Origin of the sequence: Cupriavidus taiwanensis, assembly GCF_900250075.1 — a bacterium.
Classification (GTDB): Bacteria; Pseudomonadota; Gammaproteobacteria; order Burkholderiales; family Burkholderiaceae; genus Cupriavidus; species Cupriavidus taiwanensis_C.
In genome coordinates, this window is record NZ_LT977070.1 from 2218393 (window position 1) to 2274493 (window position 56101).

At 66.7% G+C, this 56101-nt stretch carries 56 protein-coding genes and 1 tRNA gene (2 of these 57 running past the window's edge); 22 read left to right on the top strand and 35 right to left on the bottom strand.

Going from position 1 to position 56101, the window contains the following annotated elements; all coding sequences use genetic code 11:
- The 9 genes from CBM2588_RS10255 to CBM2588_RS10295 form a co-directional block, all read right to left on the bottom strand.
- Positions 1–118 carry the 5' end (the start) of a MaoC/PaaZ C-terminal domain-containing protein gene (locus CBM2588_RS10255; RefSeq protein WP_115680455.1) on the bottom strand. 764 nt of this gene lie to the left of the window's left edge, so only the first 118 of its 882 coding nucleotides appear in the window; it begins with the start codon at positions 116–118; its stop codon lies beyond the left edge, outside the window.
- Positions 118–2256 (bottom strand): D-(-)-3-hydroxybutyrate oligomer hydrolase, encoded by a 2139-nt coding sequence (locus tag CBM2588_RS10260; RefSeq protein WP_115680456.1) that lies wholly within the window; start codon positions 2254–2256, stop codon positions 118–120. The genes CBM2588_RS10255 and CBM2588_RS10260 overlap by 1 nt, the downstream gene beginning before the upstream one ends.
- 127 nt (positions 2257–2383) lie before the next feature.
- Positions 2384–3937 (bottom strand): acyl-CoA synthetase, encoded by a 1554-nt coding sequence (locus CBM2588_RS10265; RefSeq protein WP_115680457.1) that lies wholly within the window; start codon positions 3935–3937, stop codon positions 2384–2386.
- 14 nt (positions 3938–3951) lie between these two features.
- Positions 3952–5028 carry a branched-chain amino acid ABC transporter permease gene (locus tag CBM2588_RS10270; protein WP_115680458.1) on the bottom strand — a complete coding sequence of 359 codons (1077 nt, stop codon included), beginning with the start codon at positions 5026–5028 and terminating at the stop codon, positions 3952–3954.
- Positions 5029–5039: 11 nt separating this feature from the next.
- Positions 5040–6068: a branched-chain amino acid ABC transporter permease gene (locus CBM2588_RS10275; RefSeq protein WP_115680459.1), complete on the bottom strand. Its 1029-nt coding sequence runs from the start codon at positions 6066–6068 to the stop codon at positions 5040–5042.
- A gap of 49 nt (positions 6069–6117) precedes the next feature.
- The gene (locus CBM2588_RS10280) at positions 6118–6858 is read right to left on the bottom strand and encodes an ABC transporter ATP-binding protein (protein ID WP_115680460.1); all 741 of its coding nucleotides are present in this window, start codon (positions 6856–6858) and stop codon (positions 6118–6120) included.
- Entirely contained in the window at positions 6851–7612 is a 762-nt protein-coding gene (locus tag CBM2588_RS10285; protein WP_115681458.1) for an ABC transporter ATP-binding protein, read from the bottom strand. Before CBM2588_RS10285 ends, CBM2588_RS10280 begins: the two co-directional genes overlap by 8 nt.
- Before the next feature lie 92 nt (positions 7613–7704).
- Positions 7705–8895: a substrate-binding domain-containing protein gene (locus CBM2588_RS10290; protein WP_115680461.1), complete on the bottom strand. Its 1191-nt coding sequence runs from the start codon at positions 8893–8895 to the stop codon at positions 7705–7707.
- A 108-nt stretch (positions 8896–9003) separates the two neighbouring features.
- On the bottom strand, positions 9004–9663 hold the full coding sequence (locus CBM2588_RS10295; protein ID WP_115680462.1) for a TetR/AcrR family transcriptional regulator: 660 nt from the start codon (positions 9661–9663) through the stop codon (positions 9004–9006).
- Positions 9664–9925: 262 nt separating this feature from the next.
- Here CBM2588_RS10295 and CBM2588_RS10300 point away from each other — a divergent pair, with 262 nt between their 5' ends.
- Entirely contained in the window at positions 9926–10801 is an 876-nt protein-coding gene (locus CBM2588_RS10300; RefSeq protein ID WP_115680463.1) for an alpha/beta fold hydrolase, read from the top strand.
- Here CBM2588_RS10300 and crcB read toward each other — a convergent pair.
- The 7 genes from crcB to CBM2588_RS10335 form a co-directional block, all read right to left on the bottom strand.
- Positions 10783–11163, bottom strand: coding sequence for a fluoride efflux transporter CrcB (crcB, locus tag CBM2588_RS10305; protein ID WP_115680464.1), 381 nt, complete (start codon positions 11161–11163; stop codon positions 10783–10785). The two genes, CBM2588_RS10300 and crcB, sit on opposite strands and share 19 nt — an antisense overlap.
- Entirely contained in the window at positions 11163–11648 is a 486-nt protein-coding gene (gene moaE, locus CBM2588_RS10310; RefSeq protein WP_062800446.1) for a molybdopterin synthase catalytic subunit MoaE, read from the bottom strand. Before moaE ends, crcB begins: the two co-directional genes overlap by 1 nt.
- Position 11649: 1 nt before the next feature.
- Positions 11650–11907: a molybdopterin converting factor subunit 1 gene (moaD, locus tag CBM2588_RS10315; protein ID WP_012353069.1), complete on the bottom strand. Its 258-nt coding sequence runs from the start codon at positions 11905–11907 to the stop codon at positions 11650–11652.
- 31 nt (positions 11908–11938) lie between these two features.
- Positions 11939–13144: a molybdopterin molybdotransferase MoeA gene (locus tag CBM2588_RS10320; protein WP_439897445.1), complete on the bottom strand. Its 1206-nt coding sequence runs from the start codon at positions 13142–13144 to the stop codon at positions 11939–11941.
- Between the two features lie 209 nt (positions 13145–13353).
- A complete protein-coding gene (thrC, locus tag CBM2588_RS10325) occupies positions 13354–14799 on the bottom strand; it encodes a threonine synthase (RefSeq protein WP_115680466.1) in 1446 nt (481 codons plus the stop codon).
- Positions 14800–14831: 32 nt separating this feature from the next.
- Complete coding sequence (locus CBM2588_RS10330; RefSeq protein ID WP_115680467.1) at positions 14832–16142, bottom strand: homoserine dehydrogenase; 1311 nt, start codon at positions 16140–16142, stop codon at positions 14832–14834.
- Positions 16143–16191: 49 nt separating this feature from the next.
- Positions 16192–17427, bottom strand: a complete 1236-nt coding sequence (locus CBM2588_RS10335) for a pyridoxal phosphate-dependent aminotransferase (protein WP_115681459.1) — start codon at positions 17425–17427, stop codon at positions 16192–16194.
- A gap of 330 nt (positions 17428–17757) precedes the next feature.
- Between CBM2588_RS10335 and CBM2588_RS10340 the strand changes: the two genes are divergently transcribed.
- The 5 genes from CBM2588_RS10340 (at position 17758) to CBM2588_RS10360 (ending at position 22169) form a co-directional block, all read left to right on the top strand.
- Positions 17758–18141 carry an Mth938-like domain-containing protein gene (locus CBM2588_RS10340; protein WP_115680468.1) on the top strand — a complete coding sequence of 128 codons (384 nt, stop codon included), beginning with the start codon at positions 17758–17760 and terminating at the stop codon, positions 18139–18141.
- Positions 18142–18285: 144 nt separating this feature from the next.
- Positions 18286–18750 (top strand): peroxiredoxin, encoded by a 465-nt coding sequence (locus CBM2588_RS10345; protein ID WP_115680469.1) that lies wholly within the window; start codon positions 18286–18288, stop codon positions 18748–18750.
- A 452-nt stretch (positions 18751–19202) separates the two neighbouring features.
- On the top strand, positions 19203–20906 hold the full coding sequence (locus tag CBM2588_RS10350; protein WP_115680470.1) for a PhoH family protein: 1704 nt from the start codon (positions 19203–19205) through the stop codon (positions 20904–20906).
- A gap of 127 nt (positions 20907–21033) precedes the next feature.
- Complete coding sequence (locus CBM2588_RS10355) at positions 21034–21441, top strand: hypothetical protein (protein ID WP_115680471.1); 408 nt, start codon at positions 21034–21036, stop codon at positions 21439–21441.
- A gap of 47 nt (positions 21442–21488) precedes the next feature.
- Positions 21489–22169: a C40 family peptidase gene (locus CBM2588_RS10360; RefSeq protein ID WP_115680472.1), complete on the top strand. Its 681-nt coding sequence runs from the start codon at positions 21489–21491 to the stop codon at positions 22167–22169.
- Positions 22170–22238: 69 nt separating this feature from the next.
- On the opposite strand, the gene CBM2588_RS10365 is transcribed toward CBM2588_RS10360, so the two are convergent.
- The 8 genes from CBM2588_RS10365 to CBM2588_RS10400 all read right to left on the bottom strand — a co-directional run bounded on the left by CBM2588_RS10365 (position 22239) and on the right by CBM2588_RS10400 (position 28287).
- Positions 22239–23246: an inorganic phosphate transporter gene (locus tag CBM2588_RS10365; protein ID WP_012353079.1), complete on the bottom strand. Its 1008-nt coding sequence runs from the start codon at positions 23244–23246 to the stop codon at positions 22239–22241.
- A gap of 13 nt (positions 23247–23259) precedes the next feature.
- Positions 23260–23886: a DUF47 domain-containing protein gene (locus CBM2588_RS10370; protein WP_010809517.1), complete on the bottom strand. Its 627-nt coding sequence runs from the start codon at positions 23884–23886 to the stop codon at positions 23260–23262.
- A 190-nt stretch (positions 23887–24076) separates the two neighbouring features.
- A complete protein-coding gene (locus CBM2588_RS10375; RefSeq protein ID WP_018007703.1) occupies positions 24077–25468 on the bottom strand; it encodes a replicative DNA helicase in 1392 nt (463 codons plus the stop codon).
- A gap of 172 nt (positions 25469–25640) precedes the next feature.
- Positions 25641–26093: a 50S ribosomal protein L9 gene (gene rplI / locus CBM2588_RS10380; RefSeq protein ID WP_062800470.1), complete on the bottom strand. Its 453-nt coding sequence runs from the start codon at positions 26091–26093 to the stop codon at positions 25641–25643.
- Between the two features lie 33 nt (positions 26094–26126).
- The gene (rpsR, locus tag CBM2588_RS10385; protein ID WP_006163606.1) at positions 26127–26405 is read right to left on the bottom strand and encodes a 30S ribosomal protein S18; all 279 of its coding nucleotides are present in this window, start codon (positions 26403–26405) and stop codon (positions 26127–26129) included.
- Positions 26406–26408: 3 nt separating this feature from the next.
- Positions 26409–26708 (bottom strand): primosomal replication protein N, encoded by a 300-nt coding sequence (gene priB / locus CBM2588_RS10390; protein WP_012353082.1) that lies wholly within the window; start codon positions 26706–26708, stop codon positions 26409–26411.
- 89 nt (positions 26709–26797) lie between these two features.
- On the bottom strand, positions 26798–27172 hold the full coding sequence (gene rpsF, locus CBM2588_RS10395; protein ID WP_010809513.1) for a 30S ribosomal protein S6: 375 nt from the start codon (positions 27170–27172) through the stop codon (positions 26798–26800).
- 119 nt (positions 27173–27291) lie between these two features.
- The gene (locus CBM2588_RS10400; protein ID WP_115680473.1) at positions 27292–28287 is read right to left on the bottom strand and encodes an asparaginase; all 996 of its coding nucleotides are present in this window, start codon (positions 28285–28287) and stop codon (positions 27292–27294) included.
- 255 nt (positions 28288–28542) lie between these two features.
- On the opposite strand from CBM2588_RS10400, the gene lexA reads away from it, so the two are divergent.
- Positions 28543–29196 carry a transcriptional repressor LexA gene (gene lexA, locus CBM2588_RS10405; RefSeq protein ID WP_012353084.1) on the top strand — a complete coding sequence of 218 codons (654 nt, stop codon included), beginning with the start codon at positions 28543–28545 and terminating at the stop codon, positions 29194–29196.
- A gap of 114 nt (positions 29197–29310) precedes the next feature.
- On the top strand, positions 29311–29481 hold the full coding sequence (locus CBM2588_RS10410) for a hypothetical protein (protein WP_012353085.1): 171 nt from the start codon (positions 29311–29313) through the stop codon (positions 29479–29481).
- Between the two features lie 45 nt (positions 29482–29526).
- Here CBM2588_RS10410 and CBM2588_RS10415 read toward each other — a convergent pair whose 3' ends face one another.
- Entirely contained in the window at positions 29527–29871 is a 345-nt protein-coding gene (locus CBM2588_RS10415) for a hypothetical protein (protein WP_231942128.1), read from the bottom strand.
- A 102-nt stretch (positions 29872–29973) separates the two neighbouring features.
- Between CBM2588_RS10415 and CBM2588_RS10420 the strand changes: the two genes are divergently transcribed.
- The 4 genes from CBM2588_RS10420 (at position 29974) to CBM2588_RS10435 (ending at position 32992) form a co-directional block, all read left to right on the top strand.
- Entirely contained in the window at positions 29974–30141 is a 168-nt protein-coding gene (locus tag CBM2588_RS10420; protein WP_172583580.1) for a hypothetical protein, read from the top strand.
- A 381-nt stretch (positions 30142–30522) separates the two neighbouring features.
- The gene (dusA, locus tag CBM2588_RS10425) at positions 30523–31536 is read left to right on the top strand and encodes a tRNA dihydrouridine(20/20a) synthase DusA (RefSeq protein ID WP_115680474.1); all 1014 of its coding nucleotides are present in this window, start codon (positions 30523–30525) and stop codon (positions 31534–31536) included.
- A gap of 998 nt (positions 31537–32534) precedes the next feature.
- On the top strand, positions 32535–32813 hold the full coding sequence (locus CBM2588_RS10430; protein WP_026164422.1) for a hypothetical protein: 279 nt from the start codon (positions 32535–32537) through the stop codon (positions 32811–32813).
- A gap of 103 nt (positions 32814–32916) precedes the next feature.
- Positions 32917–32992: transfer RNA gene (locus tag CBM2588_RS10435), tRNA-His, on the top strand.
- A gap of 82 nt (positions 32993–33074) precedes the next feature.
- Here the strand turns inward: CBM2588_RS10435 and CBM2588_RS10440 are convergent.
- From CBM2588_RS10440 to CBM2588_RS10450, 3 genes are all read right to left on the bottom strand, one after another.
- Complete coding sequence (locus CBM2588_RS10440) at positions 33075–33635, bottom strand: NADPH-dependent FMN reductase (protein WP_115680475.1); 561 nt, start codon at positions 33633–33635, stop codon at positions 33075–33077.
- A 128-nt stretch (positions 33636–33763) separates the two neighbouring features.
- A complete protein-coding gene (locus CBM2588_RS10445; protein ID WP_115680476.1) occupies positions 33764–34852 on the bottom strand; it encodes an enoyl-CoA hydratase/isomerase family protein in 1089 nt (362 codons plus the stop codon).
- Between the two features lie 105 nt (positions 34853–34957).
- Positions 34958–36538: a methyl-accepting chemotaxis protein gene (locus tag CBM2588_RS10450; protein WP_115680477.1), complete on the bottom strand. Its 1581-nt coding sequence runs from the start codon at positions 36536–36538 to the stop codon at positions 34958–34960.
- 242 nt (positions 36539–36780) lie between these two features.
- Here CBM2588_RS10450 and CBM2588_RS10455 point away from each other — a divergent pair, with 242 nt between their 5' ends.
- Positions 36781–37644 (top strand): sterol desaturase family protein, encoded by an 864-nt coding sequence (locus tag CBM2588_RS10455; protein WP_115680478.1) that lies wholly within the window; start codon positions 36781–36783, stop codon positions 37642–37644.
- 54 nt (positions 37645–37698) lie between these two features.
- Here the strand turns inward: CBM2588_RS10455 and typA are convergent, their stop codons facing one another.
- Positions 37699–39519, bottom strand: a complete 1821-nt coding sequence (gene typA / locus CBM2588_RS10460) for a translational GTPase TypA (RefSeq protein ID WP_012353096.1) — start codon at positions 39517–39519, stop codon at positions 37699–37701.
- A gap of 213 nt (positions 39520–39732) precedes the next feature.
- On the opposite strand from typA, the gene CBM2588_RS10465 reads away from it, so the two are divergent.
- The 9 genes from CBM2588_RS10465 (at position 39733) to CBM2588_RS10505 (ending at position 49277) form a co-directional block, all read left to right on the top strand.
- Positions 39733–40215: a MarR family winged helix-turn-helix transcriptional regulator gene (locus CBM2588_RS10465; protein ID WP_115680479.1), complete on the top strand. Its 483-nt coding sequence runs from the start codon at positions 39733–39735 to the stop codon at positions 40213–40215.
- Positions 40216–40324: 109 nt separating this feature from the next.
- Positions 40325–41881: an AdeC/AdeK/OprM family multidrug efflux complex outer membrane factor gene (locus CBM2588_RS10470; protein WP_115680480.1), complete on the top strand. Its 1557-nt coding sequence runs from the start codon at positions 40325–40327 to the stop codon at positions 41879–41881.
- A gap of 44 nt (positions 41882–41925) precedes the next feature.
- Positions 41926–43194, top strand: a complete 1269-nt coding sequence (locus CBM2588_RS10475; protein WP_115680481.1) for an HlyD family secretion protein — start codon at positions 41926–41928, stop codon at positions 43192–43194.
- A 2-nt stretch (positions 43195–43196) separates the two neighbouring features.
- Positions 43197–44819, top strand: coding sequence for a DHA2 family efflux MFS transporter permease subunit (locus tag CBM2588_RS10480; protein ID WP_115680482.1), 1623 nt, complete (start codon positions 43197–43199; stop codon positions 44817–44819).
- A 181-nt stretch (positions 44820–45000) separates the two neighbouring features.
- Positions 45001–45789, top strand: coding sequence for an IclR family transcriptional regulator (locus CBM2588_RS10485; RefSeq protein ID WP_115680483.1), 789 nt, complete (start codon positions 45001–45003; stop codon positions 45787–45789).
- Positions 45790–45810: 21 nt separating this feature from the next.
- Positions 45811–46521 carry a dipeptidase PepE gene (gene pepE, locus CBM2588_RS10490; RefSeq protein WP_115680484.1) on the top strand — a complete coding sequence of 237 codons (711 nt, stop codon included), beginning with the start codon at positions 45811–45813 and terminating at the stop codon, positions 46519–46521.
- A 41-nt stretch (positions 46522–46562) separates the two neighbouring features.
- Positions 46563–47486, top strand: a complete 924-nt coding sequence (locus CBM2588_RS10495; RefSeq protein WP_115680485.1) for a DUF1177 domain-containing protein — start codon at positions 46563–46565, stop codon at positions 47484–47486.
- On the top strand, positions 47483–48235 hold the full coding sequence (locus CBM2588_RS10500) for an AroM family protein (RefSeq protein WP_115680486.1): 753 nt from the start codon (positions 47483–47485) through the stop codon (positions 48233–48235). The genes CBM2588_RS10495 and CBM2588_RS10500 overlap by 4 nt, the downstream gene beginning before the upstream one ends.
- A 49-nt stretch (positions 48236–48284) precedes the next feature.
- Positions 48285–49277, top strand: a complete 993-nt coding sequence (locus CBM2588_RS10505; RefSeq protein WP_115681460.1) for a Bug family tripartite tricarboxylate transporter substrate binding protein — start codon at positions 48285–48287, stop codon at positions 49275–49277.
- A gap of 43 nt (positions 49278–49320) precedes the next feature.
- Here CBM2588_RS10505 and truB read toward each other — a convergent pair whose 3' ends face one another.
- The 6 genes from truB to rluB all read right to left on the bottom strand — a co-directional run.
- On the bottom strand, positions 49321–50268 hold the full coding sequence (gene truB, locus CBM2588_RS10510) for a tRNA pseudouridine(55) synthase TruB (RefSeq protein WP_115680487.1): 948 nt from the start codon (positions 50266–50268) through the stop codon (positions 49321–49323).
- A gap of 82 nt (positions 50269–50350) precedes the next feature.
- Positions 50351–50722, bottom strand: coding sequence for a 30S ribosome-binding factor RbfA (gene rbfA, locus CBM2588_RS10515; RefSeq protein WP_062800512.1), 372 nt, complete (start codon positions 50720–50722; stop codon positions 50351–50353).
- A gap of 60 nt (positions 50723–50782) precedes the next feature.
- On the bottom strand, positions 50783–53674 hold the full coding sequence (gene infB, locus CBM2588_RS10520) for a translation initiation factor IF-2 (protein WP_111517753.1): 2892 nt from the start codon (positions 53672–53674) through the stop codon (positions 50783–50785).
- A gap of 89 nt (positions 53675–53763) precedes the next feature.
- Positions 53764–55239: a transcription termination factor NusA gene (gene nusA, locus CBM2588_RS10525; RefSeq protein WP_012353109.1), complete on the bottom strand. Its 1476-nt coding sequence runs from the start codon at positions 55237–55239 to the stop codon at positions 53764–53766.
- Entirely contained in the window at positions 55236–55724 is a 489-nt protein-coding gene (rimP, locus tag CBM2588_RS10530) for a ribosome maturation factor RimP (RefSeq protein WP_018007726.1), read from the bottom strand. Before rimP ends, nusA begins: the two co-directional genes overlap by 4 nt.
- Before the next feature lie 302 nt (positions 55725–56026).
- A protein-coding gene (gene rluB / locus CBM2588_RS10535) for a 23S rRNA pseudouridine(2605) synthase RluB (protein WP_115680488.1) crosses the window boundary here: on the bottom strand, positions 56027–56101 show its 3' portion. Its footprint extends 1806 nt past the window's final position; the window shows 75 of its 1881 coding nt (coding positions 1807–1881); its start codon lies off the right edge, out of view — the gene reads right to left on this strand; it ends in the stop codon at positions 56027–56029.

Here is a 56101-nt window from a genome sequence, read left to right on the forward strand (position 1 = left end):
CAAAATGCGTGCCACGGGCAAAGGCCGGATCGCAGTGGATCGGGTTGTCGTCGCGCGACAGCGCGGCGAAGCGGTCGAAATCGCGCTGCGACAGCACGCGCGGCGGTTGGTCGTGCATCAGTCGGGCACCTGTACGGTATTGGCGTTGACGGTGATGGCGTTGCCGGGGGCAGGCGTGGCGGCGAACGGCGGCACGTTGGACGGCAACAGCGCCGGCGCCGGGGTGTTGAGCGTGCCGCCACGCGGGGTGGTCCGCAACACCTGCGACGGCGGCAGCGCCCTGCCCGTGGTCAGGTTGTCGTAGACCGCGTCGAGGGCCCGGTTCAGGTAGACGTGCAGCGGCACATAGCGGTTGCTGTAGCCCGGCACCACGCCGATGAAGGCATCGAAGTGCTGCGCGTTCTCGACCTCGACGTAGGACAGCTTGCTGGTCACGCCCTCCTGCTGGCGATTCAGGCCCAGGTAGGGGCGCGAGGTATGGTTGACCGGCAGCAGCGCGTCGCTGCGCCCATGGACGATCAGCGCCGGCTTGCCGCGCAGGTTGCCGTTGCGCAGCGTCAGCGCCTGGCCGGCCTGCAATGCAAGCGCCGCGGCATCTGAGCCGGTCAGCAAGCTGCGCAGGCAGCTGGCGCCGTCGTAGTTCAGGTCGGCGCGCTGGGTCGAGGCGGACACGGACGGCAGATTCAGGTACGGCCCATGCTGCGGATCGCGATCATTGATCAGCTGGACCGGTGCCTGCGGCGGAATGCCATTGCCGGTGGCGTACATCGACGCCAGCGCGGCGGGCGCGATCGCCGCCGGCTTCAGGTCCGTCAGCGTGGCGGCAAAGCTGTAGCCGCACAACCGGTCGGTCACGCTGGTCCGCGCATAAGCGTTGGCGTAGGTGACCGAGATCGCGGCCGCCACGTCGAACGCGGCCAGCGACGGGTGCAGGTCATCCGATTCCGCCTCCCAGCCCGCGGCGCGCAGCGCCTGCAGCGCGCTGGCGCTCTGCTGGTCGGTGTTGGCGCCGGTGACCAGCCCTTTCTCGGCCAGCGTCTGGCAGCGCGCCGCGAAGAACGGCGCCATGGTGGGGTTGGCGTAGAACGGCGCCTGCGTCAGCGCGGTGGCGCGCCCGGCGCAGTGCTGCAGCAGGTTGGCCGTGGTGGTGTAGTCGTACAGTGTCAGGCCTGAAGCCGCCACCTGTGCCGCGCCACGCCGCACCACGATGCCGGTGTTGGGCGGCATGTTCAGGTTGGGCTCCGCCACCGCCACGCCGTCGATCAGGCCGCCGGCATCCTGCTCTGCCGCGGCCACGGCCGCGCCGCCGCCATTGGACACGCTCGACGCAATCACCAGCACCTTGTCCTGGTCCAGCGTGCGCTGGCGCGTGCCGTTGGCCGACACGGCGCCGACGCGGTCATTGATGGCCCACAGCGCAAACTCGACCGCCTGCAGCGTGAACTTGCCCCAGTCCTTCTCGGGGTTGCGCTGCGAATGCGCGTGCTTGAACGCCAGCCGGTGCGGGTTGGCGGCGGTGAATTCCGCCAGCGAGGTGGCACCTGCCGGCGCGGCGAAGTGCGCGTTCTTGCCGGCGGCCGCGCGCGTGGTGCGGGTGCCGTCGATCAGCGGCACCGTGTCGGTATCCAGGTCATGCGGCGCGGCGCCGGTGCCCTTGTCGGTATAGGCCACCGCGCAGCCGCGCTTCAGGCCCCATTCTCCGGTGCCGATGGCGCCATATACGCCGCGCGAGCCGGACGACGTCGCGGTAATCAGGCACGGCCTGGCGGGGTTGAACGTGGTCGGTATCTGCACCAGCATGGTCACGTTCTGCTGGCCCGAGCCGTCGTCGGAGTAGGCCATGTACTCGACGCCGGCGACCTTGCCTTCCGACGCGGTGACATTGCCCTGCGCATCGACGTTGGGCCCATAGAGCGAGCCGTAGCCGCCGCCGGCACTGGTGTCGACAATGGCGCGATAGTTGGTATAGATCGCGTAGCGCCGCAGTTCCGCCGCGGTTGGCGCGGCCGGGTTGAGCGGCAGCGGTGCGGTGCTGCTCGCCAGGCCGTCCTTGCCCAGGCCTGCGGTCAGCAGGTCGTCGGTGGCGCCGTCGTAGCTGTTGATGGTGACCGCGCCGATATAGGCCGGCTTGGTATTGGGGTTGCCGCCGTTGCCGTTGTCGTCGCTGGAGCCGCATGCGGCCAGCATCGATGCGGCCGCCGCCAGCGCCGTGAGCCTGAGGCCGCGGTACCGCGGCGAATGCTGCGTGGATTGCATGTCAACCTCCTTCTGTCGCCCCGTGCCGGGGCCGTCGAGACATACGTCGATGGAAGACTGCGAAACTGCGAAGACTGCGACCGCGAACAACGGGAACGACATCAAACCACGGTAACTGGTGCGCGCTTCAGCCGCTGTTTCCGGCCAGGTCCGCACGCAGCTTGTGCTTTTCCACCTTGCCGGACGGCGTGCGCGGCAACGCGTCGAGGAAGCGCACCTCGCGCGGCACCTTGTAGCCGGCCAGGTGCGCCTTGCAATGAGCGATCACGGCATCCGCGTCAAGCGCGGCATCCGGGCGCAGCACCACCAGCGCCATGCCGACCTCGCCCCAGCGCGGGTCCGGCGTGCCGATCACCGCGGCCTCGGCAACGCCCGGCAGCTGGAACAGCACGTTCTCGACCTCGGCCGGATAGACGTTCTCGCCGCCCGAGATAAACATGTCCTTGGCGCGGTCGACGATGTAGTAGTCGCCGTCCTCATCGCAATAGGCGATGTCGCCGGAATGCAGCCAGCCGTCGCGCAGCGCCTGCGCGGTGGCCTCGGGCAGGTTCCAGTAGCCCGGCGTCACGCCCGGCCCCTTGATCAGCAGTTCGCCGCGCTCGCCGGGGCCCACGTCGACGCCGAGCGGATCGACGATGCGGGTCAGCATCGATCCCACCGGCTTGCCGATGCTGCCGAGCTTGCGGCGCGCGGTGTCCTCGTCGCATACGAAGACCGTGGGACCGGTCTCGGTCATGCCGAAGCCGAAGCGGATGGTCACGCCCTTGGCCAGGTAGGCTTCCAGCAAGGGTCGGGGCACCGGCGAGCCGCCCGCCGCCATATTGCGCACGCCGGACAGGTCCGCCTGCGCGAAGCGCGGGTGCTGGCTCAGGAACAGGTACACCGACGGCACCGCGAAGAACATGGTGATGCCCGCGCCGCTGCGGCGGTCGAGCCGGTCCAGCACGGCCTGCGGCTCGAACTGCCGCATGATGTGCACCGTGCCGCCGGCGTGCAGCACCGGGTTGGCGTACAGGTTCAGGCCGCCGGTATGGAAGAACGGCAGCACGTTGAGGAACACGTCGTCGCGCGTGATCTGGTTGGCCAGCATCGCATTGACGGCGTTGAAGAAGACCATGCCGTAGGTCTGGATCACGCCCTTGGGCTTGCCGGTGGTGCCGGAGGTGTAGAGCAGGTGCCAGATATCACTCTCGTCGCGGCACGGCATCTCGATGATGCGGCCGGATGCGGCATCGAGCACGGCTTCATATTCGGTCCAGCCGCCGGGCACGTCGGCGGCTTCGTCATCGGCCAGGTGCAGCACCGCGCGCAGCGGCACGGCGCTGGCCAGTTCCGCGGCCACGCCCAGGAAGCCGTCGCCCGCCACCAGCACTTGCGGCGTGCAGTCATGCAGGATCGGCAGCAGTTCGGCCGCGGGCAGGCGCCAGTTCAGGCACACCATCACCATGCCGGCCTTGGCGCAGCCATACAGCATCTCGAGATAGTCCGAGCTGTTGTGCGCCAGCACCGCCACGCGCGTGCCCGGTGCCAGGCGCAGATGGTCGCGCAGGTATTCGGCAAAGCGGCTGGCGCGCTCGTCGACATGGCTATAGGTCACGTGGCGGCCGCTCTCCACGTCCACCAGCGCGACCTTGTCGGGGAAATGCTGCGCGTTCCGGTGCAGCCAGTCGATCACGTACATGGGCTAGCCTCCGCTCAGCTGGCGATGTCCCGGACCGGTCCGCTGCCGCGCAGCCGGCCCACCACGCCCTGCGGGAAATAGTAGACGCTCAGCACGAACAGCAGGCCCAGCCACAGCAGCCAGCGGTCCGGATGCAACAGCGCCGACAGCAGCGGCAGCGCGGCGGTGCCGTCGCTGGCCAGCTTCATCACGTCCTGCAGGTAGGTCTGCGCCAGCAGGAACAGCACGGTGCCGATCACCGCGCCGTAGAGCGTGCCCATGCCGCCGATCACAACGATCAGCAGGATGTCGACCATGATCTCGAACGACAGCGAGGTGTCGGGGCCGTTGTAGCGCAGCCAGATCGCCATCAGCACGCCCGCCAGCGTGGCGAACATCGCCGACAGCACCGTCGACACCGTGCGGTAGACCACGGTGCGGTAGCCGATCGCCTCGGCGCGGAAGTCGTTCTCGCGGATTGCCTGCAGCACCCGGCCGAAGGGCGAGTTGACGATGCGCAGCAGCGCCAGGAACAGCACCAGCGCGCCGGCGAATACCAGGTAGTAGCTCAGCAGCTTGCCGCTCAGCGGCACGCCCAGCCATTCGGCGTCGCCCAGCGTAAAGCCCGGGCGCAGCACCTCGGGCACCTTGAAGGTCAGCCCGTCCTCGCCGCCGGTCCACTCCGACAGCTGCGAGACCAGCGTGGCGAAGGCGGTCGCCACCGCCAGCGTGATCATGGCGAAGAAGATCGCCCGCACCCGCAGCGAGAACAGCCCGATCAGGAAGGCCAGCAGCGCCGATACCGCCAGCGCGCCGGCCGTGCCGGCCAGCAATGCGCCCCAGCCCGGCTCCATGCGCGACATGGCGATGGCCACGCCATAACCGCCGATGCCGAAGAACATGGTGTGGGCAAAGGAAACGATGCCGGTATAGCCCAGCAGCAGATCGTAGCTGGCCACCAGCACCACGAAGATGCAGATCTTGGCCGCCATGTTGAGCGCGCGCGCGCCCGGGAACGCGAACGGCGCGCACGCCAGCGCCACCAGGATCAGCAGCAGCAGCGCCGCCAGCACGCGGCTGCGCGGCAGGTCGCCGGAGAGAAGTCGGATCATGGTCGTTGCCCTCAGCGCCGCGCCACCGGGAACAGCCCTTGCGGGCGCCACAGCAGGATCAGCATCATCAGCAGGATGTTGGAGAACAGAGCAACCTTGGGGAACAGGAAACCGGTGTAGTTGGCCATCAGCCCCACCAGCAGTGCCCCGACAAAGCAGCCGGTGGTTGAGCCCAGTCCGCCGATGATGATCACGATGAAGATCAGCACATTGACCTGCGCCCCGATCGCCGCCGTGATGTTCTGCTGGTACAGCCCCCACAGCACGCCGCCCAGCCCCGCCAGCGCGGCGCCCGCGACGAACACGCCGACGAACAGGCGGCGCACCCGGTAGCCGAGCGCCTCGACCATCTCGCGGTTCTCCACCCCGGCGCGAATCAGCAGGCCGATGCGGGTGCGGTTGAGCAGCAGCAGCATGGCGATGAAGATCACCAGCCCCAGCGCCATCGCGATCAGCCGGTACTTTTCGATCGCCGCATCGCCCAGCAGCACCGCGCCGCGGAAGGTGGTGGGCACCTGCAGCGCGATGGCTTCCGGGCCCCAGATGGCCTTGATCAGCTGCTCGGCGACGATCATGCCGCCCATGGTGATCAGGATCTGCTTGAGGTGCTGGCCGTAGACCGGGCGCACCACCACGCGCTCGAAGAACAGGCCGACCGCGCCCGCGGCCACCATGGCAGCCGCGATTGCCAGTGCAAACACGGCCAGATTCTGCGCCAGGCTGTCGGCCTCGACCCAGCCCGCCAGCGGCAGCAGCACCGAGGCCGCGACATAGGCGCCCAGTGCGATAAAGGCGCCATGGCCGAAGTTGAGCACGTCCATCAGGCCGAACACCAGCGTCAGGCCGGACGACACCACGAAGATGATCATCCCCATCGCCAGGCCGGCAATGGTCAGCGTGAGCCAGGTCGACGGGCTGCCGACCAGCGGAAAGGCCAGCAGCATCAGCAGCGGCGCCAGCGCGAGCGGGGTCCAGTCGAGGCGGACGCCGGGCGGCGCGGCCGGGGTTGCGGACGGCAAGGTGGTTGATGAAGTCGTCATGTGTCTGTTCGTGCTGATTGTGTGCTCCGGCCTGCGCAAGCGCAAAGGCCTACTGGTGCGCCGCCAGCGACAACCCCAGCAGCCGCTGCTGCAGCGCCTCGTCCTCCGCCAGCGCCGCCATCGTGCCGCCATGCACCGTGCGGCCATCGTCCATCACCGCCACCGTATCGCCCACCGACTTCGCCATATGGAAGTTCTGCTCCACCAGCAGGATCGACACCTCGGTCTGCTTCAGCTCGCGGAATACATGGATCATGTTCTGGATGATCGCCGGCGCCAGTCCCTTGGTAGGCTCGTCGACAATCAGCAGCTGGCGCGGCTCGATGATGGCGCGCGCGACCGACAGCATCTGCTTCTGCCCGCCCGACAGCACGCCCGCGCGCTGGTGCCAGAACGTCTTGAGCGCGGGGAACATGCGGAACACCCAGTCCAGCCGGCGTTCGTCGATGGCGCCGGTACGCGCGGCCAGGCGCATGTTCTCGGCCACGGTCAGGTCGGAGAACACGCTCATGTTCTCCGGCACGTATGCAATGCCGGCCTGCGCGATCGCCGGCGTGCTGTGGCGCGTGATGTCGGCGCCATTGAAGCTGACGGTGCCGGCGCTGGCCTGCCACAGGCCCATGATGGTGCGCAGCGTGGTGGTCTTGCCGGCGCCGTTGCGCCCCAGCAGCATGGTCACGCCGCCGCGCGGCACCGCGAAGCTGACGCCATGCAGGATGTGGTACGGGCCGATATGGGTCTGCACGTCCCGCAGTTGCAGGATCGGCTGCGCCGCGGTCGCCTCAGCCATGGCTGCCCTCCTCTTCCGGCAGGCCCAGGTAGGCCTGCTGCACCACCGGCGACGCGATCACCTCGGCCGGGTCGCCATCGGCCACCAGCGTGCCGTTGTGCAGCACGATGATGCGGTCGGCCAGCGAGCGCACCACGTCCATCTTGTGCTCGACCAGCAGCACGGTCTTGCTGCGGTCCTGGCGGATCTCGCGGATCAGGTCCAGGATCACCGGCACTTCGTCGACGCTCATGCCCGCGGTGGGCTCGTCGAACATGAACACGCGCGGCTGCAGCGCGAGCAGGATGCCGACCTCCAGCTTGCGCTGGTCGCCGTGCGGCAGCGATGCCACCGTCAGGTTGCGCTTGCCGGCCAGCGCCACGCGTTCCAGGATGGCCATGGCCTGCGCCTGCAGGTTGCGGTGGCCCGACCACATCGAGAACAAATCGATGCCGCGCTGCTGCCGCGCCTGCACCGCCAGGCGCACGTTCTCCAGCACCGACAGCTGCGGGAACAGGCTGGTCAGCTGGAACGCGCGGCCGATGCCGCGCCGGGTCTTTTGCGACACCGGCAGGCGCGTCACGTCCTCGCCGGCGAGCAGGATCTGCCCGGCAGTGGGCGGCAGCTGTCCCGAGATCAGGTTGAAATACGTGGTCTTGCCGGCGCCGTTGGGGCCGACGATGCAGGTCAGCTCGCCGGGCCGGAACGCGCACGACACCGCATTGACGGCCACATGGCCGCCAAAGCGGATGGTGAGCCCGCGCGTTTCCAGCAACGGCCGCAAGTCGGACGCCGCCGCGCCAGCGAGCTGGCCCGCCGGTTGCGAAGGCGCCGGCGCGGTCCTGGCGAAGGAGGCTGGCGCGTCCATCAGCGGTGGTTGCGCACGGGCACGTTCATTTCCTCGGGCCTGATCTCGCGCACCAGCTCCGGCACGCCCCAGGCAAAGGCCGGGTCCACCTTGATCTTGAAGTGGTACATCGACTGCATCGCCTGGTGGTCTTCCTTGCGGAAGGTCATCCTGCCCTTGGGCGTGTCGAACGACATGCCTTCCATCGCCGCGATCAGCTTCTCGGTGCCGGTTTCGCCATGCGTCTTCTTCAGGGCTTCGACCAGCGCGATGCCCGCGCTCATGCCGCCGGCGGTGAAGAAATCGGGCGGCGCCTTGAACTTGCTGTAGTGGTTGGACACCAGCCACTCGTTGGCCTTGTTCTTGGGGATGCCGAAGTAGTAGTACGTGGCACCTTCCATGCCGGGGAAGTTCTTGTAGCTGGCCATCGCGGGCAGGATGTTGCCGCCGGTGGCGATCTCGATGCCGTAGCGTTTCGGGTCCAGATCGGCGATCTTGAACGGGTTGCCGGCGCCGGCCCAGATGATGAAGATCACCTTGCGGCCGGGCTTGTCCTTGAGCGAATCGAACAGCCGCTGCGCGCCCGCGGTGAAGTCGGTGGTATTGGTCGGCAGGTATTCCTCATGGACGATCTTTGCGTTCTTCAACGCGCCCTTGAAGGCCTTGACGCCGTCGCGGCCGAAGGCATAGTCCTGCGCCAGCGTGGCGATCTGCACGCCCGGCTTGTCCAGCGCCACCGCGTTGGAAATCGCGTCCTGCGACGAATTGCGGCCGGTGCGGAAGATGTAGCGGTTCCACTTGTCGCCGGTGATGGAGTCGGCCACGGCGGGCTCGACCAGCAGCACCTTCTTGTATTCCTCGGCCACCGGCAGCATCGCCAGCGCCGTGCCGGAGGACGTCGGACCCACCGCGATGTCGGCGCGGTCGTCGCTGTAGGCCGCGGCCAGCTGCGCCTTGGCCACGTCCGGCTTGCCCTGGGTGTCTTTCTCGATCACCACCAGCTTGTTGCCGTTGACGGTCATGGTGCCGTTGGTGGCGTATTCCAGGCCCATCATCAGGCCGGTCTGGGTCTGCTTGGCATAGGCCTCGAGCGCGCCGGTCTTGTCGTAGACGTGGGCGATGCGGATGTCCTTGGCCAGCGCGGCGCCGGCGCCGAGCAGCGCGGCGGCCAGGGCCAGGGCGCGCAGGGCGTGGGGGTGGTTGCGATGCATTGCGGTCTCCTGGGTTCGGTCTCGTTTGTGTTTGTAGGGATGAAACCTGCTGCAACTGCGTGGCATGCCGGCTGGCGGCGCATGCGGGCCGGTACTGCGCAATCGCGCCTATCGCGTCTGGCGCGGCTGCAGGCCGTGCGCGATCAGGTCGAACGCGGTGTCGACCACCTTCTCCATCGATGGCGGACGCTTCCAGCGCGCATAGCGCATGCCGAGGAAATTGCTGATGCCGATCAGGCACCAGGCGCGCACCTCGGCATCGCCGGGCACGATCTCGCCCTGCTCTTCGGCGCGGGTCAGCCGCCGGCTGTAGAGCTCGGCGAATACCTGGAAATAGCTGCTGTAGATGGTCTCGTCGACCGAGTAAGAATCCAGCACGATCCGGTACAGGTTCTTGTGGCGCGAAACGAAGGACAGGAACGCTTTCAGCCCCAGTCGCTCGGCCTCCATCTGGGTTTCGGCCGCGGCCACGTGCTTGCGCAGGTGCGCGCGCACCAGTTCCAGCATGTGCGCGACCAGCGCGCGGAAGATGTCTTCCTTGTCCTTGAAGTACAGGTAGAAGGTGCCCATCGCCACCTTGGCTTCCTGCGTGATCTCGGAGATCGACGCGGCGTAGTAGCCCTTCTCGCCGAACACCTTCTCGGCGGCGCGCAGCAGCGCCTCGCGTGTCTTCTGCCCGCGCGCGGTCTTGGGCGGGCCCATGCCGCCGGCCGGGCCGGTGGCGTCGACGTCGGCTATGCCGGTGTCGCCAGTCTGGGTGGTGGACATCTTGTCTCCGGTGGCGCTGCGCGCCTTGTCATGGAAATGCCGACCGCTGCCTGTATTGCCGGCGCCAACCGGTTGCCGGCAGGCGCCTCCCCGCCCCTGCCGCCACCGTGCCGTCGCCCGGAACCGACATTCAGGCAAAACCTGATATCTGATTCATGTTTCATCGTATAAATTGCGCAGCGTGGATGTCAATAGAGGGGCACCCTCACCTCGGGCGGCAGCCCGGGCATCTTTTACCCCTCCAGCCAGCCGAGACACACCGTTGGACGCTTCCGATCCGGTACCCGTCAGCCCCGCCGCGCTGCCCTTTGCGGTCCATCCGGCGCGCGGCGCCCTGCCCGGATGGCGCGAAGCCGGCCAGGGACGGCCCCTGCTGTTGCTGCATGGCTGGTCGGTCAACGGGGAGGCCTTTGACGGACAGCGTGCGCTGGCGCTGGCCGGCTTCCGCGTGATCGCCCCGGATCACGCCGGCCACGGCCTGTCGCGGCAGCGCGCGGGCGCGACCGTCGCGGCGCTCGCGCGCGACGTAGCCGCGCTGGTCGCGCACCTGGGGCTGGCTGACGTGGTGGTGGCGGGCTGGTCGATGGGCGCGATGGTGGCCTGGGCGCTGCTGCGCGACCAGCCGCAACTGCCGCTCGCAGCGGTGGGCAGCATCGACATGACGCCCCGCATGGTCACCGACCAGGGCTGGCCGTATGGGCTGCACGGCAATTACGACCTGGCTCATGCCCGTCAGATGGCGGAGCGCGTCCGCGCCGACTGGCCCCGGCTGGCGCCGTCGGTGGCATCAGGCTTGTGGGCGGCAGGCCGGCGACCGCAGGCGGCGGCGACGCAGCGGATCGCGCACATGGCGCAGCAGTGCGATGCCGCGGCGCTGGCCAGCTTGTGGGAAGACATGGCGCGGCAGGATTTCCGCGACACGCTGCGCGCGGCGCGACTGCCGCTGTTCCATCTGTATGGGGAGGCCAGCCGGCTGTACGCGCCGGCGGTAGGCACGGCCACGCGGGCCTTGCACCCGGCGGCGGGGTTCAGCGTGGTGGCCGGTGCCGGCCACAGTCCGCATATGGAGCAGGCGCAGGCCTTCAATGCCGCGCTGCTGGCCCTGATCCGGGACGCGGATCAGGCTAGCATGCGATAGGTCCAGAGCCCGAGCGCGGTCAGCAGCAAGGAGCCGCCGAGATGCAGCAGCAGGTGCATCGCCGCCCAGCCGTAGTCGCCGGCGATCAGGTTGGCGACAACTTCGCTTGAGAACGTCGAGAACGTGGTCAGCCCACCCAGGAAGCCGGTAATGGCCAGCAGGCGCCATTCCGGCGGCAGGCCGGCATGGGTATCGAAGAAGCCGACCGCCAGCCCGATCAGGTAGCCGCCCAGCAGGTTGGCCGCGAGCGTGCCGTACGGCATCGCCGGATTCATGGCATTCCACAGCACCGAGAATCCCCAGCGCAGCCATGCCCCCGCCGCGGCGCCGACACCGACCGCGACAAACCCCAACGGCCCCATCAGGGCTGGTCCTCGCCGCTGGCGTTGATCGACTGGATGCCCCAGCGCTTCAGCGCGTCTTCATCGGTCACCCGTGCATCGACCCAGCGCGCGCCCTCCGGCGTTTCTTCCTTCTTCCAGAACGGCGCTTCGGACTTGAGGTAGTCCATGATGAATTCGCACGCCGCAAACGCATTGCCGCGGTGCTTCGATGCCACCGCGACCAGCACGATCTGGTCCAGCGGCAGCAGCGGGCCGACGCGATGGATAATGGTGACGCCGAGCAGTTCCCAGCGCGCGCACGCCGCCGCCTCGATCTGCGCCAGCGCCTTCTCGGTCATGCCCGGGTAATGCTCCAGCTCCATCGCGCTGACGGCGCTGCCCTCGCTGACGTCGCGCACCGTGCCGATAAAGCTGGCCACGGCGCCGACCTGCGGGTTATCGGCGCGCAACGCCGCGACTTCCGCGCCGAGATCGAAATCCTCACGCTGCACCCGGACGCTCATCTCAGCCTCCGGTCACGGGCGGGAAAAACGCGACTTCGCAGCCGTCGGCGAGCGCGGTATCGGCGCGGGCGACGGCGTGGTCAACCGCCATGCGCAGCGCGCGGCCCTCGGCCAGGGTTTCGGCCCAGGCTCCGCCGCGCTGGCGCAGCCACTGGCGCAGCGCGCCGACGGTGCGCACCTCGGGCGGCACCTCGGCGCGCTCGGCGGACACGCCGAGCTGCTCGCGCACGCTGGCAAAGAATCGGAGTTCGATGATCATCGCTGCCTTCTGCATCGGGTCATGCCGGCCGCTACGCGAGCAGGCCGTCAAACGGAATGAACTGCACGGTGTCGCCGCGCGCGATCGCCTGGTTGGGCGGATTGTCGATCAGGCCATCGCCCCACACGGTGGAGGTCAGCACGCCCGAGCTCTGGTTGGGAAACAGGTCCAGTCCACCGTCGGCGTTGAGCCGCGCGCGCAGGAATTCGTTGCGGCGGTCGCCTTTCTTCAGCTCGAAATCGGCGCGCAGCGGCAGGCGCCGCGGCGTCACGTCGGCCACGCCCTGCAGGCGCAGGATGAACGGGCGCACGAACAGCAGGAAGGTCACGAAGCTGGATACGGGGTTGCCCGGCAGCCCCAGGAAAAATGCCGGCTCGCTGCCGTTGCCGACCTGTCCGAACGCCAGCGGCTTGCCCGGCTTGATCGCGATCTGCCACATATCGAGCCGCCCTTCGGCCTCGACCGCGGGCTTGATATGGTCTTCCTCGCCGACCGAGACGCCGCCCGAGGTAATGATCAGGTCATGACCCTGCGCGGCGCGGCGCAGCGTCTCGCGCGTGGCGGCCAGCGTATCGGGCACGATGCCGAAGTCGCTGACCTCGCAGCCCAGGTTCTCCAGCAGGCCGCGCAGCGTGAAGCGGTTGGAGTTGTAGATCGCACCCGGCTTGAGCGGCTCGCCCGGCATCGCCAGTTCATCGCCGGTGAAGAACACCGCCACGCGCACGCGGCGCACCACGTCGAGCTGCGCCTGGCCGACCGACGCGGCCAGCCCCAGCGCCTGCGGCGTCAGCCGCGTTCCGGCCGGCAGGATCACGCTGCCGGCTTCGATATCCTCGCCGGCACGCCGTACCCATTCGCCGGACTGCGGCACGTGGTTGACGATCACGTCGTCGCCCTCGGCCGTGCATTGCTCCTGCATCACCACGGCATCGGCGCCAGGCGGGATCAGCCCGCCGGTGAAGATGCGCGCCGCGGTACCGGGCTCCAGCGCGGTGCCGACATGGCCGGCGGGAATCCGTTGCGACACGCGCAGCCGCGTGCCGGCAGCCGGCACGTCGGCCGCGCGCATGGCGTAGCCGTCCATCGACGTGTTGTCTGCCGGCGGCACGCGCAGCGTGCTGGTCACCGGCGCGGCCAGCACGCGGCCGTTGGCGTCAAGCGTGTCGATGGATTCAACCTGCGCCAGCGGACGGGCGGCGCCGAGCAGCGCGTCAAGCGCCTGGGCCATGGTCAGCATCGGGGGGCGGGAAGGTGCTGCGGCTTGAGTCATGGTGCGATGTGGGAAAGGGTTGGCCCACGAAAAACGGCCCGCGCATTGCCGGCACCCGCGCGCGGGGCTGGCAATCCGGGGACCGTGGATCGGGCCCGCAGCCTGATTGTAGCGAGTTGGACCGGACCCGGCACGCGGCGGCGCCGCAGCCACGTCCCCAGGTCCGCACCTGCGCGTTACAGGCCGGTGTGGCGGGCGATATAGGCCTTCACCTGCGCGGCGTCGGCCGGCATCACCTCGAAGCGCTGCGGCAGGCTCTCGATGCCCTCGAACTTCGCCGGGCGCTCCGGCTCGTGGCCGAGCGCTTCGCGGATGGTGTCGGCAAACTTGGCCGGCAGCGCGGTTTCCAGCACCACCATCGGCACGCCGGCGCTGAGATGCTCGCGCGCCACCTTGATGCCGTCGGCGGTATGGGTATCGATGGTGACGCCATAGCGCGACGACAGGTCGCGGATGGTCGCCAGCCGGTCCTGATGCGTGCTGCGGCCCGAGACAAAGCCGAACTGTCGGATGCGATCGAATTCCGGCGTGCCGGCCAGGTCGAAGCCACCCTTCTCTTCCACATCGCGGAACAACGCGGCCAGCTTGCCTGCGTCCTGGCCAACCAGGTCGAACACGAAGCGCTCGAAGTTCGAGGCCTTGGAGATGTCCATGCTCGGGCTGGAGGTGTGGTACGTCTCCGCCGACTTGCGCACGCGGTAGGCGCCGGTGCGGAAGAACTCGTCGAGCACGTCGTTCTCGTTGGTGGCAACCACCAGCTTGTCGATCGGCAGGCCCATCATGCGCGCGATATGGCCGGCGCAGACGTTGCCGAAGTTGCCCGAGGGCACGCAGAACGAGACCTTCTGGCCGGGACCGTCGGTCGCCAGCAGCCAGCCCTTGAAGTAGTACACCACCTGCGCCACCACGCGCGCCCAGTTGATCGAGTTGACCGTGCCGATCTTCTGGCGGGCCTTGAAGGCATGGTCGTTCGAGACCGCCTTGACGATGTCCTGGGCGTCGTCGAACACGCCTTCGATGGCGATGTTGAAGATGTTCGGGTCCTGCAGGCTGAACATCTGCGCGGTCTGGAACGCGCTCATCTTGCGGTGCGGGCTCAGCATGAACACGCGGATGCCGCGCTTGCCGCGCATCGCGTATTCGGCGGCGCTGCCGGTGTCGCCCGAGGTCGCGCCCAGGATGTTCAGCTCCTGCCCGGCGCGCGCCAGCGCGTACTCGAACAGGTTGCCGAGCAGCTGCATCGCCATGTCCTTGAAGGCCAGCGTCGGCCCGTTGGACAGGCCCAGCAATTGCAGCCTGGTACCGCCTTCCTCGCCCAGCGTGCGCAGCGGCGTGATGTCGGCGGTGTTATCGCCCTCGCGCGCGTTGCAGTACACCTCGGCGGTGTAGGTCTTGCGCGTCAGCGCGCGCAGGTCCTCGGCGGGAATGTCGTCGCAGAACTTGCGCAGGACCTCGTAAGCCAGGTCGGCATACGGCAGCTTGCGCCAGGCCTCCAGCTCGTCGGCCGTGACTTGCGGATACTGCTTGGGAAGGTACAGGCCGCCATCCGGGGCCAGGCCGCCGAGCAGGATCTCGGAGAACGATTGCGGCATGTCATGGCCGCGGGTCGACTGGTATTTCATGTGGCTCTGCTGTGGCTATGCGGTGGCTGCGCTTAGTTCAGTTCTTCCATGCGCAGGCGCGTCACGTCGGACAGCACGGTCGACAGCGCCTCGATCTTGGCGATGGCGGCGTTGACGTGCTTCTCGCGCGTGATGTGCGTGAGGATGATGATGTCCGTCTGCGGCTCGCCTTCGCGCGATTCCTTCTGCAGCATGGCGTCGATCGAGATGCCGCCCTCGGCCAGGATGCGGGTGATCTCGGCCAGCACGCCGGTCTCGTCGGCCACGCGCATGCGCAGGTAGTACGAGCTGTTGATCTCTTCGATCGGCAGCACCGGCACGCTCGACAGCTCGTCCGGCTGGAACGCCAGGTGCGGCACGCGGTGCTCGGGGTCGGCGGTGTGCAGGCGGGTCACGTCGACCAGGTCGGCGATCACGGCCGAGGCGGTCGGCTCGGCACCGGCGCCCTTGCCGTAGTACAGCGTGGCGCCCACGGCATCGCCCTGCACCAGCACCGCGTTCATCGCGCCTTCCACATTGGCGATCAGGCGGGTGGCCGGCACCAGCGTCGGATGCACGCGCAGTTCCACGCCGTCTTCACGGCGGCGCGTGATGCCCAGCAGCTTGATGCGGTAGCCCAGTTCCTCGGCGTACTTGATGTCGGTGGCGGACAGCCTGGTGATGCCTTCGACGTGGGCCTTGTCGAACTGCACCGGCATGCCGAAGGCGATCGCGCTCATCAGCGTGACCTTGTGCGCGGCGTCGACGCCCTCGATGTCGAAGGTCGGGTCGGCCTCGGCGTAGCCCAGTTGCTGCGCTTCCTTCAGCACCGCGTCGAAATCCAGGCCCTTGTCGCGCATCTCGGACAGGATGAAGTTGGTGGTGCCGTTGATGATGCCGGCGATCCACTGGATGCGGTTGGCGGTCAGGCCTTCGCGCAGCGCCTTGATGATGGGGATGCCGCCGGCCACCGCGGCTTCGAAGGCCACGATCACGCCCTTCTTGCGCGCGGCTTCGAAGATCTCGTTGCCGTGCACGGCCAGCAGCGCCTTGTTGGCGGTGACCACGTGCTTGCCGTTCTCGATCGCCTTGAGCACCAGCTCGCGCGCGATGCCGTAGCCGCCGATCAGTTCGATGACGATGTCAATGTCCGGACGCGTCACCACCTGGTGCGCGTCGCTGACGACTTCCACTTCCCCGTTGGTCAGTTCGCGCGCGCGTTCGGTGTTGAGATCGGCCACCACGGCAATCTCGATGCCGCGGCCGGCGCGGCGACGAATTTCTTCCTGGTTGCGCTTGAGCACGTTGAACGTGCCGCTACCGACGGTACCGATGCCGAGCAGGCCAACTTTGATGGGGTTCATGGACAATCTTCTGAGTTGCTAAGGATGGGTTGCGGCACGGCCGGCCGGATCAGGCCGCTGCCTTGCCGTGGCGTTTTCGGTAAGCCTCGAGGAAGCGCGCGATGCGGCCGATGGCCTCGCGCAGGTCTTCCTCGTGCGGCAGGAACACGATGCGGAAATGGTCGGGCCTGGCCCAGTTGAAGCCAGAGCCCTGCACCAGCAGCACCTTGGACTCCTGCAGCAGTTCATAGATGAACTCCTGGTCGTCCTGCACCGGGTACATCGACAGGTCCAGCTTCGGGAACAGGTACAGCGCCGCCTTGGGCTTGACGCAGGTCACGCCCGGGATCGCGGTGATCAGTTCATAGGCCAGGTCGCGCTGGCGGCGCAGGCGCCCGCCTTCGTTGACCAGGTCATTGATGCTCTGGTAGCCGCCCAGCGCGGTCTGGATCGCCCACTGGCCCGGCACGTTGGCGCACAGGCGCATCGACGACAGCATGTTCAGGCCTTCGATGTAGTCGATGGCCGGGCGCTTGTCGCCCGACACTACCATCCAGCCGGCGCGATAGCCGCACGAGCGGTAGTTCTTCGACAGGCCGTTGAAGGTCACCGTCAGCACGTCGGTCGACAGCGAGGCGATCGAGGTATGGGTGTTGCCGTCGTACAGGACCTTGTCGTAGATCTCGTCGGCGAAGATGATCAGGCCGTGCTCGCGCGCGATCGCGACGATCTCCAGCAGCAGCTCATCCGAATACAGCGCCCCGGTGGGGTTGTTCGGGTTGATGATGACGATGGCCTTGGTATGCGGCGTGATGCGCGCGCGGATATCGGCCGGATCGGGCATCCAGTCGTTGGACTCGTCGCAGATGTAGTGCACCGGCGTGCCGCCCGACAGGCTGACCGCGGCGGTCCACAGCGGGTAATCCGGCGCCGGAACCAGCACTTCGTCGCCGGTATTGAGCAGCGCGTTGACCGCCATCACGATCAGCTCGGAGGCGCCGTTGCCCACATAGATATCGTCCAGGCCGACGCCCTCGATATTTTTTTGCTGGGTATAGTGCATGATCGCCTTGCGCGCGGCGAAAATACCCTTGGAATCGGAATAACCTGCCGAATTCGGCAGGTTCCGCATCATGTCCTGCTGAATCTCTTCCGGCGCGTCAAAACCGAACACGGCCAGGTTGCCGATATTCAGCTTGATGATCTTGTGCCCCTCTTCCTCCATCTGCTTGGCCTTTTCCAGCACCGGACCGCGGATGTCGTAGCAAACGTTATTGAGTTTGTTGGATTTCTGGATGGGTTTCACGGCGATGTCGGGCAAGCGTGGCGTGCCGCGTCGGCGGCACCGGACTGGGAATCGGGGCGATCTGACAGAATCTGAAAGAATGCGGAGGCGCTGTCCGCTGCGATGCAACGCAAACGTGGCAGACAGGGAGGCAAAAGCTATAATTTATCGGATTATGACAGACTTCGGCAGGGATTCTTGCATTGCAGCGTGCGCTGTCCGCGCGCACCGCGGCCGCCTGCACGCTGTCGTCCATCCGTTGCCCATCCGTTTATCGCCCGCCCGGCCCGCCGGCCCTCCGCTCCGCGGACCCGCCCGCCGGCCCGCGCCCGCCACCGCCGAGATCCCCAAGTGAAACTCCACGCCGACCAGCCCCAGTCGCTCAACACCGTCACGGCCTACGGGCCCGGGTATATCGAAATCAACCTCGTGCGCCACACCAACTCGGTGCTGGTCATGCCGGAGGGCGAAGTCCGGCCCTGGCCGGTCGACCGCTTCGAAGACCTGGAGCCTGCGCATTTCGAGCAGCTGTCCGAACTCGGACCCGAAGTGGTGCTGCTCGGCACGGGCTCGCGGCTGCGCTTTCCGCACCCGCGCCTGACCGCATCGCTGGCGCGCCGCCATGTCGGCGTCGACACCATGGACATGCAAGCCGCTTGCCGCACCTACAACATCCTGATGGCCGAGGGACGCAAGGTGGCGGCGGTGCTGCTGCTCGAGCCCGGCGCCACCTGACGCGCCCCCCGGGCGAAAGTTGAGCAGTCGCCACGCTTGAAGTCCGCGCGAGGCGCCCCAATCTGCTCGCGCTGAGGCGGCAGCCCCTCTCCCGATTCCAACGATCTCACCGATCCTCTGCCCCTCCCCCAAGGAGCCACAAGCATGACCGTCAGTCTCAACAAGGCCATCCCCGACTTCAGCGCGCCGATGACCGGCGACGCCACCTTCCGCCTGGCCGACTACCGCGGCAAGACGGTGGTGCTGTACTTCTACCCGAAGGACAACACGCCGGGCTGCACCACGGAGGCGATGAACTTCCGCGACCAGTACGAGGATTTCGAGAAGGCCGGCGTGCACGTGTTCGGCGTCTCGCGCGACAGCCTGCGCTCGCATGAAAACTTCAAGGCCAAGCTGGAACTGCCGTTCGAACTGATCTCCGATGCCGACGAAAATGTGTGCACATTGTTCGATGTCATCAAGATGAAAAAGCTGTATGGCAAGGAGCACCGCGGCATCGAGCGCAGTACCTTTGTCATCGATGGCAAGGGCATCCTGCGACACGAGCTGCGCGGCATCAAAGTGCCCAACCACGTCGACGAAGTGCTGGAGATCGTGCGCGGCCTCTGACGCATCGCCCGCGCGCCATTGCCCCGCCGTTGCCCTGCCGTTGCCCCGCAGTTGCCCGTAAAGGCTTCGATCCGGACGCGCCGTGGCAAACGTGGGAAAGCCAATTGCCAAACCCAAAGCCTTCGGATACATTGGCCCGTAATGAGTTCAGATTCCGGATGCCACGCTGTTTCGACTCCCCGGCCCAGGCGCTTCCCGCCACAGGCCGGTAGCGGACCTGCCATGTCGGCAGTCCGCCCAAGAGCCGCCAACCCTGTTCCGCAGGCATGGCGGCTTTTTTGTTTGCAGCCGCGTCTGTCCTCATGGTTGTCCGCGCCGGGCGCCTCGCGCATGCATGCCCCGGCCCGGGTCCGCCACGCCGCCCCGAACCCGTCGCACGCTGCCGACGCCGTGCGGCGCCGCTGGCCGGACCTTCCCGCCCCCTTCTTGTCCCCCTGAAAGGAAAGCCAAGCATGCCGCTGCCTACCATGCCCGCCAAGCCTGCCCAATTGCTGGACCCGAGCGAGTTTGCTCCGGTTTCCGCGGTGCCTAAGGCCAAAGCCGCCACACAGGGCAAGAAACCTGTGCCGGCGCTCGAGCGCGTGGCATTGCTGGAAACCGGCGACACGCAGGTGCCTGAAGTCAAGGCCCGCGCCGCCGGCGGCACCCGCGCCCGCAGCACCGAGACGCCCGCCGTATCGACGCCGGCTGTCAGCGCCGCGCCGGTGAGCCTGGTCAAGCCGTCGACCGGCACCACGCGCCGCGCGCGCAAGGCCGAAGGCCCGAGCAAGCTGTTCGTGCTCGACACCAACGTGCTGATGCACGACCCGGCCTCGCTGTTCCGCTTCGAAGAGCACGACATCTATCTGCCGATGATGACGCTCGAAGAGCTGGACAACCACAAGAAGGGCATGAGCGAAGTCGCGCGCAACGCGCGCATGGTCAGCCGCACGCTCGATTCCCTGGTGGGCGGCACCGACGGCGTGCTCGACGAGGGCCTGTCGCTGGCCAGCCTGGGCAACCGCGACGCGCAGGGCAAGCTGTTCTTCCAGACGCGCCTGAACGACATCAAGCTGCCCGAAGGCCTGCCGCAGGGCAAGGCCGACAACCAGATCCTGGGCGTGGTCAGCGCGCTGCAGCAGCAGTATCCCGAGCGCCAGGTGGTGCTGGTGTCGAAAGACATCAACATGCGCATCAAGGCGCGCGCCCTGGGCCTGCCGGCCGAGGACTACTTCAACGACCAGGTCCTCGAGGACAAGGACCTGCTCTACGCGGGCGTGATGCAGCTGCCCGGCGACTTCTGGGCCAAGCACGGCAAGGGCGTCGAAAGCTGGCAGGACCCCAAGTCCGGCGCCATGTTCTACCGGCTCACCGGCCCGTTGGTGCCGTCGTTCCTGGTCAACCAGTTCGTCTACCTCGAGCCCGTGGACGGCAGCCTGCCGCTCTATGCGCAGGTCAAGGAGATCAACGGCAAGACCGCGCTGCTGCAGACCCTGAAGGACTACACGCACCACAAGAACAACGTGTGGAGCGTGACCGCGCGCAACCGCGAGCAGAACTTCGCGCTCAACCTGCTGATGAACCCGGACATCGACTTCGTCACGCTGCTGGGCCAGGCCGGTACCGGCAAGACGCTGCTGGCGCTGGCGGCCGGGCTGGAGCAGGTGCTGGACCAGAAGCTCTACAACGAGATCATCGTCACCCGCGCCACCGTGCCGGTGGGCGAGGACATCGGCTTCCTGCCCGGCACCGAGGAAGAGAAGATGCAACCGTGGATGGGCGCGTTCGACGACAACCTCGAAGTGCTGCAGAAGAGCGACGACAGCGCCGGCGACTGGGGCCGCGCCGCAACGCAGGAGCTGATCCGCTCGCGCATCAAGGTCAAGAGCATGAACTTCATGCGTGGCCGCACCTTCGTCAACAAGTTCGTCATCATCGACGAGGCGCAGAACCTCACGCCCAAGCAGATGAAGACGCTGGTGACGCGCGCCGGCCCGGGCACCAAGATCATCTGCCTGGGCAATATCGCGCAAATCGACACGCCCTACCTGACCGAGGGCTCGTCGGGCCTGACCTACGTGGTCGACCGCTTCAAGGGCTGGAGCCACAGCGGCCATATCACGCTGGCACGCGGCGAACGCTCGCGCCTGGCCGACCACGCCGGCGACGTGCTCTGACGCGGACCGCGGGCCCGGGCACCTTCCACACGGTAGGGGCCCGGGCCCGCTGTCGTGAGCGGCAAGCGCAATGCGGCTATGATGTCCGCACGTCCGCTTGTGTCCCGCATCCCCACTGGAGGCGTCGATGAACCCACAGCATCTCCGCCTGGCCGCGCTGATCGGCGCCGCCATGTTCCTGACCAGCCCGCCTCAGGCGCGCGCGGCGGCTGACGACCTGGTGATCCGCTCCATGGGTCCGGTCAGCTATGTCTGCGGCGGCGTCGCCGAAGACGAGCGCCAGGCGCTAAGCGCGCGCGAGAAGGATTTCAATATCGGCATCCTGTTCACGCAGGGCTCCGCGGGCGAGTTCCTGTCCGATGTCGCGGTCAAGCTGGTGCGCGACGAACAGGAGGTCGCAAGCTTCCGCGCCGCCGGGCCTCGCTGCCTGATACGTGCGCCTGAAGGCAGCTACAATATCGAGGCCAGTTACAAGGGCCAGGCCAAGTCGATCAAGGTCAGCACCGGTACGCGCAACGCCCAGCTACGGTGGTAGCGGCAAGGCTTCCGGTGCGCCGGCAGGCCGGCGACCGGAATCCAGCGATGCCATTGCGCCGTACCCGTAGTTCTTCCAGTCCTTCCACACTGCCCGGCCCGCTTGCCCGGGCCGGCCTGCCGCTGCTGTGCGCGGCCGCACTGCTGCTGGCGGCGTGCGCCAGCTCCCCACCCCCTCGCCAAGGCGGCTTGCCGCGTACGTCCGGCAAGCCCATGACCGATCCCAGCGCCGGGCTGGAGGAAATCTCGATCCAGGCGATGTCGCTGGTCGGCACCCCGTACCGCTACGGTGGCAATACGCCAGATGCCGGCTTCGATTGCAGCGGCCTGGTGCGCTATGTGGTCGCGCGCGCGGCCAATGTCAGCTTGCCGCGCACCACCGAGGCCATGGGCACGCGCGGCAGCTCGCTCGATCGCAGCGAAGTCGCTTCCGGCGACCTGGTGTTCTTCAACACCACCGGACGCGCCAACTCGCACGTCGGCATCTACGTCGGCCAGAACCGCTTTGTCCATGCGCCATCGTCCGGCGGCACCGTGCGGCTGGAGGACATGGGCAAGCCTTACTGGGCCTCGCGCTACAACGGCGCGCGGCGCGTGGTGGCCGGCGCGGTCAACCTGCCGCCGGCACCGGCGACACCGGTGCCCGCGCCCGCCCCGGCGCCCCTGGTGCCGGAACCTGCCCCGCTGCCCGACGACGACGATCCCATCGCCGCCTTCGCCAACCGCTGAGAGGCTGGCGTCGACAAACAAAAAAGCCAGGCATGTGCCTGGCTTTTTGCATGAGCGTCCGATGCCGCGTTACAGGATATGGCGCCCGATCCACCATGCGATCGCCGCCATGAAGGCCGAGGCCGGGATCGTCAGCACCCAGGCCCAGACGATATTGCCGGCCACGCCCCAGCGCACCGCCGACATCTTCTGCGACGAGCCGACCCCGACGATGGCGCCGGTGATGGTATGCGTGGTCGACACCGGCACGCCCAGCGCCGAGGCAAAGAACAGCGTCAGCGCACCGCCGGTCTCGGCGCAGAAGCCGCCCACCGGCTTGAGCTTGGTGATCTTCTGGCCCATGGTGCGCACGATGCGCCAGCCGCCGAACAGCGTGCCCATGCCGATGGCCACATAGCAGCTGACGATCACCCAGGTCGGCGGCGGATCGCCGGCGAGCACGTGGCCGCTGGCGATCAGCAGCATCCAGATGATGCCGATGGTCTTCTGCGCATCATTGCCGCCATGGCCCAGGCTGTACAGCGAAGCCGAGACCAGCTGCAGCCGCCGGAACCAGCGGTCGACGCGCGATGGCGGCGTGCGGAAGAAGGTCCAGCCGACGATGACCATCATCAGCGACCCCAGCAGGAAGCCGAGGAACGGCGACACCAGGATGAACGCCACCGTCTTCAGCAGCCCGCTGGCCACCAGCGCGCCGGTGCCGGCCTTGGCCACCGCGGCGCCCACCAGCCCGCCGATCAGCGCGTGCGACGACGACGACGGAATGCCGTAGTACCAGGTGATGACGTTCCACGCGATCGCCCCGACCAGCGCGCCGAAGATGACATAGTGGTCGACCACCCCGCCCTGGATGGTGCCGGTGCCGACCGTGGCCGCCACCTTCAGGTGGAACACGAAGATCGCGACGACGTTGCACATCGCCGCCATCGCCACCGCATGGTGCGGCTTGAGCACGCCCGTGGACACCACCGTCGCGATCGAGTTGGCCGCGTCGTGGAAGCCGTTCATGAAGTCGAACAGCAGTGCCAGCGCCACCAGCAAGGCGATCACCCACAGGCTCATTTGTATGGTCTGCATGCCGATTGCCGCCTCAGGCGTTTTCCAGGACGATGCCTTCGATGATGTTGGCGACGTCCTCGCACTTGTCGGTGATCGTCTCGAGCTGCTCGTAGATCGCCTTCAGCTTGATCAGGCGCTTGACGTCGGTCTCGTCGCGGAACAGCTTGGACATCGCCGAGCGCATCACGCGGTCGGCCTCGGATTCCAGCTGGTCGATCTGCTGCGCGGTCTTCAGGATGGTGCTGGCGTTGCCCATGTCCTCGAGCAGGCCCACCGCGATCTTGACCTGGTCGCAGCACTGCACGCAGATCGCGGCCAGGCGCAGCGCCTCGTCGGTCAGGTTGGTCACGTCATACAGCGAGATGGTCTCGGCCACGTCTTCCATCAGGTCCAGGATGTCGTCCATGGTCGTGATGAGCTTGTGAATCTCGTCGCGGTCCAGCGGCGTGATGAAGGTCTTGTGCAGCAGGTCGATGGTGTCGTGCGTGATCCGGTCGGCCTTCTTTTCGGTGGCCTGGACGCGCCGGGCATGGGCCTCGGCGTTGGGCAGGTCGTTGACCAGGGCCTGCAGTTCATGCGCGGCGGTCACCGCGCAGTCGGCGTGCTGGTTGAAATATTCGAAGAACTTGCCCTCGGTGGGCATGAATCGGCCGAACATGGAATGTTCCTTGTGGCAGCGTGGTATCGCTGCGGATGGTGTTGCGGGATTAAGCGGACGCGAGCATGACCGCCGCGGATGGCGGCTGTCATCAAAGCGCAATATTTTACAGGGTTAGCGGGACATTGCCCGCGTATTTGGCACAAACGAGACGGGCAGGCACGGCAAATGGCCGACCCGCTTGACTTCGTCAGGTGTCGTTGTCGAAGAAGGCCGGGCCGCCGCTGAAGTTGTCGAACTTCGTGAACTGGCCGAGGAAGGTCAGGCGCACGGTGCCGATCGGGCCGTTACGCTGCTTGCCGATGATGATTTCGGCGGTGCCCTTGTCCTGCGAGTCGGCGTTATAGACTTCGTCCCGGTAGATGAACAGGATCACGTCGGCATCCTGTTCGATAGCGCCCGATTCGCGCAGGTCGGACATCACCGGGCGCTTGTTGGGGCGCTGTTCCAGGCTGCGGTTCAGCTGCGACAGCGCGATCACCGGGCAATTCAGCTCCTTCGCGAGGCCTTTCAGGGAACGCGAAATTTCTGAAATCTCGGTGGCGCGGTTCTCGCCGCCGCCGGAGCCCGACATCAGCTGCAGGTAGTCGATGATGATCAGCCCCAGCTGCCCGCACTGGCGCGCCAGGCGCCGCGAACGGGCGCGCAGTTCCATCGGGTTCAGCGCCGGGGTTTCGTCGATGAACAGCTGGGTGTCGTTCATGCGCTGGATCGCATGCGTCAGCCGCGGCCAGTCCTCGTCGAGCAGGCGCCCGGTGCGCAACCGGTGCTGGTCGAGCCGGCCGACCGAGCCCAGCATACGCATGGCCAGCTGCGTGCCCGCCATTTCCATCGAGAACACCGCCACCGGCAGGCCCTGCTCCACCGCCACGTGCTCGCCGATGTTCAGCGAGAACGCGGTCTTGCCCATCGACGGGCGGCCGGCGACGATGATCAGGTCGCCCGGCTGCATGCCGCTGGTCATCTTGTCCAGGTCGATAAAGCCGGTCGGCACGCCGGTGACATCGGTGGTGCTATCGCGGTGATACAGCTCGTCGATGCGCTCCACCACCTGGGTCAGCAGCGGCTGGATTTCCTGGAAGCCTTTCTGCCCGCGCGAGCCCTCTTCGGCAATCGCGAAGACCTTGGATTCGGCCTCGTCGAGCAGTTCGCGCACCTCGCGCCCCTTGGGGGCGAATGCGGCCGAGGCGATATCGTCGGCCACCGTCACCAGCTTGCGCAGCACCGAGCGCTCGCGCACGATTTCCGCGTAGCGGCGGATATTGGCCGCGCTGGGTGTGTTCTGCGCCAGCGAGTTCAGGTACGCCAGCCCGCCCACCTCTTCGGCCTTGCCGGCCACCTGCAGCATCTCGTAGACCGTGATCACGTCGGCCGGCTTGGTCGCCGAGATCAACCGCGCGATGCTCTGGAAGATCATCCGGTGGTCGAACCGGTAGAAGTCCGCCTCGGAAAGGAAGTCCGCGATGCGGTCCCAGGCGGCATTGTCCAGCAGCAGGCCACCGAGCACCGATTGCTCGGCTTCGATGGAGTGCGGCGGAACCTTGAGGTTATCGAGTTGGGGGTCGGCGACGGGCGCGTTCATGGGGAGGGATTATAACGGCGGGTGGACACACTTCGCCGGACATTTGGCAATAGCGCCGTCCGGCGCCGCCTGGCAACCGGGCAACAAAAAAGGCAGGAGCCGGGGCTCCTGCCTTCTTGCAATGCTTGCGGGGCTTTGGCCGGCGCGGTGCGCCGGCCGGAGCGGCGCGTCCTTAGACGCTCTCGCCCACCACCGACACGGTCACGTCGACCACGACGTCCGTGTGCAGCGCAACGCTGACCGGATGGTCGCCAACCGTCTTCAGCGGACCGTTCGGCAGACGAACCTGCGCCTTTTCCAGCTTGTAGCCTTGGCCAGCCAGGGCTTCAGCGATGTCGGCGTTGGTCACCGAACCGAACAGGCGGCCGTCCACACCCGACTTCTGGGTGATCTGGACGTTCAGGCCGTTCAGCTTCTCGCCTTCGGCTTGCGCGGCGGCCAGCTTCTCGGCAGCGGCCTTTTCCAGCTCGGCGCGCTTGACTTCGAATTCGGCGATCGCGCTTTGCGTGGCGCGGCGGGCCTTCTTGCCCGGGATCAGGAAGTTACGGGCGTAACCGTCCTTCACCTTGACGATGTCACCCAGGTTGCCCAGGTTGACGACTTTTTCCAGCAGAATGATTTGCATCGTGTTCTCTCCTTGACGGACCCTGGGGCCTGATCAGTTCTTGTGCAGGTCGGTGTACGGCATCAGCGCGAGGAAACGCGCGCGCTTGATGGCCGTATCCAGCTGACGCTGATAGTGAGCCTTGGTACCGGTCAGGCGGGCCGGCGTGATCTTGCCGTTGTCGCCGATGAAGTCCTTCAGGGTGTCCAGATCCTTGTAGTCGATCTGTTCGACGCCAGCCACGGTGAAGCGGCAGAAGCGCTTGCGCTTGAACAGCGGGTTCTGTTGCTGGAAGCGCTTCTTGTTCTTGTTGTCACGTTTGACGAATGCCATGATTCAATCCTTTTCGAATGCTTTACATCCAGTGATGTGAAAGACGAGAGCCTTGCTGTTGCGGTGCTTGCGCGCCAGGAAACCTTCGCAGTCGAGCAGCGTGCCGAGCGGTAGCCGCTCCAGACGCTGGCCAACCTGGCCGATCCCCATCGCAGCGATTGCAAACTCGACCTGCCGCGGCGTCTGCGCCTCGACGGCCTCGCCGCTGTACTGCAGGATGCAGTTCACGACGGGGACCCCGGCCGGGGTATAGCGCAGGGCATCGCGTTCCGCCAGGGTGGCGGCAAGCCGAAGCTGGTTCAACGCGGGGCCTCTTGCTGGTTGCAATCGTTGCGGTTTCCGCTCGTGCCCCGGCCGACGCTGTCAGCCACGGCGCGCACCGCAGTCCGCACTCAGGCGGCCTGGCCTTCGGTGGTCGTTTGCGCGGCCTTGCGGGCTTCTTCGCGCTGCACTTCCTTCATCATCGGCGAAGGTGCGGTCTCGGCCTTCTTGGTCTGCACGATCAGGTGGCGCAGGACGGCGTCGTTGAACTTGAACGCGTGTTCCAGTTCAGCCAGGGTTTCCTTGCCGCATTCGATGTTCAGGCAAACGTAGTGAGCCTTGGCCAGCTTCTGGATCATGTAAGCCATCTGGCGACGGCCCCAGTCTTCCACGCGGTGAACGTTGCCGTTCTGCGAGGTCACGAGCTGCTTGTAGCGCTCGATCATGGCCGGCACTTGTTCGCTCTGGTCCGGGTGGACGATGAAGACGATTTCGTAATGACGCATTGACGCTCCTTTTGGGATTAGCCACCCGGGCGTCACGAGTCCGGTGTGGCAAGGTTGAATAGCCTTAAATTATAGCCCGCCCCGCATCAACAACGCAAGCCGCTGATTTCACGGGCAAATCAGGCGCTGGCAAAGACCGACTGCAGCCGCGCCGGGTCGCGCGCCAGCCCGGCATCCGCCGCCAGCGCCAGCGCCAGCAACACGCGCGCCTTATAGGGATTGAGGTCGGCAGCTGACACGAACACACCGTCGGCAGAACTAGGCTGCGGCGGGATCGCCACATGCCCCGCACCGGTGCGCGAGCTGCGCACCACCGCCACCCCGGCCGCCGCGGCATCGGCAAGGGCAGCTGCCAGCACCTCGTGGATCGAGCCATTGCCGGTCGCGGCCACAACCAGGCCGGCGACGCCGGCCCGCACCAGCGCATCCACCACCGCCCTGCCCGGCTGCGCGTAGCTTGCCAAGATCTCCACCACCGGCCACGCCGCCGGCATCGGCCCGATGGGCGCAGCCGCCCGCCGGGGCGCCCGGGCAAAGCGCACGTAGTCGTCCTGCACGAATCCCAGCGGCCCGCACGGCGAGACAAAGGCATCGACCGCCGACGTATGCGCCTTGGCCACGTCCCGTGCCGCGTGGATCTGCTGGTTCAGCACCGCCAGCACACCCTTGCCGCGCGCATCCGGATGGGCGGCGACGCGCACCGCATCCAGCAGGTTCAGCGGCCCGTCGGCCGACAACGACGTCGACGGACGCATCGCGGCGGTCAGGACCACGGGCACCGGACACGATTGCGTCAGGTGCAGCGCCATCGCGGTTTCTTCCAGCGTGTCGGTGCCGTGCGTGATCACGATGCCCGCAACGTCAGGCTGCGCCGACCAGTGCCCGACCCGCGCCGCCAGTGTTTGCCACAGCGCGAAGGTCATGTCCTTGCTGTCGACCTGCGCCACCTGCTCGGCCTCGATGCGGGCCAGCGACTGCAACGGCGGCACCGCCGCCAGCAATGAGGACACCGGCACGGTCGCCGCCTGGTAGCGGGCGCTGCTGGCGGCGCTGCCGGCGGCGCCGGCGATGGTGCCGCCAGTGGCCAATACGACGATGCGAGGCAATTGGGTCATGGGAGCGCGCAACGATTTAGTTCTGGATAAAGGAAAGGCGATTGTAGCGGGCGCACGCGCCCTGGCGCAGCCCGCATCAGGTCCCTTGACCAGCGTCCATGCGACACGCCTCAAAATTCTGCTTGCACTGACGCCGATACTGTATAAAATCACAGCATACTGTTTAAACATACAGTGCCCGGCCCGCCGGATGCTGGATAACGGACCAGAGCCTCCGTCATCCAGGCCAGCGGCCCTGCACGGAACGGCGATCTCATGGCGACCCTGACACCCCGGCAGCAGCAGATTTTCGATCTGATCCGCAACACGATCCGCCGCACCGGCTTCCCCCCTACCCGCGCCGAGATCGCAGCAGAGTTCGGTTTCTCCTCGCCCAATGCCGCCGAAGAACATTTGCGGGCGCTGGCCCGCAAAGGCGTGATCGAACTGACGCCGGGCGCGTCGCGTGGCATCCGCCTGAAGGTCTCACGCAGCGATTCGGAGCTGCCGGACCAATTCTCGTTGCCAATGGCCGGCGTATTGCAGCTGACGCTGCCGCTGGTGGGCCGCGTCGCAGCCGGCAGCCCCATCCTGGCCGCCGAACATATCGACCGCCAGTACCAGGTGGATGCCTCGGTCTTCGATGAGCGACCGGATTACCTGCTGCGCGTGCGCGGGCTAAGCATGCGCGACGCCGGCATCCTCGACGGCGACCTGCTCGCCGTGCGCCGCGCCAGCGAGGCCGCCAACGGCAAGATCGTGGTGGCGCGACTGGGTGACGACGTCACCGTCAAGCGCCTGCAGCGGCGCGGTGGCCATATCGAACTGATCGCCGAGAACCCCGACTTCACCAACATCATCGTCGAGCCCGGTGAAGAGTTCTCGCTGGAAGGCATCGCCGTCGGGCTGATCCGCTCTTCCGGCTTCTAGCCGGGCACCATCGCGGGCGCCTTGCCTGCGCGGGCCCACCCGCTTCCATTGCTTTGCAGACGCCGCCCGGCTCGCCGGGTGTTGACCCCGCTTTGCCTAAAAAGAGGTGCCACCATGCCGCAAATCCACCACGTCGCCGCCCGTCGTCCGGTCAAGCCCGTGCCGTTTCGCCAGAGCAAGGGTGTACGTGTCTACCAGGGTACGCAGCGCCGTACCATGGTGGGCAGCATGGCGGCGATCTGCCGCATGCTGGAACTTGAAACCACCGAAAAGCTGGCCGCCTGACTGATATCGCCAGACGCCTGCCGCGTCGCCGGGTCTCTGTCCCGCTCAGCTACGCGCGCACGCCTTGGCTTCGGCCTCGAGTTCCGTCGGCGTCAGCTGGGGAAACCAGGTATCGGTCTTGCGTAGTTCCAGCGCCGTGCCATCGGCCTGTGCCGTCAGAGAGATCAGGTAGGCGTATTGATATTCACCGCTTGCCGCGCTCTGGCCGATACGGATCTCGGTCTGGTTTTTCGCCGGCAACTGGACCAGCGTAGCTTCATCGCCCAGATTGTTGCGCAGGCATTTCGCGACCTCGGCCATCTTGACCGGCGTAAACAGCCGCATCGGCGGGCGAGCGCGGACATCCTTCTCCGAAGTGCCAGTGGCACACCCTGCCACCATGGTTGCCATCGCTGCGCCAATCAGTACCGTTCGAACCAACATACCGCCCCCGGGGAATGCAAAACGGCGCCCTTGAGAGGCACCGTCCTGGAGAATGCTTGGGGTGGCTGGATGGGACTCGATCCCACTACTGACCCCATTGAAATCAACGCTTTCGGCTTCGCATTGTTCCGCACTGGCGCTGAAATTTTCACAGTCTTCGTGCGGGTGTTGCGGGCGCCAGGTGCGGATTTTACCCTGCGCGCGGGCCAGGCGCTATCTCGATTTTTGCGCCATTAGCCAGCAGCGGCGTTCGGCACGGCAAGGCGCTCACCGGCGCTTGCACTCGATCTTCTCTTCATTCTCCGTCGCGCTTCCAGTATTCACATCGGAATGCCTTCGGCATCGACCCGCGAACACGCCGAGCTTCATATCCAGCCGCTGGCGGGTGGCGTGCGCCTGCGCGCGGAGCACAGCAGTCCAGCGAATTTTGCCGGCCAGCCGCTATGGCTCCGCTTAGATCGTGGCGCAGCAGACCTTGGCGCGGTAGCCTATACTCACGTCTTCTTGCTGGCCCGCCCCGCGCTTGGCCCCTGCCGGGGTGCAGTGACCTGCCCATGCCCCCGCACCATTCTCAGGGGCCTGCTGCCGTGTCCGGCCCGCACCCAATTGCCGTATTCCATGAACGTAAATCCCCGCCGCATTTCGGTTGCGCCGATGATGGACTGGACCGACCGTCATTGCCGCATGTTCCATCGCCAGCTCAGCCGCCATACCTGGCTATATACCGAGATGGTGACCACCGGCGCGCTGCTGCATGGCGACGTGCCGCGCCACCTCGACTTCGATGCGGCCGAGCATCCGGTCGCGCTGCAGCTGGGTGGCAGCGAGCCGGCCGATCTCGCCATGGCGGCGAAGCTTGGCCAGCAGTGGGGCTACGCCGAAATCAACCTTAACTGCGGTTGCCCGTCCGAGCGCGTGCAGCGCGGCGCGTTCGGCGCCTGCCTGATGGCGGAACCGGAACTGGTGGCGGACTGCGTGAAGGCGATGCGCGATGCGGTGGAGATTCCGGTAACCGTGAAGCATCGCATCGGCATCGACAAGATCGAGCACTACGATTTCGTCCGCGATTTTGTCGGCAAGGTGGCGCAGGCGGGCTGCGGCACGTTTATCGTCCATGCGCGCAATGCGATCCTGAAGGGCCTGAGCCCGAAGGAAAACCGCGAGATTCCGCCGCTGCGCTATGAGGTGGCATACCAACTCAAGCGCGAATTCCCGGAGCTCGAGATCCTGATCAACGGCGGCATCGTCAGCCATGACGAAATCGCCACTCATCTGCAGCACGTCGATGGCGTCATGATCGGACGCGAGGCATATCACCAGCCGTACATCCTTGCGGAAATGGACGCGCGCTTTTATGGCGATACCAATGCGGCAGTGCCGTCGCGGCTCGAGGTCGAACTGGCGATGCAGCGTTATATCGGCGACTTCGTTGAGCAAGGCGGATATATGGGTGCCGTGACACGGCACATGCTCGGACTGCATCGCGGCATCGCCGGCGGACGTGGCTGGCGCCGCGTGCTGTCCGATGCGAAGCGCATGCATGCGGCGCGCACGCGGACCGACGTCGATGCGCTGTTCGAAGAAGCGCGCATGCATCTGCGGCCGCACGCACAAGAGCCGCTGGCCGCGTAAGCGCGCACGGGCGGGTGCCGTGCCGAGGCTGCGCTCTAACTTCGAATCGTGAAAATATGCATGGCGGCGCGCGGGTTCCGCGCGCCGCACATGAGATGCCCGATCGCCCGGAAACCGGCGTCCGGAAAGGGATTCCCCTAATTCGCTGAGGCAGGGCACTTTCTTACACTGTGCCTGCCCTCGAATACAGGGCTTTCTTCAACTGATTATTAGCCCGCTCCGGCGGGCTTTTTTTTCGTCGGCGCTCTCGCGCTTGCGACATCGCTCTTCGTTTACCCGAATGGTGCTTTGCCCGCATGGCAGTTACAGTGCAACGGCCTTCAGGGCATTTGAGATCGCTAAAGTTAAGAGTCCGCGCTGCGGACTCTTTTTTTGTGCGCTCGCCCGGCACCACATGGACGAACCGATTTGACCGGCCTCCCGGACAAGCGTTCCATCGGTCACGCAAAATTGATTGCGCTGGAGGTGCATCGCCATGGCTATCGCGTATGGCTGATACCGATGTCCAGCGTGCCGTAAGTCGTGATGCTCGATTCCCTGCCCTCGGTACCGCCGCCCGCGGCGCACCCGCCCATCAAGGCCGCCAGTGCCGCCACCGCAAGAGTCCTCGCCGTCCATCTACACTTGTTCTGCATGGCCTGTTCCCTGCGTCGATAACTTCGGTTGGGCTCGCGCGTGGCCGAGAGGTTCCATCGCAGGCGTGGTGCGGCATGGAAACGTCGGCTGCCGGGGCGAAGGAAAGCAGTGGAAGGAAAAAGAGGCAGGCGGCCCCTGGGGCAGGCCGCCTGACGGGAAGGTCGAGGGGGGTCAATGTCCCTCGGACTCGAGTATCGCTTCGGGCACGTGCCGCATGAACCCTGCAGAGGTAGGGGCTGTGCGCAGCATATTTGGCTGGCGGACATGGTCCGGAACTCATCCAGGACCCGTGATACGATTTCCGCACGCTCCCCAGGCGAAATCAGGCACGGTATGCGGACCGTGCCGGCAGGGGAGGCAGCATGGACAAAGACAACGTGGAAAAAGAAGCGCCTTTCGGCGTGGTCTATGAAGACTTCAGGGTGATCTGGGTCGCCGAACAACTCCAGGATGGCAAATGGACCGCGCGCTACTGCTGGCACCCCGGCACCTCGGAAGCCGCGGGCAAAGCGCTGCAGGAAGCCGTGCTGAACGGCAAGTCGCGCCGGCTGCTGGGCCAGTTCGATACCGAGGCCGAGACCATCGCCGCGATCAAGCAGGCGGTGCTGCTCGAGGCCAAGTGGAGCCCGTCCCGTTCCTGAGCGATGCCCGTCAAAATTTTTTGTGCGGGATACTAGCCATCTCGAAAATCTGTTTGTATAATCTTGTTTTTCGTCGATCAGCGCTTCGCTGATGACCTCTACGGTGGCTGTAGCTCAGTTGGTAGAGTCCAGGATTGTGATTCCTGTCGTCGTGGGTTCGAGTCCCATCAGCCACCCCAAAATTCCCTGCAAAACGGCGCCTGATTCAGGCGCCGTTTTGCTTTTCGGGCACGGCTTCGAAAGCTGACGCTGCGCGCCTCCTCAGCGCGGCGCGTTCCGCTCGATCCAGGCGCCAAACGTAGTCATGAACTTGCCCAGGAAACCCTTGGTCGACTCGTTGGCAAGCCCGCCCTGCTCGTCGAACAGCTTGTCCACGCCGCTGATATACGCCTCCGGTTGCTGCAAGATGGGGATATTCAGAAACACCAGCGACTGGCGCAGATGGTGGTTGGCACCGAAGCCGCCGATGGCGCCCGGCGATGCGCTGACGATGGCGCCGGGCTTGCCGTCCCAGACGCTGCTGCCATAGGGGCGCGAACCCACGTCGATGGCGTTCTTCAACGGCGCGGGCACCGAGCGGTTGTATTCCGGCGTGACGAACAGCACGGCGTCGGCGCGGCGGATGCGGTCGCGGAATGCGGTCCAGGCCTGGGTCGGCTTGTCGTCGAGGTCCTGGTTGTACAGCTCCAGGTTGCCGATCTCGACGATTTCCAGCCTGAGCTGCGGCGGCGCCAGCGCGATCAGCGCCTTGGCCAGCTTGCGGTTGTATGACTCCTTGCGCAGGCTTCCCACCAGTACAACGACATCACGAGGATCACTCATTACGGCTCCTTTGACGGTGTGGACGGATTGGCACAGGCGGCGCCCGCGCGCGGCATCGCCGTGCGCGGGCGCCAGACCCTGCCCGTCACTCTACCCGAGTCGGCGCCGGAGCGTTCCGTGCAGCGATGTCAGACAGGCTTGCCCAGTGCCGCCAGCGGGTGCTCCTCCTGGCGCCACGGGCTGTCGAAGAACGACAGCGCCTTCTCGCGGCTGACTTCGTCGAGCCTCGCGTATTGCCAGCGCGGCTTGTGGTCCTTGTCGACCGCCAGCGCGCGGATGCCTTCGACGCCATCGCCCTTGCGGAACACGTAGTACATCATGTCCAGCTCCATGCGCAGCTCGTCTTCCAGCGACATGCTGCGCGCGCGGCGGATCTGCTCCAGCGTCACGCACAGCATCAGCGGCGAACGGCTGCGCAGCATGGCGGCGGTCTGCGCGGCCCAGTCTCCCGGCGTGTCGCTGACGGCGGCAACAATGTCCTGCGCGGTGTTGCCCGCGAACAGCGTGTCGATCTGCTCCGACAGCCCGGCCAGCGTGCTCTGCGCGGGCACGCAATCGGCGCGGTGCGCGGTGGTGAAGGTTTCGATATGCGCCAGCACCGCATCGCCGCTGGCGAACTGCTGCGCGCGCAGGGATTCGACCAGTTCCGCCAGGCGGTTGCCCGGCAGGTAGGCGTCGGCCAGGCCGGCATACAAGGCGTCGGCGGCGTGGATCACGGTGCCGGTCAGGCCCAGGTATTCGCCGATGCGTCCGGGGGTGCGCGCGAGGAACCAGCCGCCGCCCACATCCGGGAACAGGCCGATATTGGTTTCGGGCATGGCCATCCTGGTGCGATCGGTGACCAGCCGCAGGCGCGCGCCCTGCGAGATGCCCATGCCGCCGCCCATCACCACGCCGTCCATCAGCGCGATATAGGGCTTGGCGTAGCGGTGGATCAGGAAATTGAGCGCGTATTCCTCAACGAAAAACTGGTCGAGCAGCGGATCGCCCGCATGCGCGGCCTGATGGAAGTAGCGGATGTCGCCGCCGGCGCAGAACGCCTTGCCACCGGCACCGGCCACCACCACGGCAGCCACCTCGGGCGCGGCGGCCCAGTCCCGCAGCGCCTGCGTGATGGCGCGGATCATGTCCAGCGACAGCGCGTTGAGCGCCTGCGGGCGGTTCAGCGTCAGGTATCCGACGCCACCGCGGACCTCGGTCGTGACGAATTCAGTCATGTCGTACTCCTCCAATGCAACTGGCAATTTTACGCCAGTCACCTTGGCAAGCGCACGCGCATGGGCAGCTTGCGGCGCATGCCGGCATGCATGCGCCCTGCCCGTTCAGGCCAGCCGGAACGTCGCCACCAGCGAGGTAAGCCGCTGCGCCTGCTCTTCCAGCGATGCCGCGGCCGCGGCGGCCTGCTCGACCAGCGCCGCATTCTGCTGCGTCATGCTGTCCATCTGCGACACCGCCACGTTGACCTGCTCGATGCCGTTGGACTGCTCGTCCGACGCCGCGCTGATATCGCCGATGATGGCGCTGACACGCTGCACCGCGTCGACGATGTCCTGCATCGCGCGCCCGGCCTCATCGACCAGCCCCGAGCCCTCGCGCACATTGGCCACCGAGGCGCCGATCAGCGCGCGGATCTCCTTGGATGCGCCGGCGCAGCGCTGCGCCAGGTCGCGCACGTCGCCCGCCACCACGGCAAAGCCGCGGCCATGCTCGCCGGCACGCGCGGCTTCCACCGCTGCGTTCAGCGCCAGGATATTGGTCTGGAACGCGATCTTCTCGATCACGTCGATGATGTCGACGATCTTGCCAGAGCTGGCGTCGATCGACTGCATGGTATTGACCACGCGCAGCACTGCATCGCTGCCGCGCCCGGCCAGGGTCGCGGCATCGCTGGCGAGCGCGCGCGCCTCGCGCGCGCTGTCGGCATTCTGGCGCACGGTGCTGGTCAGTTCTTCCATGCTCGAAGCGGTTTCCTCCAGCGAAGCCGCCTGCTGCTCGGTGCGCTGCGACAGGTCCGCGTTGCCGCTGGCAATCTGCTTGCTGGCCGCGGCGATCGAATCGGCACCGCCGCGCACATCACCCACCATGGCAACCAGGCTGGCCTGCATCCGGCCAAGCATGCCGAGCATGCGCGCGGTCTCGTTGCGCGCCGCTTCGTCGGCCAGCGCTTCGTCGGCCCGCACTTCGCCGCCGGCGGCGGCACCGCTCAGGTCACCGCCGGCAATCCTTTCGAAGCGCGCAATCGCCGTATCCAGCGGCTGCACGATCGAACGGCGCAGGCGCCATGCCACCACGGTGCTGAACACCAGTCCCGCTGCCAGCACGCACACGGACAGCATGAACAGGTTGCGGTAGCGCTGCTGCGAGGCCTCGTAGACCTGCCTGGCGCTGGCCACTTGCAGCTTGTTCAGCTCGGTGTTGACGGCGGTGAAGGCGATATCGAGTTGCGGAATGGTTTCCAGCACCGCCTTCATCACGCCGTCGCGATCGCCGGCATGCAGCGCGGCGATCATGGGCGCCACGCCCTGCTTGAACAATGCATCGCGCTTGGCGGTAACGTCTTCAGCCACCTTCGCTTCGTCGGCCGAACGCGGCAGCGCGAGATAGGCCTGCCAGGCCTTCTCCGAATCGCGCGCAAAGCCTTCGGCGGTCGCGGCGCGCGCCTTGGCGTCGGCGGGATCGGCGGCAAAGGTGGCCTGGTCCAGCAGCACGCGCACCAGCAACTGGTTCGAACGCGCTTCGGCCAGGTTGACCGCGGCCGACAGCTGCTGCCCATAGATCTGGTGCGTCGCCTCGTTGCTGCGCGACATGCCAAGCCAGCCAACGGCGCCGACAATCAGCAACAACAAATTTGTGACGATAGTAAGAAACCACAATCTGGCGCCGATAGTCGTGTTCCTGAACATGGATAAGGCTCCGGGGGAATAAGGAAACTGGAATGAAGGCGGCGCGCCGCGCCGCTGCCCTGTCCAACTACGGCGCCGGCGCTGCATCCTTTACCCGTATTGATGGCCTTCACACGCGTGACAGAATTGCATGGCAGTACAGCATCGCCATCAAGTGGCGAAAGCGGCCCACCCGACACACAGCGCCAGCGTTTGGAGGAAGCCCTCGTGGCAATTTCCCGGCGAACGGGCACACTGCCGGGATGAACACCGCATCGCTCGATCCCGGACTCGTGCTGCTGGCCTTCGCGCCGGTCTTCGTGCTGACCGTCGGCGCCGAAGCGTGGTACTGGTCGCGCCGCGACCCGGCCGTCTACAGCCTGCGCGACACGCTCTCCAACGCCGCGCTGGCGCTGATGCACCAGGCCTCGGACGCGTTCTTCCTCTGGCTGATGGTCCGCACCGTCTACACGTGGTGCTACCAGCACGGCCTGCAGGCCGTGCCGCAGACGTTGTGGTCGTTCTTCCTGCTGCTGTTGCTGCAGGACTTCCTCTACTACTGGTTCCATCGCGCCAGCCATCGCGTGCGCTGGCTGTGGGCCTCGCACGTGACGCATCATTCGTCGGAAGGCATGAATTTCTCGACCGCGTTCCGGCAGAGCCTGACCTACCCGCTGTCAGGCATGTGGCTGTTCTGGATTCCGCTGGCGTATATCGGCTTCACGCCCGACTGGGTCATCCTTGCGGTGGGCCTGAACCTGGGCTTCCAGTTCTTCGTCCATACGCGCCTGGGGCAACGCTGGCCGATGGTCGAGCGGCTGCTGAACACGCCTTCGGTCCATCGCGTCCACCATGCAAGGAACCCGCAATACATCGACCGCAACTATGCCGGCGTGCTGACGATCTGGGACCGCCTGTTCGGTACCTTCGTCCCCGAACGCGAGGCGCCGGTCTACGGCATTACGCGCCAGGTGCGCAGCCATGATCCGCTGACGCTGACCTTCCACGAATGGCGCGACATGTTTGCCGATGCCTGGCGCGACCGCGACCCGCGCTACCTGTGGAAGCCGCCGGAATGGCGCAGCCCGCGCGCCGCCGCGCCGGCGACGCTGCCGGAAACGCAATAAAAAAACCGCGCCTGGCAGGCGCGGTTTTTTGGGCAGGTCCGGCTGCTCAGGCGCTTATGCGCCTTCGCGGGCGGCACGCTTGCGCTCGTGCTCCTTCAGGTGGCGCTTGCGCAGGCGGATGCTCTTCGGCGTGAGCTCGACCAGTTCGTCGTCGGCGATGAATTCCACCGCGTATTCCAGCGACATCTGGATCGGCGGCACCAGGCGCACCGCTTCGTCGGTACCCGAGGCGCGCACGTTGGTCAGCTGCTTGCCCTTGATCGGGTTGACCACCAGGTCGTTGTCGCGGCTGTGGATGCCGATGATCATGCCTTCATACAGCGCATCGCCCGGCTTGACGAACATGCGGCCGCGGTCCTGCAGCTTCCACAGCGCGTAGGCCACGGCGTCGCCGTCGTCCTGCGAGATCAGCACGCCGTTGTGGCGCTCGCCCAGGCCGCCTTCGCGCACCGGCGCGTAGTCGTCGAAGATGTGGCTGATCAGGCCGGTGCCGCGCGTCAGCGTCAGGAACTCGCCCTGGAAGCCGATCAGGCCACGGGCCGGGATACGGTATTCCAGGCGGGTACGGCCCTTGCCGTCCGACGCCATGTCGAGCAGTTCGCCCTTGCGGCGGCCCAGCTCTTCCATGATGCCGCCCTGGTGGCTGTCTTCGACGTCCACGGTCAGCAGTTCATACGGCTCGCACTTGACGCCGTCGATTTCCTTGAACACCACGCGCGGACGCGACACGGCCAGCTCGTAGCCTTCGCGGCGCATGTTTTCCAGCAGGATGGTCAGGTGCAGTTCGCCGCGGCCGGACACTTCGAAGATGGTGTCGTCGCCGGTATCGGCCACGCGCAGCGCCACGTTGGACTTCAGTTCGCGGTCCAGGCGCTCGCGCAGCTGGCGGCTGGTCACGAACTTGCCTTCACGGCCCGCCAGCGGCGAGGTGTTGACGCAGAAGTTCATGGTCAGCGTCGGCTCGTCCACCTTCAGCATCGGCAGAGCGTCCTGGGCCTCGGGCGCGCACACGGTGCAGCCGATGCCCAGTTCTTCGATGCCGTTGATCAGCACGATGTCGCCGGCTTCGGCTTCCTGCACGATTTCGCGCTCCAGGCCCTGGAACTTCAGCACCTGGTTGATGCGGCCCTTGATCGGGTTGCCTTCCGGGCCGAACTTGACCACCACGTCCTGCAGCGGACGGGCACGGCCACGCGAGATGCGGCCCACGCCGATCTTGCCGACGTAGCTGGAGTAGTCCAGCGAGATGATCTGCAGCTGCAGCGGACCGTCGCGGTCGTCGTCACGCACCGGCACCTTGTCGAGCACGGTCTCGAACAGCGGCTTCATGTCGCCGTCGCGCACGTCTTCGGTCAGGCCGGCGTAGCCGTTCAGGCCCGAGGCGTAGATCACCGGGAAGTCGAGCTGCTCGTCGGTCGCGCCCAGCTTGTCGAACAGGTCGAAGGTCTGGTTGATGACCCAGTCCGGACGCGCGCCCGGGCGGTCGATCTTGTTGATCACCACGATCGGCTTCAGGCCCAGCGCCAGCGCCTTGCGCGTGACGAAGCGGGTCTGCGGCATCGGGCCCTCGACCGCGTCGACCAGCAGCAGCACGCCGTCGACCATCGACAGCACGCGCTCCACTTCACCGCCGAAGTCGGCGTGGCCCGGGGTGTCGACGATATTGATATGGGTGCCGTTGTACTCGACGGCACAGTTCTTCGCGAGAATCGTGATCCCGCGTTCCTTTTCCAGGTCGTTCGAGTCCATCACCCGCTCGGCGACTTGCTGGTTGTCGCGGAAGGTGCCTGCCTGGCGCAGGAGCTGGTCGACCAGGGTGGTCTTGCCATGATCGACGTGGGCGATGATGGCGATATTTCGGATGGCGCGGGTCATTGCTGCGTCTCGCTAAGAACGGGGCCCTCGCAAGGAGGGCCGGAGAATCTGAGGTAACCCAACATTCTAGCATGTTGCGGCGCAAGAAGCGTTGACCGGAACCGCCCCTGGCCTAGGGAAAACATTTGCGGATTCCGCAATGAACAATTTCCTTTCTTGCGGATCGTTAAACGTGAACATATATTTGCCACAGCAAAGATTGCAAAGGCAAAGATGTCACAAGCCCCCTCTCCCATGCCGCCAGCCACGCCGGGCGGCCTGTTCGATCCCGCCCAGTACCATATGTGCGACAGCGTCGGCTATCTGATGCAACGGGCCAAGAACATGCTGGCGCACGGCGTCGAACAGGAGGTCGGCAGCCTGGACATCACCCACGCCCAGGCAAGCTGCCTGATGATGCTGGCCACCGGCCGTGCCTCGACCGTCACCGACCTGGGCCGCGAATTGAACACCGACATGGGCTCGGTCACGCGTCTGCTCAGCCGCATGGAAAAACGCGGCCTGATCGAGCGCCGCCGCCGCGACGCCGACCGCCGCGTGGTCGACCTGTCGGTGACGCCGCAGGGCCAGGAACTGGTGCAGCAACTGCCGGCAATCTTCTGCAAGGTCCTTGCGCACCACTTTCGAGGTTTTTCCGAAGACGAGATCCAGTTGCTGCGCAGCATGCTGCGGCGGGTCATCGCCAACAGCGGGTAGCAGGCTGCGCGCCGGACTTCCGGCACGCCAGATCGTCCGCGTCGGCCGGCCCGGCCGGACACCGTCAGCAGCCCGTAGACACCGTATGGCTCCGCCACGGAGCAACACCATGAAACCAGTTCTTTCCTTCCGATTTAACCGGCCTGCCAGTTCCCGCAAGCTGGCGCGCGGCGTCGGCACGCTGGCGCTGACCGCGATCGCGGCCGCGGCGCTGGCCGGCTGCGCGGCGCTTGGCAATTCGCACAGCACCCAGACCATGGCCGATCCGGCCGCGATGGCGACTTCGCAAACCCTGCCCGGCGAGCACGGCCAGTGGCCGTCGCAGGACTGGGTCGCCCAGTTCAAGGACCCGCAGCTGAGCGCGCTGGTCGACGAAGCGGTCAAGGACAATCCCAGCCTGCAGGCGGCCTTTGCCCGGGTGGAAGCGTCGCGGGCCATGGCCGAGGCCACGCGCAGCGCGCTCTACCCGCACCTGGAGTTCGAAGGCAGCCTGATCCGCCAGCGCTTCTCCGAGAAGGATCTGTTCGAAGGCACGCCGCTGGCGGGCTCGTGGCAGAACCAGTCGCGCCTGCAGGTGGGCTTGTCCTATGACTTCGACTTCTGGGGCAAGCATCACGATGCGCTCGAAGCCGCGCTGTCGGATGACCGCGCCGCCGAGGCCGAAAGCCAGGCCGCGCGCCTGATCCTGGCAACGTCGATCTCGCGCAATTACGCGCGCCTGGCCGCGCTGTATGCGCAGCGCGACGTGGCCGAGCGCGCCATCGCCCAGCGCCGCGACCTGACCGAGCTGTCGCGCCAGCGCCTCGCCGCCGGACTGGACACGCAGGTGGAAACCACCCAGGCGCGCGGCACGGTGGCGGCCTCGCAGACCGACCTGCAGCGCGTCGACGAAGAGATCGCGCTGGCCCGCAACCAGCTCGCCGCGCTGCTGGGCAAGGGCCCGGACCGCGGCCTGCAGATCCAGCCGCCGGTATTGCTGGCCCAGGCTACGCCCACCCTGCCCGACGACCTGACCATCGGCCTGCTGGGCCGTCGCCCTGACCTGGTGGCGGCGCGCTGGCGCGTCGAGGCGGCATCCAAGGACATCAACGTCGCCAGGAAGGAATTCCTGCCCGACGTCAGCCTGACCGCCTTTGCCGGCCTCGCCGCGCTGGATCCTTCGAACCTGCTGATGGGCATCAGCCGCACCTTCGGCATCGGTCCGACCGTGCGCCTGCCGATCTTCGAGGGCGGCAGGCTGCGCGCCAACCTGAAGGGCAAGTACGCCGGCTACGACATTGCCGTGGCCAACTACAACCAGGCGCTGGTCGATGCCCTGCGCGAGACCGCCGATGTCATGACCAGCATCCGCAGCGTCGACAAGCAGATCCAGACCCAGCGCGAAGCGCTGGACCTGGCCGAGCACGCCTACGCGCTGGCCACCACGCGCTACAAGGCCGGGCTCGGGACGCAGCTGACCGTGCTCAACGCGGAAAGCAACGTGCTGCAGCAGCGCCGCCTGGCGACCGACCTGCAGGCGCGGCGGCTGGACCTGCAGATGGGCCTGATGAAGGCGCTCGGCGGCGGCTACCAGGAGCCGGCCGAAGGCCACGAGAGCGTCGCCCATGGTCCGGCGCGGCAGCCCGGCCACACCCAGGGCCACACCCAGGCGGGCGCCCGCGGCTGATCCGCGCACCCGGTGATCGCAGACAAGATTATCCAGAAGACATCATGAGCAACAACCAGCAAGCGGCCGGCACCAACACCCCCCAGCAAGCCACGGCCACCCCTCCCAACGGCAAGCGCAAGCGCATGCTGCTGTCGCTGACCGCGGCGATCGTGGTCGCCGGCATCGGCTACGGCGTGTACTGGGGACTGTATGCCCGCCATTTCGAAAGCACCGACGACGCCTATGTCGCCGGCAACGTGGTCCAGGTCACGCCGCTGGTGGCTGGCACCGTCGTGTCGATCGCGGCCGACGACACCCAGCTGGTCACAGCCGGCCAGCCGCTGATCCAGCTCGACCGCGCCGACACGCAGGTGGCGCTGGAACAGGCCGAGGCCCAGCTGGCACAGGCCGTGCGCGAAGTGCGCACGCTCTACGTCAACAACGGCTCGCTGGCGGCCAACGTGGCGCTGCGCGAAGCCGACGTGGCCAAGGCCCGCGACGACCTGCGCCGGCGCCAAGCCATCGCCGGCTCGGGCGCGGTGTCGAATGAAGAGATCTCGCACGCGCAAGCCGCGCTCAAGGGCGCCGAGTCGGCGCTGCTGGCCGCGCGCGAGCAGCTGGCATCGAACCAGGTGCTGACCGACCAGACCACGGTCGAGAACCACCCCAACGTGCAGCGCGCCGCCGCCAACCTGCGCTCGGCCTACCTGTCGTTCGCGCGCTCGGCGCTGCCCGCGCCGGTGACCGGCTACGTCGCCAAGCGCTCGGTGCAGGTCGGCCAGCGCGTGGCCGCCGGCGCGCCGCTGATGGCGGTGGTGCCGCTGGACCAGGTCTGGGTCGATGCCAACTTCAAGGAAGTGCAGATCACGCATATGCGCATCGGCCAGCCCGTGACGCTGGAAGCCGACGTCTATGGCTCCAGGGTCGAATACCGCGGCAAGGTCGCCGGCTTCTCGGCCGGCACCGGCTCGGCGTTTTCGCTGCTGCCGGCGCAGAACGCCACCGGCAACTGGATCAAGGTGGTGCAGCGCCTGCCGGTGCGTATCGCGCTGGATCCGCAGCAGCTCAAGGACCACCCGCTGCGCGTGGGCCTGTCGATGACGGTCAAGGTCGACGTGCGCCGCGAGGAAGGCGCCGCCATGGCCGCCGCCGCGCCGGCCAGGCCGATGCAGACCGACGTCTATGACAAGGTGGCGCAGGATGCCGACCAGCTGATCGCGCGCATCATCGCCGCCAACAACGGCGGCCGCGGCACCGGCCTGTCCTCGGCCAGCGCCGCTCACGCCAACGCCGCCAAGTCCCCCAAGTCCGCCAAGCCCGCCAATACCTGATCATGGCCACCTCCCCATCCGCCGCACCGGCCGCGCCCGCGGCGCAGCCGGGCGCCGGCCCGGCGCCGGCGCGGGCCCTGCCGCAGCAGCCGCAGCCCCTGACCGGCGGCAAGCTGGTGCTCGGCACCATCGCGCTGTCGCTGGCCACGTTCATGAACGTGCTGGACTCGTCGATCGCCAACGTGTCGATCCCGGCGATCTCGGGCGACCTGGGCGTGGCGCCCAACCAGGGCACCTGGGTCATCACCTCGTTCGCGGTGGCCAATGCGATCTCGGTGCCGCTGACCGGCTGGCTGACCACGCGCTTCGGCGCGGTGCGGCTGTTCATCACCTCGATCCTGCTGTTCGTGCTGGCGTCGTGGCTGTGCGGGGTCGCGCCGAACCTGGAGACGCTGCTGGCCGCGCGCGTGCTGCAGGGAGCGGTGGCCGGGCCGATGATCCCGCTGTCGCAGTCGCTGCTGCTGTCGAGCTATCCGCCCGCGAAGAGCACCATGGCGCTGGCGCTATGGGGCATGACCACGCTGGTGGCACCGATCATGGGCCCGCTGCTGGGCGGCTGGATCTCCGACAACATGACCTGGCCGTGGATCTTCTACATCAACGTGCCGGTAGGCATCGTCACCGCCTACGCCACCTGGGCCATCTACAAGGACCGCGAGACCCCCACCAAGGTGCTGCCGATCGACCGCATCGGCCTGGCGCTGCTGGTGATCTGGGTGGGCTCGATGCAGCTGATGCTGGACAAGGGCAAGGAGCTGGACTGGTTCCACTCGACCGAGATCGTGGTGCTGACGCTGGTGGCGATCGTCGGCTTCCTGTTCTTCCTCGCCTGGGAAACCTATGAGAAGCATCCCATTGTCGATATCAGCCTGTTCAAGGGCCGCAACTTCAGTTCCGGCGTGGTCGCGATCTCGGTGGCGTACGGGCTGTTCTTCGGCAACCTGGTGATCCTGCCGCTGTGGCTGCAGACCATCGTCGGCTATACCGCGACCGACGCGGGCATCGTGATGGCGCCGGTCGGCATCTTCGCGATCCTGCTGTCGCCGGTGATCGGGCGCAACCTGCCGAAGATGGATGCACGCTGGGTCGCCACCGCGGCCTTCATCACCTTCGGCATCGTCAGCCTGATGCGCTCGGGCTTCACCACGCAGGTCGATACCTGGACGCTGATGGTGCCCACGCTGATCCAGGGCGCGGCCATGGCGATGTTTTTCATCCCGCTGACTTCGATCATCCTGTCAGGGCAGCCGCCGGAAAAGATCCCCGCCGCCTCGGGCCTGTCGAACTTCGTGCGGATCACCTTCGGCGGCATCGGCGCGTCGGTCTCGACCACCGTCTGGGAGAACCGTTCGGCCCTGCACCACGCGCAACTGGTCGAGCACGCCAACCCGTACAACCCGGCCTACACCGACCAGCTCAACCACCTGATGCAGATGGGCATGAGCCAGGCGCAGGCGGTCGGCGTGATCGAGCGCAATATCACCCAGCAGGCCGCCATGCTCGGTGCCAACGACATCTTCTGGATCTCGGGCGTGCTGTTCTTCGCGCTGATCGGCTTTGTCTGGCTGACGCGGCCGGCCAGGGGCGGCGGTGGCGGCTCGGCGGACGCGATGGCGGCGCATTGAGCGCGCGGTTCCAGGAGGCATGGAATGGCCCCGGTTCGGGGCCATTTTTTTTGCCCGTATTCGGCCAGGGAAATTTCCCCTTGTGTTCCGCCACCCATCGCCCTATGATTTGCCAACCGAATTACGGAACCCAGGTTCCGAAAAACGGAACCTCAGCAAACAACTTAGGCGGAGAGCCGAAGTGAGCATTCTTGAAGGCGTGGAGAGCGTGCTGGACCTGTTCGGTCACGGCCGCCACGAGATCACGTTCAACGATGTGCTGGATGAACTGGGCCTGGCCAAGAGCTCGGCATCGCGCCTGCTGGCCCAGATGGTCCGCTACCGGCTGCTTGAACTGCAGCCGGCCACGCGACGCTATCGCCCGGGCACACTGGTGATCCGCGCGGCGCATGCGGCCACGCAGGCGCATCCCTTCGACGACCAATGCCGCGAGATCCTCGCCGCGTTGTCGGACTCGACCGGCTTCACGGCCTACCTGTCGATGCTCGACGGCACCGACACCGTGGTGCTGCAGCGCCTGAACGGCAGCAACCCGGTGCAGGTGCTGTCGCCGCCGGGCGCGCGACGCCCGGCCTTCACCACCGCCATGGGCCGCGTGCTGCTGTCGCGCCTGCCCGAAACCGAATTCAGCGCGCGCTATGGCGCCAGCGGCACCCGCAAGCTGCCCGACGCACCGGCCGGATGTCCGGCCACCGTGTCTGAGCTGCGCGAGCGCGTGGCCACGGCCCGCGCCGAGCGCAGCGCCATCGCCGTCAACGAAGGCATGCCGGGCATCGGCGCCGTTGCCACCACGCTGGCGGACCCGCTCTCGGGAGACGTGCGCGGGCTGTGCCTGTCCTTCACCGCGATGCAGGTCAGCCAGGCCCAGGCACGCGCGTTGCGCGAAACGCTGGTGCAGGCGGTGGCGCCGGTCGGGCAGCGCCTGGGCGATCCGCTCTGGCGCCATCCCGGCGACACCGCCACCAAATAGTCATCCCGGCAGCTCAATCCCATGGAACTCCTGTTACTCAGCAACTCCTCCAGCGACGCGGGCTACCTCGTCCACGCCCACGACGCGATCCGCGAACTGGCCGGCGGGCGCGCCCGTGCCTGCTTCCTGCCGTTCGCCGGCGTCACGCGCGACTGGGACAGCTATGAAGCGCTGTTGCGCGACGCGCTGGCTCCGGCCGGCATTGCAGCGCATTCGCCGCACCGGCTCTCCGATGCGGACTGCGTGCGGGCGGTGGAAGCGGCCGAACTGATCGTCATCGGTGGCGGCAACACCTTCCGGTTGCTGCAATGCCTGCGCGAGCGCGGCCTGCTGCCGGTGATTGCACGCCAGGTGGCCGCGGGCGCGGCACGCTATATCGGCTGGAGCGCCGGCACCAATGTCGCCTGCCCCACCATCCGCACCACCAATGACATGCCGGTCGCCGACCCCGGCGGCCTCGATGCGCTCGGGCTGGTGCCGTTCCAGGTCAATCCGCACTACTTCAACCTGGTGGTGCCCGGCTTCCGCGGCGAAACGCGCGACCAGCGGCTGGCCGAGTTCACGGTGCTGCAGCCGCAGACGCCGGTGCTGGGCTTGCCCGAAGGCAACTGGGTGCGGGTCTCGGGCGATCACATGGAGATGGGCGGCGCGCATGGCGCACGCTGGTTCCTTGGCCAGCAGATCGTGGACGTCGCGCCCGGCGCTTTGTCAGTGCCGGCCGCTGCCCTCTGAGCCTCGCCATCCAGTCAAGCAAGCAAGGAACCCCAAGCAAGATGTCCATCAAGCAGGTAATCGAATCGATCGAGCTGCTGTCCGCAGCCAACGTCGCCGGCGAGACCGTTGCCACGTTGTTGCGCGCACGCGGCATCCGCGACGTCACGGTGACACGCGTGGAAGAGAACGGCCTTTACACCGACTTCCTCGCCTGCACCCTGCCCGGCCGCAATCCCGACGCGCCTGCGCTGGGCGTGGTCGGCCGCCTGGGCGGCGTCGGTGCGCGCCCGGCCGTGACGGGCCTGGTGTCCGATGCCGACGGCGCCATCGTCGCCGTCGCCACCGCGCTCAAGCTGGCCGACATGGCCGCCAGCGGCGATGTGCTGGCCGGCCCGGTGCGGATCCATACCCACATCTGCCCGCACGCCGCCACGCGGCCGCACCAGCCGGTGCCAATGATGAAATCGCCCTTCGCGATGCGCACGATGATGTCGCACGAGGTGCATCCCGACATGGCGGCGATCCTGTCGGTCGACACCACCCGCGGCAACCGCTTCGTCAACCGCCGCGGCGTGGCGCTGACGCCGGTGGCCAAGGAAGGCTGGCTGCTGCGCCTGCCGGAGCGGATGCTGGACCTGATGGGCTGGGTCAGCGGCGAACTGCCGTCGGTGCTGCCGCTGACCACGCAGGACATCACGCCGTATGAGAATGGCCTGTGGCATGTCAATTCGATCATGCAGCCGGCTATCGTCACCGCCGCCCCGGTCGTCGGTGTAGCGCTGACCGCGCAGACCACCGTGCCCGGATGCGCCACCGGCGTCACCAACGCCTTCGACATCGATGTGGCGACGCGCTTCTGCATCGAGGTCGCCAAGCAGTTCGGCCAGGGCCAGTGCGCCTTCTACGATGCCGAGGAATGGGCCGAGCTGCAGCGGCGCTACGGCTCGCTCGCGCACTTGCAGACCGTCGGGGCCGCAGCATGACCACGGCCGCCCCGCGCCCGCCGCGCGTGGCCTTCGTCACCATCGGGCAGTCGCCGCGGACCGACGTGGTGCCGCAGATGATGGCCGACCTGGGACTGCCCGCCGAAGTCGAAGAGTTCGGCATCCTCGATGCGCTGAGTCCGGACGCGATCGCAGCGCTGGCGCCCGCCGCCGGCGAGTACCGCTTCGCCAGCCGCCTGCGCGACGGCACCCAGGCGGTGATGGGCAAGCCGGTGGCCGAGGCCATGCTGGCCAGGCTGATGGCCTCGCTGGACGACGGCCGCTTCGACGCGCTGGTCCCGCTGTGCACCGGCACCGCGCTGCCGCCGATGCAGACGCTGGTGCTGGAACCGCAGCAGGTGGTGGACCACCTGACGGTAGCGCTGGCGCAGGGCTGCAAGCGGCTCGGCATCGTGCTGCCGCTGGAGACGCAGGTGAGCGGCTTTCATCTGATCCAGCCGGTGCCCTGCGAACTGCGCGTCACGCATGCATCGCCCTATACCGATAGCGCCGACAGCGATACCGGCCGCTTCGCGCAGGCGGGCGCGGCGCTGCGCGGCTGCGACCTGGTGGTGATGCACTGCATGGGCTACACCGAAGCCATGCGCGCCACGGTGGCGCGCCATGCGGGGGCTCCGGTGCTGCTGTCGAACCGCATGGTGGCACGGCTGCTGGGACAGGTACTGGCTGGTGCGGCGGCCTGCTGGCGCGCCCAAGACCAGATCAGGCTACGAACGCATTCCGGGTAAGGGCAAGCCCGCTGACAGATTGCCCATGACACTGCTGGAGCTGGAAGGCATGGAAAAGGTAGGAAAGTGGAGGAAGCCGCTGGCACGCGGCATGATGTGGATCGGCCTGGCCGCCGCGATGGCCCCGGCCGCGCAGGCGCAGGAATGGAAGCCGGCAAAGCCGGTGCGCCTGCTGGTGGGCTTTGCCCCGGGCGGCTCGGCCGACCTGCTGGCGCGGCTGGTGCAGGCACCGTTGTCGGAAAGCCTGGGCGTGCCGGTGGTGGTGGAAAACGTGCCCGGCGCGGGCGGCAATATCGCCGCCGACAAGCTGGCCAAGGCAGCGGCCGACGGCTACACCATCGGCATGGGTGCCGCCGGCGCGATGGCGGTGACCCACGTGCTCAACCCCAAGGGCACGCCGTACAAGGCCGATGACTTCACCCCCATCGTCATGCTGGCCACGCAGCCCAATGTGGTGATCGTCAACCCGGCCCTGCCGGTCAAGACCATGGCCGACTTTGCCGCGTATGTCAAAAAGACGCCGCAGGTCACCTATGGCACCGCGGGCGTCGGCACCTCGAACCATCTGATCGCCGAGACCATGCTGCACCGCCTCGGCATCGACATGGTCCATGCGCCGTACAAGGGCGCCACGCCGGTGATCACCGACCTGATGGGCGGCCATATCGCCATGACGGTCGATAACATCACCACCGCCGCGGCGCTAGCCAAGAGCGGCAAGGTCAAGGCGCTGGCAGTCACGGGCAGCAAGCGCTCGCCGTTGCTGCCGGAGGTGCCGACGCTGGCCGAGAGCGGCCTGAAGGACTTCAACATGCCGACCTGGCAAGGCATCTTCGGGCCGAAGGACCTGCCGAAGGCGATCGTGGCCCGCTACAACCAGGCCCTGGTTAAGGCGCTGGCGAATCCGGAAGTCAGGAAGAAGATGGCGGAGTTCGGCTCCGAGCCCGTGGGCGATACGCCCGAGCACTTTGCCGGGTTCCTCGCGCAGGATCGCAAGATGTGGGCCGACGTGATCAAGACGGCCAAGGTCACATTGGAATAAGTGCTGTGGGTCGGTGGCAGCGGCTACGACGCCGTCCGCGGGCTCACAGCTTGACCAGCCGCTCCGGCCGCAACGCGCCTTCGCGCATGCGTGCCACCCCCAGCAGCCGCGCCGGCTCGCCGGCATAGACCCGTGCCAGGCCTTGCTCGGCCAGCACGGTGCCGGCCGGCAGGTCCCGCTGGGCAATGCGCTGGCCCTGCAGGAACCGCCCCGCCGCCGCCGCATCCAGCTGCACCGGCACGCATTTCTGCAGCAGGGCATCAACCGGCGCCAGCATGGCCGGGCGCTGCGCATCATCCTGTGCTTCGATCTGGGCCAGCGTCACCGCGCCGTCGAGCGTCAGGTCGCCCACGGCAATGCGGCGCAGCCCGGTCAGATGCGCGCCGCAACCCAGCGCTTCGCCGATATCCTCGGCCAGCGTGCGGATATAGGTGCCCTTGCTGCACGTCACCCGCATCGTGAACGACGGGGCCTCGGGCAAGGCGCAATCCAGCAATGCAATCGAACGGATCGTGATGCGGCGCGCCGCGCGCTCCACGGTCTGGCCGGCGCGCGCGTATTCGTACAGCGGACGGCCGTCCTTCTTCAGCGCCGAATGCATCGGCGGCACCTGCTCGATCTCGCCGACAAAACTCGCCAGCACACGCTCCACCGCGGACCGGTCGCAGGTGACCGCACGCACGTCGAGCAGCTCGCCTTCGGCGTCGCCGGTGGTGGAGCGCGCGCCCAGCCGCACTTCGGCGTCATAGGTCTTGTCCGCTTCCAGCAGGTCCTGCGAGAACTTGGTGGCTTCGCCGAAGCACAGCGGCAGCAGCCCGGTGGCGAGCGGATCGAGGGTGCCGGTATGGCCGGCCTTGGCCGCGCGCAACAGGCGCTTGGCGCGCACCAGCGCGTCGTTGGACGACAGCCCCAGCGGCTTGTCGAGCAGCAGCACACCATGGACCTCGCGGCGCGGCAGGCGCGGCGGACGGTTGGCGTTGGAATCGGTCATCGGGGAACAAGCAGGAGGCGGGTGCGCAACGCGCGGCGACCGCGCCGGGAAAGCCCATGCCTGCCGGCACGGGCGCCCGGCATCAGTCTTCGTCTTTCGAACGCGTGGCGTTCGCTTCGTTGATCAGCCGGGACATCTCGATCGCGTGTTCGACCGAGGTGTCGTGATGGAAATGCAGCGTCGGCACGGTATGGATGTGCAGGCGCTTGAACAGCAGCGAGTGCAGGTAGCCGGCCTTCTCGTTCAGGATGGCGGCGGCTTCGGCCGCGTCGGCGCCCAGCACGGTGAAGTAGACCTTGGCGTGCGCGTAGTCGGGCGTCAGCGTGACCGACTGCAGCGTGACCAGGCCGAGGCGCGGGTCGCGCAGTTCGCGCTGGATCATCTCGGCCAGGTCCTTCTGGATCTGGTCGGAGATGCGGAGATTGCGGGAGGAGATATTGCCTTTCTTGGCCATTCAATACAGTCTGGTCGAGATGACAACGGCAGGCCGAAGCCTGCCGTTGCTTGCGACGCCTTACAGCGTGCGCGCCACCTCTGTGATTTCGTACACCTCGAGCTGGTCGCCTTCCTGAACATCGTTGAAGTTCTTGATCGACAGACCGCACTCGAAGCCTTGCTTGACTTCCTTGACGTCGTCCTTGAAGCGCTTGAGCGAATCCAGCTCGCCGTCGTGGATGACCACGTTGTTGCGCAGCACGCGCACCAGCGAATTGCGCTTGACCACGCCGTCGGTGACCATACAGCCGGCCACCGTGCCGACCTTCGGCACGCGGAACACCTGGCGCACCTCGACCGTGCCGGTGGTGGTTTCGCGCTTCTCCGGCGCCAGCATGCCCGACATCGCCGCCTTGATCTCGTCTACCGCATCGTAAATGATGTTGTAGTAGCGGATATCGATGCCGTTGTGCTCGGCCAGCTTGCGCGCGCCCGCATCGGCACGCACGTTGAAGCCGATAATGACTGCCTTCGAGGCCGTCGCCAGGTTGACGTCGGACTCGGAGATGCCACCCACGCCGCCGTGCACGATCTGCACCCGCACCTCGGCGGTCGACAGCTTCTGCAGCGACTGCACCAGCGCTTCCTGCGAACCCTGCACGTCGGCCTTGACGATCAGCGGCAGCGTCTGGACTTCGCCTTCGGCCATCTGCTCGAGCATGTTCTCGAGCTTGGCGGCCTGTTGCTTGGCCAGCTTCACGTCGCGGAACTTGCCCTGGCGGAACAGCGCGATTTCGCGCGCCTTGCGCTCGTCCGGCAGCACCAGCACTTCCTCGCCGGCGGCGGGCACTTCGGACAGGCCCTGGATTTCGACCGGGATCGACGGGCCGGCTTCCTTGGTGGCCTTGCCGTTCTCGTCCAGCATGGCGCGCACGCGGCCGTAGGCGCTGCCTGCCAGCACCACATCGCCACGCTTGAGCGTGCCGCTGCTGACCAGGATGGTTGCGATCGGGCCCTTGCCCTTGTCCAGCTGCGCTTCCACCACCAGGCCCTTGGCCGGGGCATCCACCGGTGCCTTCAGTTCCAGCACTTCGGCCTGCAGCGACACCTGCTCCAGCAGGTCTTCGATGCCGGCGCCGGTCTTGGCGGACACCGGCACGAACGGCGAATCGCCGCCGTATTCTTCCGGCACCACCTGCTCGGCCACCAGTTCCTGCTTGACGCGGTCCGGGTTGGCTTCGGGCTTGTCGACCTTGTTGATCGCCACCACGATCGGCACGCCGGCAGCCTTGGCGTGCGCGATCGCTTCCTTGGTCTGCGGCATCACGCCGTCGTCGGCCGCGACCACCAGGATCACGATGTCGGTGGCCTTGGCACCGCGGGCACGCATGGCCGTGAAGGCCTCGTGACCCGGGGTGTCCAGGAAGGTGATCACGCCGCGGTCGGTTTCCACATGGTAGGCACCGATATGCTGCGTAATGCCGCCGGCTTCGCCCGCCGCCACCTTGGTGCGGCGGATGTAGTCCAGCAGCGAGGTCTTGCCGTGGTCGACGTGACCCATGACGGTGACCACCGGCGGACGCGGCAGCAGTTCGGCGTCTTCGTGCTCTTCGCCGTCGACCACCAGCAGCGCTTCCGGATCGTCCAGCTTGGCTGCGTACGCCTTGTGGCCCATTTCTTCCACCACGATCATGGCGGTTTCCTGGTCCAGCACCTGGTTGATCGTCACCATCTGGCCGAGCTTCATCATCTGCTTGATGACCTCGGATGCCTTCACCGCCATCTTGTGGGCCAGGTCGGCCACCGAGATGGTTTCGGGCACGTGCACTTCGCGCACCACCGGTTCGGTCGGCGCCTGGAAGTTGCTGCGGCTGTCGTCATGCTGCTGCTGACGGCCGCCACGGCCGCGCGGGCCACCGCGCCAGCCGCCCACGCCGCCCGACGAATCGCCGCGCGTCTTCAGGCCGCTGCCCTTCTTGCGGCTGCCTTCGTCCTGCCACGTCGACGAGGTGCCGGCCTTGACGACCTTGCCCTTCTTGTCGGTAGTGGTGGTGGCGGTGGCGGTCACCGGCTTCTTCTCGCCCGGCTTGGCTTCGGTGCCGGCCGGCTTGACCGGCTTGTGCAGCGTACCGGTCTGCTCGGCCTTCTTTTCCTCGGCCTTGCGCTCGGACGGCGCCTTCAGCACGCGGGCCGGCGCGTTCAGCATCTGCTGGATCGCACGGGCTTCGGCTTCGGCAGCCTCGCGGCGCTTGCGCGCGGCGATTTCCTGCTCGGCGCGGGCCTTGTCGGCGGCAGCCTTGGCCTCGTCGGCAGCCTTCTGCGCCTCGGCGCGTTCGGCGGCGACGCGGGCCTTCTCGTCCTCGGCCTTCTTGCGCGAGGCGTCCTCGTTGGCTTCGGTCACGGCGCGCGACGCGGCAGCCTCTTCCTCGGCCTTGCGGGCAGCGAGTTCGGCCTGGCGGCGCTGTTCGGCCTCGAGTGCCTCCTGGCGCGCGCGGCGCTCGGCTTCCTCGCGCTCGGCGGCCTCGCGCGCGGCCTTGGCCTCGGCTTCCTGGCGTGCCAGCTGTTCGGCCTGGCGGCGCTCTTCCGCTTCGCGGCGCGCCTCCTCGGCGGCGTCGACGACCTGGGCCTGGGCCTCGGCGCCATCGGCCTGCGATTCCGGCGCAGCGTCGTCGCGCTTGATCAGCACGCGCTTCTTGCGCACTTCCACCTGGACCGTGCGGGTCTTGCCGGTGGCGTCCGACTGGCGGATCTCCGAGGTTTCGCGCTTGGTCAGTGTGATCTTCTTGCGGGCGCTGTCGTCGGCCTGGCCGTGCGAGCGCTTCAGATAGTCCAGCAGCCTGGTCTTATCCGATTCCGTGATGATGTCTTCTGGCGTCGCTTTGCCCACCCCAGCCGCCTGCAATTGTTCCAGCAGGGCAGCTGCGCTGCGACTCAGTTCTGCGGCCAGTTGGGCAACTGTTGTGCTTGCCATTCAAACCCTTTCAATGCTTGGTTTCTACGTCGGGACAAATTGTTGCGGAAAGCGCGCCCTGCCCGGTTTCAGCGGCCAGGGCGTGTCCCTCAGTTGAACCAATGTTCCCGTGCTTTCATGATCAGCGACTTGGCTTCTTCCTCGCTGACACCGGTCATCTCGACCAGCTCGTCCACGGCCAGTTCGGCCAGGTCGTCACGCGTATGGATATCGCCTTCGGCCAGCTTGCCGATCAGTTCCGGGTTGAGGCCGTCGAGCGAGCGCAGGTCCTGCGACACCTCTTCCACCTTTTCTTCCCGGGCCAGTTCCATCGTCAGGAGCGCATCACGCGCGCGATTGCGCAGCTCGTTGACGGTGTCTTCGTCAAAGGCCTCGATCTCCATCATTTCACTGATGGGGACATAAGCCACTTCTTCCAGCGTGGAGAAGCCTTCCTCGATCAGGATGTCCGCGACTTCCTCATCCACGTCCAGCTTGGACATGAACAGCTTGCGCACCACATCGCTCTCTTCGGCCTGCTTCTGCGCCGATTCTTCCTGCGTCATGATGTTGATCTGCCAGCCGGTCAGCTCGGACGCCAGGCGCACGTTCTGACCGCTGCGGCCGATGGCGACGGCGAGGTTTTCCTCGTCGACCACCACGTCCATGCTGTGCTTCTCTTCATCGACAACGATCGACTGCACCTGCGCAGGTGCCAGCGCGCCGATCACAAACTGCGCCGGGTCTTCGGACCACAGCACGATATCCACCGCCTCGCCGCCGATCTCGTTGCGCACCGCGGTGACGCGCGTGCCGCGCACGCCCACGCAGGTGCCGATCGGGTCGATGCGCTTGTCATGCGCCACCACCGCGATCTTGGCGCGCACGCCGGGGTCGCGGGCAGCCGCCTTGATTTCCAGCAGGCCCTGTTCCATTTCAGGCACTTCGTTCTCGAAGAGCTTGATCAGGAAGTCAGGGGCGGTGCGCGACAGTTCGATCTGCGGGCCGCGCGCGGCACGGTCGACATTCAGGATATAGGCGCGCACACGGTCACCGGTGCGCAGGTTTTCCTTGGGAATGATCTGGTCGCGGGCCAGCAGCGCCTCGACGCGGCCGGATTCGACGATCAGGCCCTTCTTGTCGGCGCGCTTGACCGTGCCGGTCATGATCTTTTCGCCGCGATCGAGGTAGTCGTTCAGGATCTGCTCGCGCTCGGCATCGCGGATGCGCTGCAGGATCACCTGCTTGGCGGCCTGCGCGCCGATGCGGCCGAACTCGACCGACTCGATCTGCTGCTCGATATAGTCACCCAGCTCGATGCTCGGGTTTTCCTCGCGGGCCTCGAACAGCAGGATCTGCTTGTCCGGCTCCTGCAGGCCCAGCTCGTCGGGAACGACCAGCCAGCGGCGGAAGGTTTCATGCTCGCCCGACTCGCGATCGATCGCGACACGGATATCCACGTCTTCCTCGAAACGCTTCTTGGTGGCCGAGGCGAGCGCCGCCTCCAGGGCACCGAATACCACATCCTTGTCGACGTTCTTCTCACGCGCAAGCGCATCGACGAGCAACAGAACTTCGCGGCTCATTGCTTGTTCCCTTTTCTTTGATTTCCTTTGAAGTCGATCACCGGCACCAGGCGTGCCTTGTCGACATCGGATACGGCAAATTCCAGCAGCGCCGGGCCATCCTTGCCCTCGAACTCCAGGCCGATCTTCTCTTCGCCCGCCGCGCCGGTGGGCTCGCGCAGGATGCCTGTGAAGTTCTTCTGTCCGTTGACGGGCAGGCGCAGCGTCACGCGCGCCTCCGCGCCGGCAAAGCGGATGAAGTCGGCCAGCTTCTTCAGCGGCCGGTCCAGTCCGGGCGACGAGACCTCGAGGCGTTCATAGTCGACGTTCTCGACCGTAAACACGTGGGTGAGCTGGCGGCTCACCTTTTCACAATCCTCGATGGCAATGCCGGTTTCAGGCTGATCGATATAGACACGCAGCAATCCGGCCGGGGCACGCTCGAGCTCGACCAGCTCATATCCCATGCCGCTTAGGGTGGTTTCGATCAAATCTGCCAGATGCACTGTTATCCCGAGTAATGGCCATCAACACCGTGGCAGGCAAACCCGCCGGTGCCGTCCGGGACGACCCTGCTGCAGCGCTGCCTGTCCGCCACCCCTTCCGCCCCAGGCGGAAGCACCGAAAACGGGCGAACCAAAAAAAAATGGGCGCAATGCCCATCATTCGCCCATCCTCGGACGAGGATGGCTTTTTGAATAGACTTGAATTATACGCGGATTATGTCGAAAAGGCAAAAGCCAGACATTTCCGCGCACCGCATGCGGCGCAGGCAGGCGTTATGCCCGCCATGCGCCGCGTACGGCGCTTACCGATTGCCGCCGCGGTTGCCACCACGATTGCCGCTGCCACCACGCTGCGAACGGTTGCCACCCGACTTGGC

What these genes read in the sequence shown, in the direction of transcription:
- CBM2588_RS10260 (WP_115680456.1), bottom strand. Translation starts at nt 2,256, where the DNA reads ATGCAATCCACGCAGCATTCGCCGCGGTACCGCGGCCTCAGGCTCACG.
- CBM2588_RS10265 (WP_115680457.1), bottom strand. Translation starts at nt 3,937, where the DNA reads ATGTACGTGATCGACTGGCTGCACCGGAACGCGCAGCATTTCCCCGAC.
- CBM2588_RS10270 (WP_115680458.1), bottom strand. Translation starts at nt 5,028, where the DNA reads ATGATCCGACTTCTCTCCGGCGACCTGCCGCGCAGCCGCGTGCTGGCG.
- CBM2588_RS10275 (WP_115680459.1), bottom strand. Translation starts at nt 6,068, where the DNA reads ATGACGACTTCATCAACCACCTTGCCGTCCGCAACCCCGGCCGCGCCG.
- CBM2588_RS10280 (WP_115680460.1), bottom strand. Translation starts at nt 6,858, where the DNA reads ATGGCTGAGGCGACCGCGGCGCAGCCGATCCTGCAACTGCGGGACGTG.
- CBM2588_RS10290 (WP_115680461.1), bottom strand. Translation starts at nt 8,895, where the DNA reads ATGCATCGCAACCACCCCCACGCCCTGCGCGCCCTGGCCCTGGCCGCC.
- CBM2588_RS10295 (WP_115680462.1), bottom strand. Translation starts at nt 9,663, where the DNA reads ATGTCCACCACCCAGACTGGCGACACCGGCATAGCCGACGTCGACGCC.
- crcB (WP_115680464.1), bottom strand. Translation starts at nt 11,163, where the DNA reads ATGGGGCCGTTGGGGTTTGTCGCGGTCGGTGTCGGCGCCGCGGCGGGG.
- moaE (WP_062800446.1), bottom strand. Translation starts at nt 11,648, where the DNA reads ATGAGCGTCCGGGTGCAGCGTGAGGATTTCGATCTCGGCGCGGAAGTC.
- moaD (WP_012353069.1), bottom strand. Translation starts at nt 11,907, where the DNA reads ATGATCATCGAACTCCGATTCTTTGCCAGCGTGCGCGAGCAGCTCGGC.
- CBM2588_RS10320 (WP_439897445.1), bottom strand. Translation starts at nt 13,144, where the DNA reads ATGCTGACCATGGCCCAGGCGCTTGACGCGCTGCTCGGCGCCGCCCGT.
- thrC (WP_115680466.1), bottom strand. Translation starts at nt 14,799, where the DNA reads ATGAAATACCAGTCGACCCGCGGCCATGACATGCCGCAATCGTTCTCC.
- CBM2588_RS10330 (WP_115680467.1), bottom strand. Translation starts at nt 16,142, where the DNA reads ATGAACCCCATCAAAGTTGGCCTGCTCGGCATCGGTACCGTCGGTAGC.
- CBM2588_RS10345 (WP_115680469.1), top strand. Translation starts at nt 18,286, where the DNA reads ATGACCGTCAGTCTCAACAAGGCCATCCCCGACTTCAGCGCGCCGATG.
- CBM2588_RS10350 (WP_115680470.1), top strand. Translation starts at nt 19,203, where the DNA reads ATGCCGCTGCCTACCATGCCCGCCAAGCCTGCCCAATTGCTGGACCCG.
- CBM2588_RS10355 (WP_115680471.1), top strand. Translation starts at nt 21,034, where the DNA reads ATGAACCCACAGCATCTCCGCCTGGCCGCGCTGATCGGCGCCGCCATG.
- CBM2588_RS10360 (WP_115680472.1), top strand. Translation starts at nt 21,489, where the DNA reads ATGCCATTGCGCCGTACCCGTAGTTCTTCCAGTCCTTCCACACTGCCC.
- CBM2588_RS10365 (WP_012353079.1), bottom strand. Translation starts at nt 23,246, where the DNA reads ATGCAGACCATACAAATGAGCCTGTGGGTGATCGCCTTGCTGGTGGCG.
- CBM2588_RS10370 (WP_010809517.1), bottom strand. Translation starts at nt 23,886, where the DNA reads ATGTTCGGCCGATTCATGCCCACCGAGGGCAAGTTCTTCGAATATTTC.
- CBM2588_RS10375 (WP_018007703.1), bottom strand. Translation starts at nt 25,468, where the DNA reads ATGAACGCGCCCGTCGCCGACCCCCAACTCGATAACCTCAAGGTTCCG.
- rplI (WP_062800470.1), bottom strand. Translation starts at nt 26,093, where the DNA reads ATGCAAATCATTCTGCTGGAAAAAGTCGTCAACCTGGGCAACCTGGGT.
- rpsR (WP_006163606.1), bottom strand. Translation starts at nt 26,405, where the DNA reads ATGGCATTCGTCAAACGTGACAACAAGAACAAGAAGCGCTTCCAGCAA.
- rpsF (WP_010809513.1), bottom strand. Translation starts at nt 27,172, where the DNA reads ATGCGTCATTACGAAATCGTCTTCATCGTCCACCCGGACCAGAGCGAA.
- CBM2588_RS10400 (WP_115680473.1), bottom strand. Translation starts at nt 28,287, where the DNA reads ATGACCCAATTGCCTCGCATCGTCGTATTGGCCACTGGCGGCACCATC.
- lexA (WP_012353084.1), top strand. Translation starts at nt 28,543, where the DNA reads ATGGCGACCCTGACACCCCGGCAGCAGCAGATTTTCGATCTGATCCGC.
- CBM2588_RS10410 (WP_012353085.1), top strand. Translation starts at nt 29,311, where the DNA reads ATGCCGCAAATCCACCACGTCGCCGCCCGTCGTCCGGTCAAGCCCGTG.
- CBM2588_RS10415 (WP_231942128.1), bottom strand. Translation starts at nt 29,871, where the DNA reads ATGGCAACCATGGTGGCAGGGTGTGCCACTGGCACTTCGGAGAAGGAT.
- CBM2588_RS10420 (WP_172583580.1), top strand. Translation starts at nt 29,974, where the DNA reads ATGGGACTCGATCCCACTACTGACCCCATTGAAATCAACGCTTTCGGC.
- dusA (WP_115680474.1), top strand. Translation starts at nt 30,523, where the DNA reads ATGAACGTAAATCCCCGCCGCATTTCGGTTGCGCCGATGATGGACTGG.
- CBM2588_RS10430 (WP_026164422.1), top strand. Translation starts at nt 32,535, where the DNA reads ATGGACAAAGACAACGTGGAAAAAGAAGCGCCTTTCGGCGTGGTCTAT.
- CBM2588_RS10440 (WP_115680475.1), bottom strand. Translation starts at nt 33,635, where the DNA reads ATGAGTGATCCTCGTGATGTCGTTGTACTGGTGGGAAGCCTGCGCAAG.
- CBM2588_RS10445 (WP_115680476.1), bottom strand. Translation starts at nt 34,852, where the DNA reads ATGACTGAATTCGTCACGACCGAGGTCCGCGGTGGCGTCGGATACCTG.
- CBM2588_RS10450 (WP_115680477.1), bottom strand. Translation starts at nt 36,538, where the DNA reads ATGTTCAGGAACACGACTATCGGCGCCAGATTGTGGTTTCTTACTATC.
- CBM2588_RS10455 (WP_115680478.1), top strand. Translation starts at nt 36,781, where the DNA reads ATGAACACCGCATCGCTCGATCCCGGACTCGTGCTGCTGGCCTTCGCG.
- typA (WP_012353096.1), bottom strand. Translation starts at nt 39,519, where the DNA reads ATGACCCGCGCCATCCGAAATATCGCCATCATCGCCCACGTCGATCAT.
- CBM2588_RS10465 (WP_115680479.1), top strand. Translation starts at nt 39,733, where the DNA reads ATGTCACAAGCCCCCTCTCCCATGCCGCCAGCCACGCCGGGCGGCCTG.
- CBM2588_RS10470 (WP_115680480.1), top strand. Translation starts at nt 40,325, where the DNA reads ATGAAACCAGTTCTTTCCTTCCGATTTAACCGGCCTGCCAGTTCCCGC.
- CBM2588_RS10475 (WP_115680481.1), top strand. Translation starts at nt 41,926, where the DNA reads ATGAGCAACAACCAGCAAGCGGCCGGCACCAACACCCCCCAGCAAGCC.
- CBM2588_RS10480 (WP_115680482.1), top strand. Translation starts at nt 43,197, where the DNA reads ATGGCCACCTCCCCATCCGCCGCACCGGCCGCGCCCGCGGCGCAGCCG.
- pepE (WP_115680484.1), top strand. Translation starts at nt 45,811, where the DNA reads ATGGAACTCCTGTTACTCAGCAACTCCTCCAGCGACGCGGGCTACCTC.
- CBM2588_RS10495 (WP_115680485.1), top strand. Translation starts at nt 46,563, where the DNA reads ATGTCCATCAAGCAGGTAATCGAATCGATCGAGCTGCTGTCCGCAGCC.
- CBM2588_RS10500 (WP_115680486.1), top strand. Translation starts at nt 47,483, where the DNA reads ATGACCACGGCCGCCCCGCGCCCGCCGCGCGTGGCCTTCGTCACCATC.
- CBM2588_RS10505 (WP_115681460.1), top strand. Translation starts at nt 48,285, where the DNA reads ATGGAAAAGGTAGGAAAGTGGAGGAAGCCGCTGGCACGCGGCATGATG.
- truB (WP_115680487.1), bottom strand. Translation starts at nt 50,268, where the DNA reads ATGACCGATTCCAACGCCAACCGTCCGCCGCGCCTGCCGCGCCGCGAG.
- rbfA (WP_062800512.1), bottom strand. Translation starts at nt 50,722, where the DNA reads ATGGCCAAGAAAGGCAATATCTCCTCCCGCAATCTCCGCATCTCCGAC.
- infB (WP_111517753.1), bottom strand. Translation starts at nt 53,674, where the DNA reads ATGGCAAGCACAACAGTTGCCCAACTGGCCGCAGAACTGAGTCGCAGC.
- nusA (WP_012353109.1), bottom strand. Translation starts at nt 55,239, where the DNA reads ATGAGCCGCGAAGTTCTGTTGCTCGTCGATGCGCTTGCGCGTGAGAAG.